Source organism: Streptomyces brasiliensis (assembly GCF_014647875.1).
GTDB classification, from domain to species: Bacteria; Actinomycetota; Actinomycetes; order Streptomycetales; family Streptomycetaceae; genus Streptomyces; species Streptomyces brasiliensis.
Window position 1 is genome coordinate 1 of record NZ_BMQA01000038.1, and the last position, 57671, is coordinate 57671.

The 57671-nt window shown below is 68.6% G+C and carries 49 protein-coding genes and 12 pseudogenes (1 of these 61 running past the window's edge); 29 read left to right on the forward strand and 32 right to left on the reverse strand.

Features of this window, described 5'->3' with window-relative positions:
• Positions 1–566: 566 nt before the first annotated feature.
• Positions 567–1220: pseudogene (gene snpA / locus IEZ19_RS35460) on the forward strand (snapalysin); the annotation flags it as partial.
• A 260-nt stretch (positions 1221–1480) separates the two neighbouring features.
• Here the strand turns inward: snpA and IEZ19_RS51390 are convergent.
• The 4 genes and pseudogenes from IEZ19_RS51390 to IEZ19_RS53760 all read right to left on the reverse strand — a co-directional run.
• Positions 1481–1645, reverse strand: a complete 165-nt coding sequence (locus tag IEZ19_RS51390; protein ID WP_229841211.1) for an FtsK/SpoIIIE domain-containing protein — start codon at positions 1643–1645, stop codon at positions 1481–1483.
• 1370 nt (positions 1646–3015) lie between these two features.
• Entirely contained in the window at positions 3016–3183 is a 168-nt protein-coding gene (locus IEZ19_RS35470; protein ID WP_189315499.1) for a hypothetical protein, read from the reverse strand.
• Between the two features lie 990 nt (positions 3184–4173).
• Positions 4174–4407 (reverse strand): annotated as a pseudogene (locus tag IEZ19_RS53755) (transposase); the annotation flags it as partial.
• A 143-nt stretch (positions 4408–4550) separates the two neighbouring features.
• Positions 4551–4841 (reverse strand): annotated as a pseudogene (locus tag IEZ19_RS53760) (hypothetical protein); the annotation flags it as partial.
• 185 nt (positions 4842–5026) lie between these two features.
• Between IEZ19_RS53760 and IEZ19_RS35480 the strand changes: the two are divergent.
• The 4 genes from IEZ19_RS35480 to IEZ19_RS35495 are packed head-to-tail and all read left to right on the forward strand — an operon-like array spanning position 5027 to position 9957.
• Entirely contained in the window at positions 5027–6223 is a 1197-nt protein-coding gene (locus IEZ19_RS35480) for a CaiB/BaiF CoA transferase family protein (RefSeq protein ID WP_189315501.1), read from the forward strand.
• Complete coding sequence (locus IEZ19_RS35485) at positions 6220–7032, forward strand: cyclase family protein (protein ID WP_189315502.1); 813 nt, start codon at positions 6220–6222, stop codon at positions 7030–7032. Before IEZ19_RS35480 ends, IEZ19_RS35485 begins: the two co-directional genes overlap by 4 nt.
• Positions 7029–8444: an MmgE/PrpD family protein gene (locus tag IEZ19_RS35490; RefSeq protein WP_189315503.1), complete on the forward strand. Its 1416-nt coding sequence runs from the start codon at positions 7029–7031 to the stop codon at positions 8442–8444. The genes IEZ19_RS35485 and IEZ19_RS35490 overlap by 4 nt, the downstream gene beginning before the upstream one ends.
• 43 nt (positions 8445–8487) lie before the next feature.
• A complete protein-coding gene (locus IEZ19_RS35495) occupies positions 8488–9957 on the forward strand; it encodes a dihydroorotase (RefSeq protein ID WP_189315504.1) in 1470 nt (489 codons plus the stop codon).
• A gap of 66 nt (positions 9958–10023) precedes the next feature.
• Here IEZ19_RS35495 and IEZ19_RS35500 read toward each other — a convergent pair whose 3' ends face one another.
• The 3 genes from IEZ19_RS35500 to IEZ19_RS35510 all read right to left on the reverse strand — a co-directional run bounded on the left by IEZ19_RS35500 (position 10024) and on the right by IEZ19_RS35510 (position 13256).
• Positions 10024–10863, reverse strand: coding sequence for an HpcH/HpaI aldolase/citrate lyase family protein (locus IEZ19_RS35500; protein ID WP_189315505.1), 840 nt, complete (start codon positions 10861–10863; stop codon positions 10024–10026).
• Between the two features lie 34 nt (positions 10864–10897).
• The gene (locus tag IEZ19_RS35505) at positions 10898–11668 is read right to left on the reverse strand and encodes an IclR family transcriptional regulator (protein WP_189315506.1); all 771 of its coding nucleotides are present in this window, start codon (positions 11666–11668) and stop codon (positions 10898–10900) included.
• A gap of 190 nt (positions 11669–11858) precedes the next feature.
• Positions 11859–13256 carry an MmgE/PrpD family protein gene (locus IEZ19_RS35510; protein WP_189315507.1) on the reverse strand — a complete coding sequence of 466 codons (1398 nt, stop codon included), beginning with the start codon at positions 13254–13256 and terminating at the stop codon, positions 11859–11861.
• A 345-nt stretch (positions 13257–13601) separates the two neighbouring features.
• Here IEZ19_RS35510 and IEZ19_RS35515 point away from each other — a divergent pair, with 345 nt between their 5' ends.
• The 16 genes and pseudogenes from IEZ19_RS35515 (at position 13602) to IEZ19_RS54390 (ending at position 30020) form a co-directional block, all read left to right on the forward strand.
• A complete protein-coding gene (locus IEZ19_RS35515) occupies positions 13602–14837 on the forward strand; it encodes an ABC transporter substrate-binding protein (RefSeq protein ID WP_189315508.1) in 1236 nt (411 codons plus the stop codon).
• Between the two features lie 95 nt (positions 14838–14932).
• Positions 14933–15859: a branched-chain amino acid ABC transporter permease gene (locus IEZ19_RS35520; protein WP_229841212.1), complete on the forward strand. Its 927-nt coding sequence runs from the start codon at positions 14933–14935 to the stop codon at positions 15857–15859.
• Positions 15856–16902 carry a branched-chain amino acid ABC transporter permease gene (locus tag IEZ19_RS35525; protein ID WP_189315509.1) on the forward strand — a complete coding sequence of 349 codons (1047 nt, stop codon included), beginning with the start codon at positions 15856–15858 and terminating at the stop codon, positions 16900–16902. Before IEZ19_RS35520 ends, IEZ19_RS35525 begins: the two co-directional genes overlap by 4 nt.
• Entirely contained in the window at positions 16899–17648 is a 750-nt protein-coding gene (locus IEZ19_RS35530; protein ID WP_189315510.1) for an ABC transporter ATP-binding protein, read from the forward strand. The genes IEZ19_RS35525 and IEZ19_RS35530 overlap by 4 nt, the downstream gene beginning before the upstream one ends.
• Complete coding sequence (locus IEZ19_RS35535; protein ID WP_189315511.1) at positions 17641–18342, forward strand: ABC transporter ATP-binding protein; 702 nt, start codon at positions 17641–17643, stop codon at positions 18340–18342. The genes IEZ19_RS35530 and IEZ19_RS35535 overlap by 8 nt, the downstream gene beginning before the upstream one ends.
• Positions 18339–19703 carry an MmgE/PrpD family protein gene (locus tag IEZ19_RS35540; protein WP_189315512.1) on the forward strand — a complete coding sequence of 455 codons (1365 nt, stop codon included), beginning with the start codon at positions 18339–18341 and terminating at the stop codon, positions 19701–19703. Before IEZ19_RS35535 ends, IEZ19_RS35540 begins: the two co-directional genes overlap by 4 nt.
• 47 nt (positions 19704–19750) lie before the next feature.
• Complete coding sequence (locus IEZ19_RS35545) at positions 19751–20389, forward strand: aspartate/glutamate racemase family protein (protein ID WP_189315513.1); 639 nt, start codon at positions 19751–19753, stop codon at positions 20387–20389.
• Positions 20386–21762: an FAD-dependent oxidoreductase gene (locus tag IEZ19_RS35550; RefSeq protein WP_189315514.1), complete on the forward strand. Its 1377-nt coding sequence runs from the start codon at positions 20386–20388 to the stop codon at positions 21760–21762. The genes IEZ19_RS35545 and IEZ19_RS35550 overlap by 4 nt, the downstream gene beginning before the upstream one ends.
• On the forward strand, positions 21759–22283 hold the full coding sequence (locus IEZ19_RS35555) for a hypothetical protein (protein ID WP_189315515.1): 525 nt from the start codon (positions 21759–21761) through the stop codon (positions 22281–22283). The genes IEZ19_RS35550 and IEZ19_RS35555 overlap by 4 nt, the downstream gene beginning before the upstream one ends.
• On the forward strand, positions 22280–22633 hold the full coding sequence (locus IEZ19_RS35560; protein ID WP_189315516.1) for an EthD domain-containing protein: 354 nt from the start codon (positions 22280–22282) through the stop codon (positions 22631–22633). The genes IEZ19_RS35555 and IEZ19_RS35560 overlap by 4 nt, the downstream gene beginning before the upstream one ends.
• Positions 22630–23358, forward strand: a complete 729-nt coding sequence (locus IEZ19_RS35565; RefSeq protein WP_189315517.1) for a hypothetical protein — start codon at positions 22630–22632, stop codon at positions 23356–23358. Before IEZ19_RS35560 ends, IEZ19_RS35565 begins: the two co-directional genes overlap by 4 nt.
• Complete coding sequence (locus IEZ19_RS35570) at positions 23355–24314, forward strand: LLM class flavin-dependent oxidoreductase (protein WP_189315518.1); 960 nt, start codon at positions 23355–23357, stop codon at positions 24312–24314. The genes IEZ19_RS35565 and IEZ19_RS35570 overlap by 4 nt, the downstream gene beginning before the upstream one ends.
• A gap of 24 nt (positions 24315–24338) precedes the next feature.
• Positions 24339–25706, forward strand: coding sequence for an MmgE/PrpD family protein (locus IEZ19_RS35575; protein WP_189315519.1), 1368 nt, complete (start codon positions 24339–24341; stop codon positions 25704–25706).
• 49 nt (positions 25707–25755) lie between these two features.
• The gene (locus tag IEZ19_RS35580; RefSeq protein WP_189315520.1) at positions 25756–27108 is read left to right on the forward strand and encodes an MmgE/PrpD family protein; all 1353 of its coding nucleotides are present in this window, start codon (positions 25756–25758) and stop codon (positions 27106–27108) included.
• 161 nt (positions 27109–27269) lie between these two features.
• Positions 27270–28679, forward strand: coding sequence for an MmgE/PrpD family protein (locus tag IEZ19_RS35585; protein WP_268248715.1), 1410 nt, complete (start codon positions 27270–27272; stop codon positions 28677–28679).
• 161 nt (positions 28680–28840) lie between these two features.
• Positions 28841–30020: pseudogene (locus IEZ19_RS54390) on the forward strand (NsdA family TPR-like regulatory protein).
• A 113-nt stretch (positions 30021–30133) separates the two neighbouring features.
• On the opposite strand, the gene IEZ19_RS51395 reads toward IEZ19_RS54390, so the two are convergent.
• A complete protein-coding gene (locus tag IEZ19_RS51395) occupies positions 30134–30448 on the reverse strand; it encodes a DUF6233 domain-containing protein (RefSeq protein WP_308429041.1) in 315 nt (104 codons plus the stop codon).
• Between IEZ19_RS51395 and IEZ19_RS35595 the strand changes: the two genes are divergently transcribed.
• The gene (locus tag IEZ19_RS35595) at positions 30411–30581 is read left to right on the forward strand and encodes a hypothetical protein (protein WP_189315522.1); all 171 of its coding nucleotides are present in this window, start codon (positions 30411–30413) and stop codon (positions 30579–30581) included. The two genes, IEZ19_RS51395 and IEZ19_RS35595, sit on opposite strands and share 38 nt — an antisense overlap.
• A gap of 6 nt (positions 30582–30587) precedes the next feature.
• On the opposite strand, the gene IEZ19_RS35600 is transcribed toward IEZ19_RS35595, so the two are convergent.
• The 13 genes and pseudogenes from IEZ19_RS35600 to IEZ19_RS35650 form a co-directional block, all read right to left on the reverse strand.
• Positions 30588–30809: a DUF8825 domain-containing protein gene (locus IEZ19_RS35600; protein WP_189315523.1), complete on the reverse strand. Its 222-nt coding sequence runs from the start codon at positions 30807–30809 to the stop codon at positions 30588–30590.
• 215 nt (positions 30810–31024) lie between these two features.
• Positions 31025–31201: a hypothetical protein gene (locus IEZ19_RS35605; RefSeq protein WP_189315524.1), complete on the reverse strand. Its 177-nt coding sequence runs from the start codon at positions 31199–31201 to the stop codon at positions 31025–31027.
• A gap of 529 nt (positions 31202–31730) precedes the next feature.
• Positions 31731–32030, reverse strand: a pseudogene (locus IEZ19_RS35610) (tyrosine-type recombinase/integrase); the annotation flags it as partial.
• A 166-nt stretch (positions 32031–32196) separates the two neighbouring features.
• Positions 32197–32829, reverse strand: a complete 633-nt coding sequence (locus IEZ19_RS35615) for a DUF2637 domain-containing protein (protein ID WP_189315525.1) — start codon at positions 32827–32829, stop codon at positions 32197–32199.
• A gap of 83 nt (positions 32830–32912) precedes the next feature.
• Positions 32913–33137 (reverse strand): annotated as a pseudogene (locus tag IEZ19_RS51400) (FtsK/SpoIIIE domain-containing protein); the annotation flags it as partial.
• 140 nt (positions 33138–33277) lie between these two features.
• Positions 33278–34029 (reverse strand): annotated as a pseudogene (locus IEZ19_RS35620) (transposase); the annotation flags it as partial.
• Positions 34022–34237: pseudogene (locus IEZ19_RS54235) on the reverse strand (hypothetical protein); the annotation flags it as partial. The pseudogenes IEZ19_RS35620 and IEZ19_RS54235, both read right to left, overlap by 8 nt.
• Positions 34141–34659, reverse strand: coding sequence for a hypothetical protein (locus IEZ19_RS35625; protein WP_189315526.1), 519 nt, complete (start codon positions 34657–34659; stop codon positions 34141–34143). The pseudogene IEZ19_RS54235 and the gene IEZ19_RS35625, both read right to left, overlap by 97 nt.
• A gap of 151 nt (positions 34660–34810) precedes the next feature.
• Entirely contained in the window at positions 34811–35437 is a 627-nt protein-coding gene (locus IEZ19_RS35630) for a GyrI-like domain-containing protein (protein WP_189315527.1), read from the reverse strand.
• Positions 35376–35666: pseudogene (locus IEZ19_RS54240) on the reverse strand (hypothetical protein); the annotation flags it as partial. The gene IEZ19_RS35630 and the pseudogene IEZ19_RS54240, both read right to left, overlap by 62 nt.
• A 206-nt stretch (positions 35667–35872) precedes the next feature.
• Positions 35873–36073: a hypothetical protein gene (locus IEZ19_RS35640; protein ID WP_189315553.1), complete on the reverse strand. Its 201-nt coding sequence runs from the start codon at positions 36071–36073 to the stop codon at positions 35873–35875.
• 63 nt (positions 36074–36136) lie between these two features.
• Positions 36137–36584: pseudogene (locus tag IEZ19_RS35645) on the reverse strand (transposase); the annotation flags it as partial.
• 213 nt (positions 36585–36797) lie between these two features.
• On the reverse strand, positions 36798–37391 hold the full coding sequence (locus tag IEZ19_RS35650) for a TetR/AcrR family transcriptional regulator (protein ID WP_189315529.1): 594 nt from the start codon (positions 37389–37391) through the stop codon (positions 36798–36800).
• A gap of 61 nt (positions 37392–37452) precedes the next feature.
• Between IEZ19_RS35650 and IEZ19_RS35655 the strand changes: the two genes are divergently transcribed.
• The 3 genes and pseudogenes from IEZ19_RS35655 (at position 37453) to IEZ19_RS35660 (ending at position 38948) form a co-directional block, all read left to right on the forward strand.
• Positions 37453–38325: an oxidoreductase gene (locus IEZ19_RS35655; RefSeq protein ID WP_189315530.1), complete on the forward strand. Its 873-nt coding sequence runs from the start codon at positions 37453–37455 to the stop codon at positions 38323–38325.
• Between the two features lie 45 nt (positions 38326–38370).
• Positions 38371–38415: pseudogene (locus IEZ19_RS53775) on the forward strand (hypothetical protein); the annotation flags it as partial.
• Between the two features lie 68 nt (positions 38416–38483).
• Positions 38484–38948, forward strand: coding sequence for an acyl-CoA thioesterase (locus tag IEZ19_RS35660; RefSeq protein WP_229841214.1), 465 nt, complete (start codon positions 38484–38486; stop codon positions 38946–38948).
• A 712-nt stretch (positions 38949–39660) separates the two neighbouring features.
• Here IEZ19_RS35660 and IEZ19_RS35665 read toward each other — a convergent pair.
• The gene (locus IEZ19_RS35665; protein ID WP_189315531.1) at positions 39661–40365 is read right to left on the reverse strand and encodes a VanZ family protein; all 705 of its coding nucleotides are present in this window, start codon (positions 40363–40365) and stop codon (positions 39661–39663) included.
• 1288 nt (positions 40366–41653) lie between these two features.
• On the opposite strand from IEZ19_RS35665, the gene IEZ19_RS35670 reads away from it, so the two are divergent.
• The 3 genes and pseudogenes from IEZ19_RS35670 to IEZ19_RS35680 all read left to right on the forward strand — a co-directional run.
• Complete coding sequence (locus IEZ19_RS35670; protein ID WP_189315532.1) at positions 41654–41908, forward strand: hypothetical protein; 255 nt, start codon at positions 41654–41656, stop codon at positions 41906–41908.
• Positions 41909–41918: 10 nt separating this feature from the next.
• Complete coding sequence (locus tag IEZ19_RS35675; protein WP_189315533.1) at positions 41919–42116, forward strand: hypothetical protein; 198 nt, start codon at positions 41919–41921, stop codon at positions 42114–42116.
• Between the two features lie 64 nt (positions 42117–42180).
• Positions 42181–42972: pseudogene (locus IEZ19_RS35680) on the forward strand (IS630 family transposase); the annotation flags it as partial.
• A 25-nt stretch (positions 42973–42997) separates the two neighbouring features.
• Here IEZ19_RS35680 and IEZ19_RS35685 read toward each other — a convergent pair.
• The 8 genes from IEZ19_RS35685 to IEZ19_RS35720 all read right to left on the reverse strand — a co-directional run bounded on the left by IEZ19_RS35685 (position 42998) and on the right by IEZ19_RS35720 (position 52892).
• Positions 42998–43570, reverse strand: coding sequence for an O-methyltransferase (locus tag IEZ19_RS35685; protein ID WP_189315534.1), 573 nt, complete (start codon positions 43568–43570; stop codon positions 42998–43000).
• Between the two features lie 674 nt (positions 43571–44244).
• The gene (locus IEZ19_RS35690; protein ID WP_189315535.1) at positions 44245–44802 is read right to left on the reverse strand and encodes a hypothetical protein; all 558 of its coding nucleotides are present in this window, start codon (positions 44800–44802) and stop codon (positions 44245–44247) included.
• Between the two features lie 248 nt (positions 44803–45050).
• Entirely contained in the window at positions 45051–46856 is a 1806-nt protein-coding gene (locus IEZ19_RS35695) for an alpha-galactosidase (protein ID WP_189315536.1), read from the reverse strand.
• Positions 46853–47746 (reverse strand): carbohydrate ABC transporter permease, encoded by an 894-nt coding sequence (locus IEZ19_RS35700; protein WP_189315537.1) that lies wholly within the window; start codon positions 47744–47746, stop codon positions 46853–46855. The genes IEZ19_RS35695 and IEZ19_RS35700 overlap by 4 nt, the downstream gene beginning before the upstream one ends.
• The gene (locus IEZ19_RS35705) at positions 47730–48791 is read right to left on the reverse strand and encodes a carbohydrate ABC transporter permease (RefSeq protein ID WP_229841215.1); all 1062 of its coding nucleotides are present in this window, start codon (positions 48789–48791) and stop codon (positions 47730–47732) included. Before IEZ19_RS35705 ends, IEZ19_RS35700 begins: the two co-directional genes overlap by 17 nt.
• A gap of 49 nt (positions 48792–48840) precedes the next feature.
• Positions 48841–50100 (reverse strand): extracellular solute-binding protein, encoded by a 1260-nt coding sequence (locus IEZ19_RS35710; protein WP_189315538.1) that lies wholly within the window; start codon positions 50098–50100, stop codon positions 48841–48843.
• 24 nt (positions 50101–50124) lie between these two features.
• On the reverse strand, positions 50125–51366 hold the full coding sequence (locus IEZ19_RS35715; RefSeq protein WP_189315539.1) for a hypothetical protein: 1242 nt from the start codon (positions 51364–51366) through the stop codon (positions 50125–50127).
• A gap of 530 nt (positions 51367–51896) precedes the next feature.
• Positions 51897–52892 carry a LacI family DNA-binding transcriptional regulator gene (locus IEZ19_RS35720; RefSeq protein WP_189315540.1) on the reverse strand — a complete coding sequence of 332 codons (996 nt, stop codon included), beginning with the start codon at positions 52890–52892 and terminating at the stop codon, positions 51897–51899.
• A gap of 357 nt (positions 52893–53249) precedes the next feature.
• Here IEZ19_RS35720 and IEZ19_RS35725 point away from each other — a divergent pair, with 357 nt between their 5' ends.
• Positions 53250–54998 (forward strand): alpha-1,3-galactosidase-related protein, encoded by a 1749-nt coding sequence (locus IEZ19_RS35725; protein WP_189315541.1) that lies wholly within the window; start codon positions 53250–53252, stop codon positions 54996–54998.
• Between the two features lie 849 nt (positions 54999–55847).
• Here the strand turns inward: IEZ19_RS35725 and IEZ19_RS35730 are convergent.
• Positions 55848–57152 (reverse strand): MFS transporter, encoded by a 1305-nt coding sequence (locus IEZ19_RS35730; RefSeq protein WP_308429043.1) that lies wholly within the window; start codon positions 57150–57152, stop codon positions 55848–55850.
• A gap of 377 nt (positions 57153–57529) precedes the next feature.
• Positions 57530–57671: the end of a VOC family protein gene (locus IEZ19_RS35735; protein ID WP_189315542.1), read on the reverse strand. Its footprint extends 599 nt past the window's final position; 142 of the gene's 741 nt are visible here — the last part of the coding sequence; its start codon lies beyond the right edge, outside the window; its stop codon occupies positions 57530–57532.

Genomic DNA, 57671 nt, shown 5'->3' on the forward strand with positions numbered 1-57671 from the left:
ATCGTCACACCGCCGTGACCTGCACACTCACGAGATCAACGCGACTTTGCAATCGCCCTGTCGGCGGCTCAGCGGTGAGGGATGTCGCCCAGCTCCGAGGGTGACTCCCTGAGGGGCGACCCGAGGCCGGTGGAGCGCGAAAAAAGCGGAATTCCACATTTTGTGACGTCGGTCACGGCGCTTCGCCAATCAACCAGCGCGCTTAGTAGACGCGGCATGGCAGACATCTATGGATTTGTCCGTCTTGGCCCGAATATGGATCCCGCCGCGTGTCCCAGGATTCCGCCCGGCCGACCCGCACGCCCGTTGCCCCGTGATGTAAGGGATCTGACGCCGCGACAGCTTTCCCTCCTGCCGCCGTGTGCGGACCGGAGGCCCGTGCACTGCCCTGGCGAGGTCCCCGGGACCTACGAGGCCGGGTAGTGGCGGGACCCTTTGCGCTCCCTGTTGAGCCGTTCTAAGAATGACGACCCACAGGACGTCGCTGCAGTTCGGAACCGGTGTTCACGCCGAGTCGACCGCGCACTGTGGCGCTCGGCGTCACCGAGTGAGTAGGAGCCCGCCACATGAAGTCGTCCCGAATGTCCGCGAGACTCCTCGCCCTCGCTCTCGGCCTGGGTCTGGCCTCCAGCGCGCTGGGCGCGGCGGTGCCGGCGAGCGCCCAGACGGCCGCTACCCCGTCCGCTGCCGCCGGTACCTCCGTGGCGCGGTACGACGGGTCGGTTGAGGAGGCTGCGAACAACAAGGCGTTCTTCGAGGCTGTGCTCAAGTCGGTCGCCGAGAAGCGCGCCGCCCAGCCCAACGCGCAGGCGGTGACCCTCTACTACGACGCCTCCCGGGCACCGAGCTTCCGTTCGCAGATAGCGAGCGCGGCCTCGATCTGGAACAGCTCCGAGTCCAACGTCAAGCTCCAGGAGGCTTCGAGCGGTGCCGACTTCTCCTACTACGAGGGCAACGACACGCGCGGGTCTCACGCCTCCACCAACGGCCACGGAAGTGGCTACGTCTTCCTCGACTACGCCCAGACCCAGCAGTACGACTCGGTCCGCGTCGTCACCCACGAGACCGGGCACGTGCTGGGCCTGCCGGACGACTACGGCGGGCCGTGCAGTGAGCTGATGTCGGGCGGCAGCGCCGGCCCGTCCTGCACCAACCGCTACCCGAACGTCACCGAGCGCTCGCGTGTCGACCAGCTGTGGGCCACCGGACTCGCGCAGGCCCCGGGCACGGTGAACCAGCCCGCTGAAGACCCGAGCGCTGCACCGCCGGCACCGCCCGTAGCCCCAGGCACGGTGAACCAGCCCGCTGAAGACCCGAGCGCTGCACCGCCGGCACGGACCGTGACGCCGGGTCACGGTCCGTGGCGTCCGCTCCACGGTACGCCCTGGAGGTGATTGCGTTCCCAAGTGGGAAGCGGCTCGCTGTCGAGGATGGCGGGTGCTGGGGTGGCTACGGTCCCCTCGCCACTGACTCGCACCCGTCAGTCGATACCGACCAGAGCGACGGATTGCGGAGCCAGACCCGCCACGAGGGCATTGATCAGCGTCGACTTGCCGGACCGGGTGGCCTCCACGATCAGCCAGTGCGACACGCGCCGCAGGTCGACCACCCACGCGGCCCTGGTTTCGACTGCTCCGACAGTCACCCGGAGCAGGCGACCGGGTCCCCGCTGCTTCGGAACCCGAGGAGCCGCCAACGGGTCGGCCACCAACGCGGCGACCCGTACGACCCCCGGTCTCCAGGAGGCCACCCGCACCGCGTGGACTTGCCAGTCCTCCGCCATGGCCGGTGCAGCCTTGCTATCCGAGGATCCCGGACCCAGGCAGTGGACGTCGGGCAAGCCCACCTTTGAGCAGTTCTTTGCGCGACAGAGAGAGCTTCTCGGAGCTCAAGAATTCCAGCCCATCGAAGCAGACCTGCAGGCAGCGCACACAGAGTACGAAGCAAGCCTGAGTGAGCTTCCTGTCATCTTCCAGGTGCCTGAAGACGGGAAGAAGTGGCTATTCCGCATCCTCGCAAGAAATGCCGCTCATTCTGTTCTGCGATTCGCGGGTGACAATACTTCTGCATCAAGATTCGCCACACCAAGAACCGCAGACCATCAGCGCTTACCCATAGACGACCCGACTCCGGACTGGCAGATGTTTACAGTCGGTTCCGACTCCAACATCGATTCGCATCGGTTCGTCGGTGTCAAGTATTCCATGCCACTCCCCCAATGGCGCGTCTCTCGAAATCTTCCGAGGGGTTGAAAAGGGGATGTATGAAAGTCTTCGTGAGGGGAGAGTCAGCGCCTACCTCAAGAGAGCTCGGCAACTTCGCAGTGCGTGGACGTCAGTTTCGTCTGGAGCAGCTGCGAACAGTACCCAGCATCAGGCCGTCTCGGTTGGCAGCGACGGAACTGGGCTGAGGATCCGTGTGGTGTAACCGGCTACACGTGCTTTTGCCGGCGGGCCGCCGACGACATCCACGACTGACACCCACGACAGCGGCGCCGAGGCAATGACGGCAATACTGACGGCAACGACGGCGGACGGCAGCGGTGTCGGCGGTCTCCGAACCTGGACCCCTTTGGGGTCGATGACTTTCGACCCCGTGTGTTGAGTTGTTCACCCGGTTGCCGTGCTCGGTGTGCGGCCGATGTCGCGGTTCTTGAGCCGGTAGGAGTCTCCCTTCAAGGACACCAACGGAACGCAAAGCTGTATTTGACGGTCCTCTTGGGTCCGCTCGGGCCGGTGGAGGGGCTGTATCTGCACCCTGACCACCGCCGTCGTCTGCGTCGTCCTCCCGTTGAAGGGCGGCAGCATGTTCTGCGCAAACAGCCCACCAGCTTTCGCCTCCGTTGTCTGTGACCCTCACACTCCACTCCGCTGGGTTGGCGCACGGTTCCCCCCAGGCGCACTCGCCACATGCGGAGGTCGTGCCGGCTCTGCAGAATCTCGGAGGGCCGACCGAACCTGGCCCGGTCAATCTTGATCACCCACCGCCGGGTGAGCCGCATCGCGGCGGCTGCGCTCATGAACGCTTCAGGAACCTCAAATAGAACGCCACGAACACCAGGACGACTCCGACGTTCACCATCAGACGCGCCCAGAACTGATGCCTGAAGAACAGGATGTCCACGCCAACCACGACGGCTACCAGCGCGGACACGTAGAGCACGACGACCGCCTGTCTTCCCATCCTTCTTTTGTACTACGTGTCCTTCTTTCCTACTACGTGCGGTCGCGGTGAGAGTGAGCAGGAACAACACAATCTGTGAACACAAGCGGGGCAATGCGCCGCCGGTATCCCGGCAGCAGCCGTGCCCTTCGCAGGTCGTACCGCGATCGTCGGCTTCGGAGGGGCTAGCGGCGGCGACGGATCATGGAACCATCGCGCCCGTGCCTTCCGCGTGTTTAATCTAAAAGGCAAGCCACCGCGCGGTCGCATACATAACGCCCGTGGACCACTTGTGGACCAACCACGTTCCAGCGGCCGACCACAGACCTATGACGTGCACACAATTCCGAGACTTAAGCGCCCTCCGGAGCCGTGCAGTACAGCACCGAACTACAGCAACAGTGATGACCACAGACGGGCGTCCCGAGCCGCTACCTCCCGGTCACCGGGGTGGGAACCCTCAACGACATCTAGCGGCGTACGAGTCGGCCGGCGACTTGACTCGACCACTGAGATTCGACCGACCACGTGAGTACTCGCAGGCAAGGCCTTTGTCGGTTGTTCTACATGGTCGCTAGTCCTCCGCGTACGCGTCCCGAACGACTCTCATCTCGGCTTGGAGCTTCTGCTTGTGAAGCTCATTCAGCAGGGCGAGAGCCTCTGCCTTCGCTTCCTCCGATACGCCAGGCGATGTTGACACCTTCATCATCACCCTCTGAGATCGCCAAACCTTGAATTGGACTCCCCAGCGCGCCCTTGGTCCTTTAGGGCTCGTAACACGATCTTGTGGATGTGCGCTGGTGGGGCGTGCCTTAGAGCTCGTATCGCGATCACGATCCGGTCTTCTTGAGGCGGGTCCAGCAGATGAGGCTGCATGCCAACGAGACGAAGGCGTCGTGGAGTTCCATACGTCGTTCCCGGCGGACCGCGAGGCGTTTGAACTGGTGGAGCAGGGCGAAGGTCTGCTCGACGACGTAGCGGAGCTTGCCCAGAACCCTTGACGTTCGGGGAGCCCTTGCGGGAGATCACCGCCTGGATGCAGCGGCGTCGCAGCTCACCGCACACAGCCTTCGAGTCGTACGCCTTGTCGCCCAGGAGGCACTCCGACCGCCGCCAAGGCCGGCCGGGTCGTCCGGCGACGGGCGGGATGCCGTCGACGAGGTCGAGGGATTGGGTGATGTCGTTGACGTTGGCGGCGGTCGTGATGACGTGCAGCGTGGTGCCCTTGCCGTCGCAGGGTCCATGCCGGGCGGTAGCGGGCGGGGTGGGCTCTGAACGGTGAGCTCGACGGGCAGGCCGACGCCGGCCATGTGCTCGATGAGCTCGGCCAGGTTCGCGGTGCCCGGCTGCGGCTTGAGCGCGGGCCGTGTCGCTTGGCCGCGCAGCAGGCCCAGCATTCGACTCAGTTCGCCGACCGCCTGTCGTCCGGTCTCCTGAACCTGGCGCAGCGGCGCGTGCGCCTGAGAGGGATCGCGGTCGAGCAGGTCTTCGGCGGCGCCCGCTTGGACGACCGGCCCGTAGGAAGCGTCGACTCGGCGTCTCGATCTGCCAGGCCTGTGCGCGCAGCCGGCGGCGTTCGCCCTGGTGACGCCGCAAGGGCGGGCTGCTCTCTTCGGTGGCTTCGATGGCGATCCCGCCACGCAGGCCAGACGCCGCTCATGGACCCTACTGCGTCCCATTTGACGTTTCGCCTAACGGAACGACTTTCCGTCATGGGGGTCCCTGATGTGCTGTCCGCAGGGCACCGTCGCGACCAGTGTTCAACGAAATCGGCTGGATGAGTCACGAAGACTTCAGGTCGTCGCGTCTTCCGGCTACTCTCATTACCGAGTGACGATGTTTCTCTAAGCGGAACGAGGTTCGTGTGGCCCCAGCAGCACCTCTCGATGGCGTACGCGTGCTCGACGTCTCGACGATCCTGGCGGGGCCGCTGTGCTGCCAGATCCTCGGCGACTTCGGTGCCGACGTGATCAAAATCGAGCATCCCAAGAGCGGTGACAACATGCGCGGCCACGGCCGCAGCAAGGACGGCGTTTCGCTGTGGTGGAAGGAGATCAGCCGCAACAAGCGGACGGTTGCCCTCGACCTCAAGGACGAGCGTGGCGGTGAGGCGTTCCGTAGGCTCGCCCGCACCGCCGACGTCATCGTCGAGAACTTCCGCCCCGGCACACTGGAGCGCTGGGGGATCGGCCCCGAGGTCTTGCTCGCGGAGAACCCCGGCCTGGTCATCGTCCGACTCACCGGCTTCGGCCAGATCGGCCCCTACGCCAGCCGCGCCGGCTTCGGGACCCTCGTGGAAGCCATGAGCGGGTTCGCCGCGCTCACCGGTGAGGCCGACGGACCGCCAACCCTGCCCGCCTTCGGCCTGGCCGACAGCATCAGCGGCATCGCCGCCTCCTCGGCTGCCCTGATGGCGCTGCGTCACCGCGACCGCTCGGGTGAGGGGCAGATCGTCGACATGAGCCTGCTCGAGCCGATCATGGCCGCCGTCGGGCCGGGCCCTACGATCTACCAGCAGCTCGGCGAGGTGGAGCAGCGGCACGGCAACCGCTCGACCAACAACGCGCCCCGCAACACCTACCAGACCTCCGACGGCAACTGGGTCGCCGTGTCCACCAGCGCCCAGCGAATCGCCGAGCGCGTGCTCGAACTGGTCGGCCACCCCGAGGTGATCACCGAGCCGTGGTTCGCCTCGGGTGGAGGTCGGGCTGAGCATGTCGACCTGCTCGACGACTACGTCGGCAGCTGGATCGGCCGGCGGACCCGCGACGAGGTGATCACCGCCTTCACCGAGGCCGGCGCCGCCATCGCCCCCGTGTACGACGCCCGCGACCTGGTCGCCGACCCGCACGTGCGCGAGGCCCGGATGCTCGTGGAGGTCGACGACCCCGACCTCGGACCGCTGCTGCAGCACAACGTGATGTGGCGCATGAGCGCGTCGCCCGGCTCGATCCGGTTCACCGGACGCGACATCGGCGCCGACACCGACGACGTACTGACGGACGTCGGCCTCTCGGCCGACGAGATCACCGAACTGAAGGAGAGTGGGATCATCCGATGACCGATGCGTTGCTCGGGACCGTGCAGAAGGGCGTGGACGCCGTCGACCTCGGACGACAGCTGCGCGTCGGCATGCCGCAGTCTCCGAACCATCCGCAGTTCTGGCACACCCTGCCGCGCCGCCACGGCGACATGGTCCGCGCCGACGGCGGCAGTGCCGCCAACGACATGATCACCATGGGCTGTCACGTCGGCACCCACATCGACGCCCTCGCGCATGTCTCGCACGAAGGGCTGATGTTCGGCGGCGTCGACGCGGCGCAGGCCGGCGTCGGCGGCAAGTACGACGCCCTCGGCGTCCACACCATCGCCCCGATGATCCGTCGCGGTGTGCTCCTCGACGTCGCCGGACAGCACGGCGTGGCCTGTCTCGAGGGAGGCTACGAGATCACCGTCGAGGAACTGGAGGCGGCCGCCGCAGCGGCCGGCGTCGAGGTCGGCCAGGGTGACGTCGTCCTGATCCGCAGCGGCTGGGGCTCGAAGTTCGCCGAGGGCGCCGCCTACGTCGGCGGCCCGACCGGCGTTCCCGGCGTCGGCGAGACGGGTGCCCGGTGGCTCGCCGAGCGCGGGATCCACGCGGCCGGCGCCGACACGATCGCCTTCGAGCGGCTCGCCCCCGGAGGTGGGCATGCGCTGCTGCCTGCCCACCGGGTGCTGCTGGTCGAGAGCGGCATCTACATCATCGAGGCGCTCGATCTCGAGGAGCTGGGTGCGCGCGGCTGGGGCGAGTTCACGCTCGTGCTGGTGCCGATGAACATCTACGGCGCGACCGGTTCGCCGGTCCGGCCGCTGGCGGTGCGAGCCCGGTGAGGGAGTCCACGCTCGCTCAGCAGCTCGGCGACTTCGCCGCGAAGACGTCGTACGACGACCTGCCGGCCGCCGTCGTCGAGAGCGTGAAGATGCGCGTGCTCGACACGCTGGGCATCGCCGCCGCGGCCAGCACGCTGGAGACCAGCCGGGCCGCCCGTGAGTGGGCCCGCACACAGGGTGGCACCGGGGTGGCAACCGCGGTCGGCGTACCCCAGCGCCTGCCGGGGAACCTTGCCGCCTTCGTCAACGGCGTGCTCGCTCACTCCCTCGACTACGACGACACCCACCTGCCGTCGGTGCTCCACCCGAGCGCGTCGGTGGTGCCGGCGGCTCTGGCCGCGGCCGAGCGGGTCGGTGCGGGTGGTCGGGAGGTCATCCGGGCGATCGCGCTGGGCATCGAGACCTGCGTGCGGCTGGGTATGGCCGGCTATGACCAGGAGAGCAACAACTCGGTGTTCTTCGAGCACGGTCAGCACGCCACCTCGATCTGTGGCGCGATGGGCGCGTCGGTCGCGGCGACGGTGCTGGCCGGCGGCGATTCCGCGGCGGTCGTGGACGCCCTCGGTGTGACCGCGTCGCTCGCCTCGGGGATCATCGAGGCCAACCGTACCGGCGGCACCGTCAAGCGGATCCATTGCGGCTGGGCGGCCCACGCGGCGGTCTCGGCCGCCGAGCTCGTCGGTCTCGGCCTGACCGGGCCGCCGACCGTGCTCGAGGGCCGGTTCGGCTTCTTCCAGGCCTGGCTGCACGGCACCTTCGACCCGAGCGCGATCGTCGAAGGGCTCGGCACCGACTGGTCGGTCCCGGGCATCTTCTTCAAGCCCTACCCGGCCAACCACTTCACCCACGCGGCCGTCGATGCCGCCGCGCAGATGCGCGCCGACGGCGTCACTCCCGACGACATCGAGTCGCTGGTCCTCGGCGTACCGGCGCAGAACCTGCGCACCGTCGGTGAACCGATCGAGGTGAAGCGGGCCCCGCAGACCGGCTACATGGCCCAGTTCAGCGGCCCGTACGCCGTCGTCCTCGGACTGCTCGGCGGCTCCGGGCTCGGTGCCGGGCTGGACGACTACACCGACGAGCTGGCCTGCGACCCGCGGCGCCGGGCCCTGATGGCGAAGGTCGACGTGGTGGCCGACGAGCGGTGCACGAAGATCTTCCCGCACCAGTTCCCGGCGGTGCTCACTGCACGCCTGATCGACGGTCGCGAGATCGTGACCGAGGTCCTCACCAACCGCGGCGGACCGCAGCGGCCGCTGTTGTTCGAGGAGCTGGCCGCGAAGTTTCAGGACAACGCCGGCCGTGTGCTGGCGGCTGAGCAGGTGGACGGGCTGGCGGCGGCATGCCGTGAGCTCGAGAACTGTGCCGACCTCGGGGGTCTGCTCGCCCCGCTGACCGAGATCGACGCCTGACGACACCGCTCCAGTGGCGGGACTGACTGCAAGGATGAGGGAAATGGCTGAATTCGACCTGGTGATCCGCAACGCCCGGGTGGTGCGTCCGGCGAGCGCTGCCCCCGAGCGTCTCGACGTCGCCGTCAAGGACGGCAAGTTCGTCGCCATCGAGCCGAGCATCGACGCCGAGCGCGGCGCCGAGGTACTCGACGCCGACGGCAAGCACCTGTTCCCCGGGGTGGTCGACGTGCACCAGCACTGGGGCATCTACAACACGCTGAGCGACGACGCCGACACCGAGAGCAGGGCCTCGGCCCAAGGTGGTGTCACGACCGGCATCACCTACATCCGCACCGGTGCCTACTACATGAACCGGACCGGCCCCTACCGCGAGGTGTTCCCGGACATCCTCGCCGCCGCCGAGGGCCGCTCCTACGTCGACTACGCCTTCCACGTCGCGCCGATACTCAAGGAGCACATCGACGAGATCCCGGATCTCATCGGCGACTTCGGCGTCCCGTCGTTCAAGGTCTTCATGTTCTACGGCAGCCACGGTCTACACGGGCGCTCCAGCGACCAGAGCTCCTTCCTGATGATCCCCGGGGATCAGTCCTACGACCTGGCGCACTTCGAGTTCGTGATGCGCGGGATCGAGAAGGCCCGTCGGGACCCGCGGTTCGCCGCCGACGCCGAGCACATCTCGCTGTCCCTGCACTGCGAGACGGCGGAGATCATGCGCGCCTACACCAAGCTGGTCGAGCAGGAGGGCAAGCTGACCGGCCTCGAGGCCTACAGTGCGTCCCGGCCGCCGCACTCGGAGGGCCTGGCGATCACCATCGCCTCCTACCTCGCTCACGAGACCGAGCTGCCGAAGATCAACCTGCTGCACCTCACCTCGCGCAAGGCGATCGAAGCCGCGATGCTGATGCAGCAGACCTTCCCGCACATCGACTTCCGCCGCGAGGTCACCGTCGGCCACCTGCTCGCCGACTTCACCTCCGCCAACCTCGGTGGCAAGGTCAACCCGCCGCTGCGCTCGCGTGAGGATGTCGAGGCGCTGTGGGAGCACGTCCTGGCCGGCAACTTCTCGTGGGTCACCTCCGATCACGCCTGCTGCCGCGACGAGACGAAGTTCGGCGACCCGCGCGAGGACGTCTTCCTGGCCAAGTCGGGCTTCGGCGGCACGGAGTACCTCCTGCCGGGTCTGGTGAGCGAGGGCCGCAAGCGCGGACTCTCCTACCCGCAGATCGCTCAGCTCGTCGCCAAGAACCCGGCCGAGCGCTTCGGCCTGGCGGGCAAGGGCGACGTTGTGGTCGGGTACGACGCCGACTTCTGCCTCCTCGACGACACCGTCGACTACACGGTCCACGCCGAGGACTCGCTGTCCAGCCAGGAGTACACGCCCTTCGAGGGCTTCCAGCTGACCGCGAAGGTCACCGACACCTATGTCCGCGGCACTGCTGCGCTACGTGACGAGAAGATCGTCGGAGCTCCGCAGGGCAAGTTCGTCCGGCGCTCCGGCCAGGCCTGAGGGCCGACGGCGAGAGTCCGTCGCGACGGGGGTGCAGCCGGGCCGGCTGCACCCCCGTCGCGTCTGTCACGCCGAACGATGGCGAGCCAGCGTCTCCTGCGCGGCGCGGATGACCGCGGCGTCGATGAGCCGGCCGGCGGCGTCGAGGGTCACCCCACCAGCCGCTTCGACGAACCGATCGAGCACGTCGCGCGCGGCGGCCACCTCGTCCTTACCCGGCGTCAGGACCTCATGGATCACCGGCACCTGCGCCGGGTGGATGGCCGTGCGCGAGCGAAAGCCGAGGTCGACCAGCTCGCGCGTCGTACGGCGGAAGGCATCGAGATCGCGGAAGTCGGTCGACGTCGGGGCTACCGGTGCCGGCAGCCCGGCGGCCGCGCAGTGGAGGACCACCTGGAGTCGCAGGGTGGTGATGGCGTTCGCCGTCCCGGCCTTCCGCGCGATCCGCAGGTCGCCGAGCAGGTCCACCTCGCCGATGCCGAGCGTGGTGAGACGCTCGTGGGCGGCGAGCTCGGGGAGCGCCAGCAGCGAGCCGGCGTCCTCGACAAGACCGACGACCGGCACCGGTCCGAGGCCCCGGGCCGCCTCGTGTCGCGCGAGCGTCTCGGCCAGCTCGCCGAGCGAGGCGGGGGAGCACTTGGCCAACAGGAGACCGTCGAGGCCGGGACGTACGACGGCGTCGAGGTCGTCGGCGAGCCCGATCGCGTCGACGCGGACCCACGTCTGCGTGCCGACAGGGCGTGGCCCCTCCAGCCAGGCCGTGACGGCGCCCCGCGCGGTGCCCTTCTCCGCCGCCGGGACCGCGTCCTCGAGGTCGAGGACCATCGCGTCCGCCTGGCCGCCCGCAGCCTTGGCGAACAGATCAGGGCGCGACGCGGGGACGTAGAGGAAGGAACGGGGCAGCAAGGTCTCTCCCGGTGGTGGGGCAGTGGGGCGGGGCTCAGCCGTGCAGCAACTGGGTGATCGCGCGGGCTGCGTCGAGCACGAGGGCCGCGTGCTCCTCGTGGTCCTCGATGGCATAGCGGAACGCGGGGCCGGAGGAGCTGATCGAGCCCATGACGTTGTCGGCCGAGTCGAAGAACGGGGCGGCGATGGAAGCAGCGCCCGTGTTGCGCTCGTTGAGGGAGGTGGCGTAGCCGCGCTTGCGGACGAGGTCGAGCGCCTCGCGATAGGCCTGCTCGTCGAAGTCCGGCCGCGCGACCCGCAGCTGGCGGACCGCGTCGTCGGCGAAGGTGGACGGAAGGAACGCCAGGATGGCCCGGCTCGACGCCCCGGAGTGGAGCGGATATCGCGGACCGATCTCGATGACCATCTTCACCTCCTGCGGCGACTCGAACTGGTCGAGATAGATGCGCTCGTTGCCGACGAGCACCGACAGGGTCGTCGTCTCCTGCGTGACGTCCCGGAGGTGGCGAAGGATCGGTGACGCGATCGAGCGCACGTCGACCTGGCTCCAAGCCCGCGCCGACAGCCCCAGCGCCGCTGGCCCGAGCACGTACACCGACCCGCCGGGTACCACTTGGACCAGGGACCGGGAGACCAGCGACTGCAGGATCCGGTGGACGACCGCCTTGCTCAGCGACAGCGTGCGCGCGATCTTGGAGACGCCCAGCGGGCTGTCGGACCGGGCGAAGAGCAGCAGGACGTCGGCCACCCGGTCAGCGGCTTCCGTGCCCCCGGGGGTCTCGCCGATCACCGGTGCTGGTGCCACGGGTCCTCCTCGGGTTGCGCCGTTTCGCTCGACGAAAAATACGGCATCGGTGTTGTGTGCCAGGGCTTCAGGTGAACGCCCACGTCAGCGGAACAGTTCCCGCCGTACGACGAGCGTTCGCGGGTGCGCGCGGCGCATGCGCCGCCTCCCGAGTCCGCCCATCGGAACGCCTGCGTCGCGGTGGGGATGGTCATCCCACCTCCAGGCCGCGCAGGATCGCGCCGAGCGGCTCGGGGCCCTGTTCGCCGAGGCCGGCCACGGCCGCGAGCACGTCACGGGATCGCTGCTCGCCGACCACGGCAGTCAGCAGGATCGCCGCCTTACCGGTGACCACTTCGTCGTCGAGGCCGTCGGGCCCGTCGCCGCGGGGCACGCCGTGGACGCTGGTGCTGAGGACGGTGCCGTCGGTGAGCTCCACCGTCACCACCGCCGGCCGGCCGGCCGGGTAGCCGGCGTCGAGCGCTGGGTCGTGGCGCACCTCGACCCGGCTCGCGAGCGCGCGCAGGGCGGTGTCGGCCAGGGTGTCGGGCTCGAGCGCGCCGTTGCGCAGGGTGCCGAGGGTCAGCCCGGCGGCGACCGTCCAGGGGATGCTGAAGCGGGCGGCCAGCTCGTTGCGCGGCTCGGGGGCGGCGAAAGCTGCCGCGGCCCGGTAGGTGTCGACCCGGACATCGCCGATGTCGCCGGGCCCGAACGGCCCGGACCCGACGAGGTCCTCGACAGCGTCGTTGACGCCGTGCAGCAGGGCGCAGGTCGGGTGGCGCTTGAGGTAGCCGTCGAGCGTCATCCACGTGCCCGGCTCGAGCAGCGAGGTGAGCCGGTCGGTGAAGCCGGCCGGGTCCGCGGCGACCCACTTCGCGAAGTGCCGCTCCAGGGTGCCGGGCGTGGCCCGGGCGCCGGCGGCGGCCGCTTGGCCGTGCACCACGGCGGCCTGCGCCGCCGAGGCGAGGTAGAGGTGCTGGCTGGTCCAGCCGTCGAAGACCCCCCACGCGTCGGGTACGGACGGCAGCGCGGCGGCCAGTTCCACCGCGGCGGCGATCGCGTCCGGGTCGCCGTCGGTGAGCAGGTGGGCGACGCCCGCGGCCGCTCCGAGGGTGGCCCAGGTCCCGATGTCGTGGACGCCGGCCGGCGTACCGTCCATGGCCAGGCCGATGCGCACGCCGGTCTCGTAGCCGGCGAGCATGGCTGAGAGCGTGGCGGGACCGCCCGCGCCGGCCGCCTCGGCGACGGCGAATACGGCGGGCACGACGTGTGAGGCCGGATGGCCCCGGGCACGCCGGTGCCCGTCCTGCAACTGCTCGCGGGCGACCGGCATCGCATTGAGGAAGGCCGCGCTCGCCGGCGGCATCCCCGACCGGCGGCCGACCACTGTGCTCGGGCCGTCACCGACGGCGAAAGCGGCGTGGAGCTTCGCCACGTCCGGGCGGGCCAGCCCCGAGACGCCGGTGGCGATCACGTCGGCGACCAGGGCCTCCAGTCGCTGCCGTACGGCCTCGGGAGCGCCCGGCAGCTGGATCCGGGCCGCGAACGCGCCGAGCCGGCCGGTGAGACCGGTCACGGGCGGCGCGGCGCCGCGTTCGGCCGTGACCATTGAAGTCCTCCTCGGATCCGGGGTGCGGTCGGGGCGGCAGGAGCTGCCGGGGCGTCCTGAGAACTGGCCGAACACCCTGGTCGGCCCCAAGTGCGTTTCTGTAGACGGAACAATCATCCGGCCAGGGGAGCGAGACGTCAATGATCTGCGCCCAGGTGCCTCGGCGAGCGCCTGACCGTGTATTTCTGCAGCTTTTCGTGCGGAACTGGGCTTGCATGGATCTTGCCCAAGACCATTGACGTGAGTCGGAGCACATGTCACAGTCGCCATCAATCGACGAGGGCGTTCCCATAGCCGGAACGATCACTCACTAGTCCTGGCATCAAAGATCAGGAGCCAATCAGGATGCGAGCAAGAAACTTCGTGAGTGTGATCGCCGCGGTCGGCGCGGGTGTCGCCCTCGTTTCCGGGTGCGGTCAAGGTGGTGCCAGCGGATCGAGTGGTGATTCCAAGGTCATCAAGATCGGCACCCTCCACCCGATGACGGGCTCCAATGCGGGCGATGGTGCCCAGCTACAGCACGGCGCCGAGCTGGCCGTCAAGAAGATCAACGACGCCGGCGGAATCAAAGCCCTCGGTGGCGCGAAGCTCGAGCTGGACGCGGGTGACACCAAGGGGACACCGGACACCGGCCAGAGCGAGGCCCAGCGACTCGTGAGCGACGGTGCCGTGGCGCTGGTCGGCAGCTACCAGAGTGCGGTGAGCGCGAACATCGCCGCGGTGGCCGAGCGCAACAAGGTGCCGTTCGTCATGGACATCTCCGGTGACGACGCGATCCTCTCGCACGGCTACCGGTACTCGTTCCGCCTGCAGCCGCAGAACTCCAGGTTCGGGGCCACCGCTGCCCAATACATCAAGGACATCACCAAATCCAAGGGCCGCCCCGTCACCAAGATCGCCTACCTCCACGAGGCGACCGCCTTCGGCACCGGCGTCTACACGGCCTTCAAGAGCGAGGCCCAGAAGCTCGGTCTGGCGATGGGCCCGGAGATCACCTATGACGCCGCCAGCGTGTCCGACCTGACCACGCAGATCGCAAAGGTCAAGGCGAGCGGCGCGAACATCCTGGTGGTCTCCGGCTACTACCGCGACGGTGTGCTCGCAGCGAAGGCGGTCCAGACCGTCAAGCCGAAGCTCGACGCCGTCATCGGTGCTGCCGACGGCGCCTTCGACCAGCCGCAGTTCCCGACCGACGCCGGGTCCGCCGCGAACGGCTACTTCGACGTGAATTACCACCTGAACGACAAGAGTGCCGAGGCGAAGGCCTTCGCCGACCTCTACCAGGCGGCGTATCACGACAAGGCCCGCGCGAGTGCCGGCTTCGCCTACGACTCGGTCCGCATCATCGCGGCGGCGTTGGAGCGCGCCGGCTCGAAAGACCCCGGGAAGATCCGCGACGCGATCGCCAAGACCGACCTGAATCCGCTGTCGCTCTCGAACGGTCCGGTGACCTTCGACGAGAAGGGGGAGAACACCGCCGGCCTGCCGGTCCTGACACAGATCCAGGACGGCGCCCCGTCCGTGGTCTACCCGGACAACCTCGCCGCCAAGACCATTGTCTACCCGGCCCCGGTCCAGTGACCGCCCGCACGACGTCCGAAGAGGCGGTCCCGTCTGAGGGCGGGACCATCTCTCGGGGCGGGACGAGCCGGCGAGCGGCGCTGGGCCGCTCGCCGGTGACGGTGACCTTCGCGCTGCTGATCGGCCTCACCGTGGCAGCACTGCTGCGCTCCGGCAGTACGGCCATCACGGGCCAGGCCCTCCTCACCGGTCTGATCGCGGGCGGCGTCTACAGCCTGCTCGCGATGGGTCTTTCCCTGATCTTCGGCGTGCTCGACATCGTCAACTTCGCGCACGGTGCGTTCCTCGGCGTCGGCCTCTTCGTCACCTACGAGGTCGCCCATCAGACCGGCCTCAACCCCTACATCGCGCTTCCGGTCGCGATCGTCGGACTCTTCGTCCTCGGGGCACTCATCCAGTTGCTGCTGCTCAACCGCACCATAGGCGGCAGCCTGGAGCGGCAGCTGCTCATCACGCTCGGCCTCTCCCTGCTGATCAGCAACGTCCTGCTGCTGGCCTTCGGCGGCGACCCACTCTCGGCGAACCTCACCAGCGACCCGGGCGTGCACGTCTTCGGAGCCGTCGCCAACCTCTCCCGGGTGATCGCCTTCGGCGCCGCCCTCGTGCTGGCGGTGCTGCTCTACGTCCTGCTCGAGCGCACCTCGTTCGGGCGGGCCATTCGCGCCGTCGCCGCGAGCCGGCAGGGTGCCGGGCTGGTCGGGATCGACGTACGGCTCGTCTATGTCGTCACCTTCGGCCTCGGCACCGCCTGCGCCGGAGCGGCCGGGATGCTCATCGCGCCGTTCACCACCATCACCCCGACCGCGGGAGACCAGTTCAACATCCTCGCCTTCGTGGTCGTCGTGATGGGCGGCCTCGGCAACGTGACCGGCGCCCTCGTCAGCGGCCTGATCGTCGGCCTGGTCGAGCAGCTCGGCGGGGTCGCGATCGCCGGACAGAGCCCGCTGCTCGGCGTCTTCATCCTCTTCCTGCTCATCCTCCTGATCCGGCCGCAGGGCATCTTCGGAGCGAAGGCACCATGACCACGACCACCGCACCACCCGCACCTACCCCGGCACCGACGCGGGAACGCGCGCAGTCGCTGAAGCGCTCGCTGCTCATCCTGGTCGCCATTGCGGCGGTGGCCGCCTGCGCCCCCTTCGTGCTCCCCGAGTCGCGCCAGTCCATCGCCATCCGCGTGCTGATCTTCGCCATGATGGCCATCGGCTGGAACCTGATGAGCGGCTACGGCGGCATGTTCAGCTTCGGCCACGCCGCCTACTTCGGCATCGGCGCGTACACCGACACCTATCTACTGGTCACCTTCGGCTGGTCGCCCTGGCTGGCCCTGGTGGTCGGGGCCGCGCTGGCCGCGCTGGTCGCAGCCGGCATCGGCTATGTCGCCTTCCGTTACAAGCTGCGCAGCGCCTACTTCGCGCTGGGGACCTTCGCCATCGCCGAGATGCTGCGCCTGCTGGCCACCAACACCAAGTGGGTCAACGGCACCACGGGCTATCACGTGCCGCTGCTGCCGGAATCGTCGTGGACCATGCTGCAGTTCGGCGCCAACGCGGCCGAGTACTTCTACATCGGGCTCGCGATGGTCGTGGTCTGCATGGTCGTCACCCTGCTCTACCTGCGCTCGCGCTCGGGCATCTACACGGTGGCGATCCGCGACAACGAGGATGCGGCCGACGCGCTCGGCATCAGCGTCATGCGGGTCAGGCTGACCACGATGGCGCTCTCGGCGGCGATAACCGCCGCGGCCGGCATGTTCTACGCCCAGTACTACACGTTCGTCGACCCCGACACCGCCTTCGGTTCGGCCCAGTCGGTGCAGGCCATCGCGCCCGCCGTCATCGGCGGCGTCGCGACGCCGTGGGGCCCGCTCGTCGGCGCCCTGATCCTCGGCCCGCTGGCGGACCTGACGGTCACCTGGCTGCGCACCCCGCCCGCGTTCCTGGACTTCCTCACCGGCCGCAGCGGGCTGGACGTCGTCCTCTACGCGATCTTGCTGATCGTGATCGCACTGGTTCTGCCCAAGGGCATCGTCGGATCGATCCAGGAATGGTGGAAGCGCCGATGAGCACCTCGAACCCCAGCGGCAACGTCCTCGAAGTCCGCGGCGTCAGCAAGTCGTTCAACGGCGTGCACGCCCTCGCCGACGTCGACCTCGACGTCCCCGAGGGGTCGATCGTCGGCATCATCGGCCCGAACGGAGCCGGGAAGACGACGTTCTTCAACGTCGTCGCCGGTGCGCTGCGGCCGGACAGCGGGCACGTGCGGCTCTTCGGCAAGGACGTCACCGGACTGCCGCCACACCGGATCGCCCACGCCGGCATGGCACGGACCTTCCAGCTGATGCGGCCGTTCGGGTCCATGACGGCGCGGGAGAACGTCGTCGCCGCGGCCCTGACCCGCGGCGGCAGCCACAAGGACGCCCGCCTGGCCGCCGACGAGGTCATCGACGCCACCGGCATGGCGGCCTGGGCCGACGCGACCTCCGACTCGCTGCACACCGCCGCGCTCAAGCGGCTGGAGCTGGCCCGGGTGCTCGCCATCCGGCCCCGGATCCTGCTGCTCGACGAGGTCTTGGCAGGCCTGGTCCCCGCCGAGCGCGCCCCCGTCGTCGACCTGCTCGCCCGCCTGCGCGAGGCCGAGGGGCTGACCCTCGTCTTCGTCGAGCACATCATGCAGGCCGTCATGAAGCTCTCCGACACCGTCGTCGTCTTCGACCGTGGCCGGGTGATCGCCTCCGGCGAGCCCACCGAGGTGGTCGCCGATCCGCGGGTCGTGGAGGCCTATCTGGGACAGGAGCTGACCGGTGCTTGAGGTCGACAACATCGCTGCCGGATACGGGAAGCTGCAGATCCTGCACGACATGAGCTTCCACGTCGGCGAGGGCGAACTCGTCTCCGTCGTCGGCGCCAACGGCGCCGGGAAGACCACCACACTGCGCGTGATCAGCGGGCTGATCGACGCGCTGTCGGGCCAGGTGAGGTACGACGGCGAGAAGCTGACCGGCCTGCGACCGCACCAGATCGTGCGGCACGGGATCGTGCAGGTCTCGGAGGACCGCGACCTCTTCGGCCCGATGACGGTGGAGGAGAACCTCATCCTCGGCGCCTGGACGCGAAGCTCGTCCGGGGCCGCCGCCGAGCTTGAGCGGGTCTTCGAGCTCTTCCCGATCCTGCGGGAGCGGCGCCGCCAGGCAGCGCAGACCATGAGCGGCGGTCAGCAGCAGATGCTCGCCATCGGCCGCGCCCTGATGGCCAAGCCGCGCCTGCTCATGCTCGACGAGCCGTCCACCGGCCTGTCGCCGAAGCTGACCTGGGACGTGCTCAAGGCCGCCCAAGAGATCCGCGACAGCGGCGTCTCGGTGCTGCTCGTCGAGCAGAACGCCGCACAGGCGCTCGCCATCGCCGACCGCGCCTACGTGCTGGAGAGCGGCACCGTCGCGCTCGAGGGCTCCGGACCGGAGCTCGCCGGCGACGAACGAGTCAAGAAGGCGTACCTGGGACTGTGAGCGAGAACGACACTCCCCAGGGCGCTGCTCTGGCAGCGCTGAACCGGCTCGCCGACTGGTCGGCGACGCTGACCTGGGACGACGTACCCCCTGCTGTCCAGGAGCGGCTCCGTCTCGTGCTGCTCGACACCCTCGGCGTCACCCTGCTCGGGGCGCGGCTGCCCGAGCGGGCCCCCCTGGTCCGAGCCTGGGCGCCCTCGCCGGGCCCGGTGCCGGTCTTCGGCACCGGCGTCGAGTCAACCGTCGAGACCGCCGCCTGGCTCAACGCCACCGCGCTGGTCAGCCTGGAGATGGACGAGGGCAACAAGTTCGCCGCCGGCCACCCGGCCGCGCACGGCTTCCCGGCCGTGCTCGCGCTCGCCGCGGCGCTCGACACCGATGGCCCGACCACCGCGGCCGCGCTGGTGGTCGCCTACGAGGTCGCCGCCCGCTACGGCCGTGCCAGCCGGGCCCGGCCCGGCGTGCACCCGCACGGCAACTGGGGCGTCACCGGCGCCGCGGCCGGCTGCGCCCGCCTGCTCGGCCTCGGCGCCGACAAGATCGCCGCCGCGGTCGACACGGCCAGCGGCATGCCGATCGCCGGGCACTTCTCCGCAGCGTTCGACGGCAACCCGGTCCGTAACGAGTGGATGGGTGCCTGCAACCTGGCCGGCCTCGCCGCCGCCAGGCTCGCCCAGGCCGGCGTCGCCCACCCCACCGGCATCGCCGCGCACAGCCTCGGCGACCTGCTTGGCTCCTTCGACCCGGGCGCGCTGGTCGAAGACCTCGGCCGGCGGTGGGACATCGAGCTCGGCTACTTCAAGCGACACGCCTCCTGCGCCTTCACCCACCCCAGCGCCGACGCGACCCTGGTGCTCCGCGAGTACCTCGCGGCGGAGGGACTCGGCACCGCCGACGTGACGGGTGTGCGGGTGACGACGTACTCCATGGCGGCGGCGCTCAACCGCACCACCTTCAGCAACCGCCTCGCCGCCATGTTCTCCATCCCGTACGTCGTCACGACGGCTCTCCTGCACGGGCGGGTCGCTCCCGGCGGCTTCGACGTCTCGCGTGAGGCGGCCTTCGAGGCCCTCGCCGGCCGAGTCGAGGTGACCACGGGGGAGGAGTTCGACGCCCGGCTGCCGCACGCGCGCGGCGCGGCCGTCGAGCTGTTCCTCGCCGACGGTCGCGTGCTGCGGCACGAGGTCGCGAACCCGATCGGCGACGCCGCCCACGAGCCCTTCGACCACGAGCGGACCGTCGCGCTGCTCGCCGACCTGCTCGGCGACCCCGAAACGGTGGACCGTGTCGTCGACTGCGCGGCCGCACTGCCGCAGGCACGGAGCGCCCGCGACGTCCTGCGCAGCCTCACACCAGCTTGAGATTCCGACTCATCACCCACCTCGGCGCCCGGAGGAGCACCCTTCTCATGCGTATCTTCGCCACGACGCCGCTGCATGTCGGCGCCGACGAGCTCACCCGCCGACAGCAGCGCTACGACGTCATCAGTCCCGTCGGCGTGAGCGTCGAGCTGCACGACCTCCCCGAGAATGCCCCCCGGCAGCTCAACAGCGCCGACGACATCACCCGATCCGAGGAGTTCGTCCACGCGGCCCTCGCGGCCGCGCCGACGGAGTACGACGCGCTCATGGCCGACTGCGTGCTCGACCCCGCGGTGAGCCGGCTGCAGGAGGAGACCACCCGCCCGGTGGTCGGCATCCTGAAGCTCAACCTCGCCCACGCCGCAGCCCTGTCCGCGCCGATGGGTGCGGTGGTGCGCGACGAGGCGATCGCGGCAGAGATGCGCCGCGTCGCCGGCGTCTACGGCTTCGAGCGCTGGCTCGGCGACGTCGAGATCCTCGACCTGCCCTTCGACGCCGTCAGCACCGGCCCGGCCTGGCAGGAGCGTCTCGACGACGCGGCGCAGGTGCTGGGCGGCAAGGGCGCGCGGTCCCTGCTCAACGGCTGCTCCGCAGTCGACGTCGACCCCGAGCACCCCTCGGCGGTGCCCGTGGTCGACCCGGTCATCCGGGCCCTCGACCTGTTCGCGGCGGGAGCGGCCCGATGAGCGAGGAGGGACCCGACCTCGTTGTCGCCGGGGCCGGCGGCGGGCTGATCGCCGCGCTGCGGGCGGCCCAGCTCGGCCTGGATGTCCTCGTCGTGGAGGCCAGCGAGCACTTCCTGCGCGGCAACAACACCTCGATGTGCACCGCGATGGTGCCCGGCGTGGGCAGTCGCTGGCAGCGTGAGCAGGGCATCGAGGACTCCGTCGATCTGTTCGCCGCCGACGTGGACCGCAAGACCAAGGGCACCGGCGACCAGCGGCTCGCCCGCGCGCTGGCCGCGGTCAGCGGCGAGATGGTCGAGTGGATGGCCGACGAGGTCGGCCTGGAGATCTCGCTGATGACCGACATGCACTACCCGGGGCACTCGGTGGACCGCTGCCACACCATCCCGGAGCGGCACGGTACCGCGCTGATCGACCACCTGGCCCGGCGCGCACGTGCCCACCCGAACATCGACTTCCTGGTGCCCGCGCGACTCACCGACGTCGAGCTGGACGCCGACGGTCGGGTCGCGGCGGTCGTGGTCACCGACCCGCACGGCGAGCAGGAGCGGATCGAGACGCCCGCGGTCCTGCTGGCCACCAACGGCTATGGCGCCGATCGCGAGCTGGTGGCCGAGCACATGCCGGAGATCGCCGCGGCGACGTACCACGGCAGCGAGACCTCGCGCGGGGATGCGCTCCGCATCGGCGCCCGGCTCGGCGCAGCCACCGCCTACCTCGACGCCTACCAGGGCCACGGGGCGCTCGCCGCCAAGGCGGCGACGCTGCTGGGTTGGGCGACGATCATGCACGGCGCGGTCATGCTCGACACCACCGGCCACCGCTTCGCCAAGGAGACCAGCGGCTACTCGGAGTTCGGTCCCTTCCTGGCGGCCCGCCCCGGCGCCACCGGTTGGGTCGTCTATGACCGCCGGGTGCACGACCTGTGCGAGCCGTTCACCGACTTCCGGCAGACGGCCGAGTCCGGGGCCGAGGTGTGGGCCGACGACGCCCGCGGGCTCGCCGCCGCCACCGGACTGCCCGAGGAGGCGGTCGTCGCCGAGCTGGAGGAGTCGGCGCGCGCAGCGCGCGGAGAGATCCCGGACCGGTTCGGGCGCGACTACGAGGCGCCGCTCGAGCCGCCGTACGCCGCCGTGAGGGTGGTACCCGCGCTCTTCCACACGCAGGGCGGCCTGGTCGTGGACGGCTCGGCCCGTGTCGTCGACGCCGACGACCGGCCGATCCGCGGCCTCTACGCCTCCGGCGGCGCCGCCGCGGGCATCTCCGGGCACGGCGCCTCGGGCTACCTCGCGGGCAACGGACTGCTGCCCGCCTTCGGGCTGGCCTATCTGGCCGCGACGGCAGTCGCCAGCGAGCGGGCGGGTGGAGCGTGAGCGACGACGCCCGGGCACGCGCGCTGGCCTTCGTCCGTGAGGAGGCCGGCTTCGCCCAGCTCGTCTCCTTCGACGGCGGCGGGAACCCGGTCGGCCGCACCACCAGCGCCTTCCTCAACGACGACTTCAGCGTCGACCTGGTCCAGCGCCGCAGCCACCGGCGCATCGACCAACTCCGGTACGACGACCGGGTGCTCGCGCTGTGGAGCGGAGCGCCCGCCGCGGACTCGGTCAACGACTCGCCATGGACCTTCGACCTGGGCCTGACCATCCCGCGGGTGGTGTTCGTGCGCGGCAACGCCCGGCTGCTCGACACCGAGGAGACCTGGCAGGTCTACCGCGACCGCACCGCGCGGCTGCGCACCGCGGGCCACACCAAGGCGCCACAGCGCGACCGCGCCGACATCGACGCGAACTTCGCGGGTCTGCGCGTGGAGCCGCGCCGGATCCGTCTCGAGGGCTTCGGCCACGGCGCCGAGGCATTCAGCTGGAACACGCCACCCAGGAGGACCGACACGTGATCAAGGCGATTCTCGGCTACGACATCGTCGAGGGCGTCAGTGAGGAGGAGTACGAGCGCTGGCTCTTCGAGGTGCACGCGCCCGACCTGCTCGCCAACCCCCACCTCGACCGGCTGGTCTTCAACAAGGTGCTGCGGCCGGTGACCACCGCCTCCGGCGGCACGGCCGAGGTGCCGCCGAGCCTGCTGTTCTACCGGATCGCGGAGATGCACTTCGCCGACGAGGCGGCCTACCAGGCCTACCGCGACTGGTTCACCGACAACCCGCTGCCGGCCGAGCGCGGTCCGGGCGGCCGGACCGACTTCCGGTTCTACCTCATCACCGACAGCCGCACGGTGGAGCGGTCATGACCGTACTCACCCCTCCGGTGCCGGAGGCGACTGCCGACCTGGCGCGCGCCGCGCTCGACGCCTACTGCGCCGGCCACGCAACCCGGCCGGCGGCACTCGAAGAACTGCGGTCGTCGTACGACCCACCGGCGGGCCCGCTGCTCGCCTGGGCCCACGAGATCGCCACGCCGGCGGGCTTCCCGCTGCTGGGCACAAGCCTGAGTGCGCCGGTCTACCCGGCCCTGGTCTGGAACGGTGCCCGGCTCGACGCGCTGCGTCCCGCCCCGGACTGGGCGCCGTTGCTCGCGGCCCTGGCGAGCGCGGATGCCGACACCGGCCTGGACCGCGTCGGTGCGGCGCTGGCCGCGGCCGACGTCGTACGACGCCAGGCGGCTGCCCTGCTCGCATCCGACACTCTCCCCGCCGCTGTGCCGACCCTGTCGACACTCGCCGCAGCCACTGCCGCCGCGCTGGCCGGGCCGGAGCAGGGGGAGGGCCTGGAGCGGATCCTCGACCTGGCGGCCGGCCTGACCGTGCTGACACCGGGGCCCTTCACCGCACCTGTCGCAGGACTGTGCACCGGCCACGGGGCCGCCTCCGGCTGGCTGGCCGCGACCCTCCCGGCCGAGGCGGCCACGCCGATGCCAGGCAGCGTGGCCCACACGCTCTCGGTGGCGGCCGGTTACGCCGTGCCGGGGGAAGGCGCCCCGGCGAGTGTCGCCGCACTGCTCGCGAGCCTGCGGTGACCCCGACGATCCTGCTCAACCTGGCCCGCCCGCGCGGCGCCCTGAACCACCTCGCCGCCGCGTCGGCCGCGGTGAGTGACGGCGTCGACGGACTCGGCTTCGCCGACAGCCCCCGACTCTTTCCCGACCCGTTCCTCGCCGCCGAGCGCGTGCTGTCGGAGACGAATGCGGCCCTCTCAGGACCGTGTGTGATGGGCCTCGGGCTGCACCATCCCAGCGTGATCGCGCAGGCGCTGGCGACGCTGGCCCAGCACCACCCGGGCCGGACGCTGCTGGCGGTGGCGCGGGGCGAGAGCTCCCTGCACAACGAGGGGCTGACAGTGCCGTCGCTGACGGCCTACCGCACCCTCCTCGAGCAGCTCCGCGACCGTCTCGACGCGCTGGCCCCCCAGCTGCCGGCCGGCATCGGGACGGTGCTCGGGGCCGCCTCCGGACCCCGCACGATCGAGGTCAACAGCCGGATCCTCGGCGGCGTCCTGCTCGACGTCGGCGCCGAGCCGGCGGTCATCGAGCGGGCGGTCGGCGCCGCCCGCGCCCAGACGCCCGACACGCGCTGCTGGCTTTTCGTGCGTGCCGTCGTCACCGACTCCGAGCGGGATGTCGAGACCGCGGCCGCGCCGATCCTCGGCTCATGCGCGTCCCGCATCGCCCGCTCGCCCGACTGGTACGACGTCCCCGAGACGCTCGTCCCGCGCGTCGCGGCGGTCGCGGCCGCGCACGACTACCGGCAGCACGGCACCGCCGGCGCCGCGGGGGCACGGGTGGCCGACCCGGAGATCGACACGCTGATCCGGGACCGGTTCGTGCTGACCGGCAGCCCCGATCAGATCACCGCGCGTCTGCGGCCGCTCGCCGGCCTCGGCATCGAGGGCGTCGTCCTGGCCGGCGCCACCGCCGGCATCGAGCACCGGCTGGCCGAGACCGCGTCCGCGGTACGGGCCGGACTGGCCGGCTGACCACCACCCGACGAAGGAACGACCATGGAGACGCTGGAACTGGACCTCGATGCCATCGGCGAGTTCACGGTGGCCACCACTGTGGACGACATCCCCGACGATGTCTGGACGTTCGGCCGGCTGCTGATGCTCGACTCGCTGGGCGCCCTGCTCGGCGGGCTGCGCTACCCGGCGGTCCGCAGCCTCGCAGCCACGCTGAGCGCGGGGGAGTGCGACCAGGCCGCACCGTTCGGCTGGCTGACCACCCTCGGCGCCGCCGGCACCTGGCTGGACGCCGACTCCGGAGGCTCCTTCCACCCCGCCGGCGGGCGCATCCCCCCGGTCCCCACCGCACACCCGGCGCCGCACGTGCTCCCGGCGCTGCTCCACGCAGCACGGCGTGAGGACGTCGACGACGCGGCCGCCGTACGCGCCTTCGTGCTCGGCTGCGAGATCGGCCTGCGCTTCGGCGTCGGCACCTCGCTGCGCCCCGGCCTGCACCCGCACGGCATCCACGGGCCGATCGCCGCCGCCGTCGCCTCCTGCGCGCTGGCCGGCGCCGACGCGGCCACCGTCGCCCGGGCCGTCGCGCTCGGCGGCTCGCTGCCGCTCGCCGCCACGCTGGCTGTGCCGATGCACGGCGGCACCGTCCGCAACGTCTGGACCGGGCTCGGCTCCTACTACGGCGCGCTGGGCCACCGGCTGGCCGCGACCGGCCACGACGCCGACCAGAAGCTGTTCGCCCGGCTGTACGACGGTGTGGTGACCACCGACGCCGACGCCGACGAGATAGACGGCGGTCTGGGCCGGCGCTGGCGTGTGCTGGACAGCTACCTCAAGCCCTACGCCTGCGCCCGCTGGGTGCACCCTGCGCTCGACGCCCTGCGCGAGGCGCTGGTCCGGGCCGGCTCTCCGAGCCCGGTGGAGATCACCGAGATCGTGGTCGAGACCTTCGCCTTCGCTGCCTCGCTGAACAGCCTCGGCAGCGAGTCCGACCTGCATGCCCGCTTCTCGGTGCCGCGCTGCGCCGCCTCGGTGGCCGTCGACGGCCGGCTCGACGCGGACGGCTTCCTCCCGGAGCAGTTCAGCAGGTCCGAGGTGGTTGATCTCGCGGCGAAGGTCCGGCTGGTCGAGGTGTCCGAGTACACCGCGGCACTTCCCACCGAGCGGCCCGCCAGGGTGACGGTGAGCACCACCAGCACCTCCGCAACGGCCGAGGTGCGCAACGCGCGAGGCAACCCCGACGACGCGCTCACCGTGGCCGAGGTGGTGGAGAAGTTCCGCGGGAACGCCGGGCCGTTCCTGCCCACCGAGGTGCTCGACCCCGTGGCGGAGACACTGACGACACAGGCCGCCGTCCACGGTGGGAGCAGTCTGCGGGCTCTCGCTGACGGGATTGCGCACAGACTCTGATCCCTCGACTTACCCCGGTCATTCTGGATCGAGCCAAGGAGCTGTTGCAATGACGGTAGAGGCGTTGTCCGAGTGGATTGTCGGCCTTGATTATCAAGATCTCCCGTCCGAAGTTTCACAGCAAAGCATCCGAATAATTTCGGACACGCTGGCAGTTGCGCTCGGCGCGAGCCGGGAGCCCGAAGTTCCGGGCACCGCCGAGGCGGCCCGAGCAATTGGGGGCGGCGGATCAGCCACAGTCCTGGCAACTGGGGAGCGGGCGAATTCCTATGTGGCCGCGCTACTGAATGGACAGGCATCTGTCACGTACGAGCTCGACGAAGGTAATCAATGGGCTATTAATCATCCCGCATCTCATGTGCTGCCCGCGATTCTCGCCACAGCCGAAGAGCTGGGCAGCAGTGGCAAAGAATTCCTGGTGGCCTTCGTTGTCGGCTATGAGGCGGCTGCGCGGGCCGGCAGTGCGCTCAGTCTTCGAGAGGGTGTCCACCCGTTTGGCACAGCAATGGTGGTCGGGGCCGCAGCTGGCGTCGCCCGGCTGCACGGGTTCTCGGCCTCTCAGATTTCGGAGGCGGTCAGGGTGGCGTCTGCGATGACCCCCGCTTCGACGCAGCGCGCTGCCAACATGGGCGCAACCGTTCGGAATTTGCTCACCGGCTTGTCGTCGGCCGCTGGCGTACTCGGCTCGATCGCGGTGCAAGGAGGGGTCACAGGCGAGAAGCAAGCACTGGCGACCGTATACGGCAAGATCCTTGGGGAGAACTTCGACCAATTCCGCCTCGGCGACCGCCTGGGTCAAGATTGGCTGATCCTGCGGAACTACTTCAAACTGCATGCCTGTAGCCGCTGGAACCACGCCCCAATTGAGGCAATGAGCAAACTCCGGGCGAGGACAGGGATCAAGGGTGACGACATTGACCGAGTGATCGTATTCACATACTCGCCCGCTACCCGGCTGAATGAGACCGCCCCACCGAACGAGTTCGCCGCTAAGCATTCGATTCCATTCAACGTAGCCGTACAGGCATTGTTGGGTCACAACGGAATTGAAGCATACGCTCCAGACGTAGTGCGTGACCCGAAGGTTCGTTCTCTGATGGCCCGTATCCGAGTGGTCGAGGATCCTGCGTACACGAAAGCTCAGCCCGCCGTCCGTGCCGCTCGAGTTGAGGTTCATACCAGGGATGGACGGTGCCTGATCGAGGTCGAGGATCAAGCCCCGGGTGGCTTCGACAATCCCTATCCTCCATCAGTGCTTGATGCGAAGTTCGATATGTTGGTCACGCGCGGTAGATCGCATGAGTTGGTACAACCGCTGAGAGATTGGCTCCTAGCACTACCTGGCCACCCGAACCTCGAGGGCCTTTCTCGGCTCCTCCGACGTGAAGGAACGCTGAATTGAGCCGAGTCAACGCGGTTTCAGAAGGTCTGTGGCGCCTTTCGGGGCGCAGGAAACGAATCCACTGGTCTGCCTGATTCATCTCTCTTGTCTCTGAGGTGCTAGCGCTTTGGGTCGCTTCGGTACGACACACTGCATCTACTCTTGAGGGGGTATCGATCTGCATGGATAGCGATGGATCGAATAGCCGCGCTGTGGAGGATGGTCCGAGCACTGTTTTCCAACTGGCTCGAGCGATGGTTTCCACGAACTGGGAGGCCTTGCCGCCGGAAGTGCAGAATATGGCGCTGAATCTTGTTCTGGACTCGTTGGCCGTGATGGCGGCGGGCTCTGCTCATCCGGATATGCGGTACCTCCGCGAATCTATCGCACCTTCTCCGGGGCCCTGTACGGTATTCGGAGACAGCGTCGGCGCCAATATCCAGGATGCTGTTCTGCTCAATGGATCAACGATTACGGTCCTTCAGAGGCAAGACGGATATTCTAGAATGAAGGGACACCCGGCAATTCAGCTCGCTGCAGTCCTTCTCGCGCTGGGTGAGGAAAGGAAGGCGCACCCGAAGGAGTTGCTTAATGCGTTCGTGGGCGGATACGAAGCGTCTGCTCGCATCGGGCTTGGCATGGGTGGTGTGCCCTTCCATCTCCATGATATCGGAAACTGGGTAACAATTGGCGTTTCCGCGGCAGCGACGGTTCTGACCTGTTCGGGTGATGCGACTGCGGTAGCGTCAGCTATTGATGGCGCTTCTTCGCTTGGTCTGCATTTCGATCGCTGGACCACGACCGCTGGCGCTACACTGCATCACCTCTATCCCGCTGTGGCGTGCACTACGGCGCTTAATGTGGCACGAGGGGTGAAGTCCGGGCTATCGGCACGTGTCGGATCGTTGAGCTCGTTTTATGGGTCATTCTTGGCCGATGGGTTCAATGGCCCTGCCATGCTAGAAGGTACGGTGAGTGGCGCGTGGGCGAAGTACGAGATCTTGAATGGCTATTACAAGTTGTACCCGTCGTGCGCCCATCTGCATGGTGTTAACGACGCGATCGCTGCTCTGCTGGAAGACGAACGCTTCAGAGAAGATGACGTGCGTCGAGTTGACGTCCGGCTGTTTGATGAAGGAATGGCGATCGACTGCTCCGCGCCGAAGAACGACTTGGCTGCGAGATTCAGTGCCAAGGCAACAGTGGCTGCTGCGATCCGATTCGGAACTCTGGATGATCCAGGGCTGCTTGAGCTCGAAGCCCTCAAACCCCTGATGGATTTGATCAGCGTCTCCCATGGTCCAGAGCTCGATGTCCACAAGCCCAGTGGCCGCCCTGGGACGGTGAAGGTTGAACTGAAGAGCGGCCGCGTCATATCAAGGACGGTCATCCACCCGCGGGGCACGCCGCGCGTCCCTGTCACAGACAGCCAGCGGCTGGCCAAGGCCATGAGCCTACTGGGCCGGGTATATGGCGCCTCGGGTGCCGAGAGGATCTTGGAGGAGGTCTACTCACTCCCACAAGCCAGCTCGCTGGAGGGCCTGACGGCGAGTCTCCGGGTGCATGGTCCGGTTTGCTCCGGAGGAATGTAGGCGACTCTGTCGGGGCAACCGTGGTTCGTTCTGAACCTCTGGCCCGCTTCCGGGCAGGATGAAACCTGCCCGGAGCCGAGGCGCTTATCGAGCAGCACCTGAAACGCCGTATCGCCAGTTGGGAGAACGGACACAGCACGCCAGACGACTTCTACGGTCCGCTGCTGTGCGAGGTGTTCGACCCCAGCGCTGCCGAGCTGGGGCTGAACCACGAGGGCGAGCGGGACACGGGACTCCTGGACGCCAGCTATCCGGCGAGCCCCGAAGGCGCGATCGAAACAGTCGGACAGCTGTGGCGCGCTGATCTCAACAGGTACGAGCCTCTGCACCAGGCCGAACCGTCCGAGCCTGCGTGGAACGAAGCCTCGCTCCGCTGGTTGGTCGCGCCCGAGCCGGCCGTTCCTCGGCAGCGTCAAGACGGAATGTGCGTCGGTCTCGGAGACGTAGCCGCCATCAAGACCACCGCGGACATGTTCGCCGAGTTGGACGACCGCTTCGGCGGCGACCACGCTCGGCACGCAGCCGTCCAGTACCTGAGCACCGAAGTGACGCCCCTCCTGCGCGGCCAGTACACCGAACAGGTCGGCAGAGCTCTGTTCTCCACCGTGGCGGAGGCAACACTCCTGGCTGGTTGGATGTCCTACGACGCCTGCCGCCACGGTCTGGCACAGCGGTACTTCCTCCAGGCTCTCCGGTTGGCCCAGGACGCCAATGACCGCCGACTCGCCGGAAGCATCCTGTCTGCCATGAGCCATCAAGCGACGTTCCTGGGCCGCTATACGCAGGCTGCGACGCTGGCTCGCGCGGCTCTCATGGGCATCTCTCCCGTGGCCACCCCGACACTGCGCGCCCAGTTCCACGTCATGGAGGCGCGCGCCCTTGCCCGAACCGGAGACGTGGTGGCATGCGAAGCCGCCTTGAGTGCGGCCACGAGAGCGCTGGAGAGCCGGAACAGCGACGACGAGCCCGAATGGATCATTCGACGAAACCGAGCTCGCCGCGGAGGCTGCCCACTGCTTCCGCGACGTCAACAGTGCACGGCAGGCCGTTGCCCACGCCGAGAACGCCATGAGCGGCAACCATGTACGGAGCGACTTCTTCGCGACCATGGTTCTCGCCGACGCCCACCTACGCGCCGGCGACGTCGAGGAGGCGTGCCGCGTGGCCCTCGATGCGCTCGATCTTGGCGAGCAGCTGAAGTCAGCTCGATGCGTCAGCTACCTCGCCGAGTTCCGGCAGGACCTCACGGCCGTCGGTGACAGCGCAGACGCGCGCGCCTTCACCAAGCAGGTCAGAGAACACAGGCTCTGGATTGCCTCCGACGCTCACGTCGCTGTCTGACACCAGGACGCGAACCCTGCGCTCAGAACGGGCCCCACTCGTCTCGGCCCTCCCCTGTGCGGAGGGACCGCACTCGCCGAGCGACGCATGACTGAGCCGGCATCCCGCGCCGCTCAGTCCACATCGGTCCCAAGTTCGGTGTCCGGGCGGCAGAATTCGCAGGCCTGCACCATGGGGTCGAGCAGTGCCGCGCGGGCGTCCTGCGCAGTGATCGGGTGCGTCGGGCCTGCGTTCAGGCAGTCGTCGATGTGGATGCGGGCTGGCTCGGGCCCGATCGCCCTCGGCTGCCGTTCCGCAGCGAAGCCGGTTCCCTTCAGCCCACGCGCGCGTCGCGAAGCCGCGCAGGGCGGCCGGGCGATGCTTGGGCGGTGGGACCGACTGCTGTGCTGAATGGTCTTCCGCACGGGTGAGCGCATCGAAGACGGCATCGCGCTGAAGGCGCAGGTAGAGGCCCACGGTCTCGTTCTCGGCGTTCTGCTGGTCCAGGCGCCGCAGGATCGCTCGGAGCCGCTGGGCATCAGGCGGCAGGACAGACATGACCCGTACCCCCGACGCCGTTGAGGCCTGTCACCTCCAACCTCTTTTTCCCCGCCCGAGACTGCGCAGTTCCCACAAGGCTCCCGGTGTGCGTCCGCCGCGCTCCTGCCAATGCGGGTGGAACAGCACTGTGGTCGACAGCTCGGACAGGCGACGCCGGAGCGGGGTGTGACCGGGCCTGTCGGCCAGCTGACGGTAGACGGCGGTCCACTCCTGCTGTGCCTGGACGAGGTCGTCGGGAAACGACCGCATGGCGAGATTCAAGCATGCGTTCGAATTTCTTGGTGACCGACGAACCGGCAAATGTGACTCACAGCGATGGATGGCCACTGACATCGCTACGTGGCCACGCGGACCCAGTTCGGGCGATCATGCGGGGTCTGGACGCTGGGCTGCCGGACAGCAGGTCCCTCACACCGATGAGTCGCCCACCCTCGCAGGGGGGGCGACTCATCACGATGCTGTGGTTACAGCGACCGCTCTATCTTCCGCTCCTCGACCTGCTCTTCCGCGTTGCTCTTCTCGTCGCGGACGGTGTACCTCGCCTGGGGCGACTCACCCTGGATACGCCGGATCTCTCCGGTGTGCCTCTGGTTGTCCTGCCCCTGGTACTGCACACGATCGCCCTTGTTGAACTGCGTCACTTTCTCCACCTTCCGAAGCTGACATGCACGGGTTCGCCTGTCTGAAGTGCGAGACCCGCCGCGCATCCGCTCTGAGTGCGGGGCGCAGTGTCATGACATCGCGACTGATTCGTCGCAGCCACCGCTATGGGCCGAACGAGGTAACGCGGTCCACGTTTGCCAGCTTGCACTGCTCAAAATGGCCAACCGTAGCTGGCAATCCTCCGCTCACCTGCGGCGTTCTCGCCGCGACTGGCCATCTATTGCTGACGGTCACAGCAAAGCGGCCGTACAAAGGCGTGGCTCCAGGCCACAAACAAAGCACTGGCGAGATCGCCGCCCCTCGCGACGCCGGTGGAGATGGACCCCGCGGACTGGACGCCGGCCACCTCGCCGTAATCGCCGACGGCGAGCCTTCGATCACCCACAACTCGTCTGCACTTTACGGAACTCCGATCAGAGCCACTTTCAAGAAGCGCGTGACCATGGCCAGGGCACAAACTACAAGGCCCTGGAGAGCTTCAGGGGCCTCGGACACGGTCAGGTAATTTCACTCGTACTCGCGGAGCAGGTCCTCGATCCGACGGTTGGCGACCTCCTGACGCCCGTCGAGGCACTTGGCGTAGCGGGTCAGCAGGACCTCAACGCTGTTGCCGGCCCGTTCGGCTACGTCGGTGGGATCTACTCCGGCATTGAGCCACGTCGACAGCGCCGAGTGCCGAAGGTCGTACGGCCTACTCGCGAGCGGCGAGGCCGTGACAGCTGGCGGCAGCGCCAGCAGCCGAGCTTCCTGCCACACCCGGTAGTACGTCGAGGACGGGACAACCGAGCCCTTCTCGCTGAAGAAGAGGTCGGCCAGGCAGCGCAAGATCTCGTCGCCCTCGTAGCTGTCGGCGGCAAGGATCACCGGTTCGGCGATCAGCACGGCTTCGGTGAGGCGGTTCTGGCGGGTCAGCTCGGCGGCGCGCTTCAGCGTGCGGAGCGTGGACGGGCGCAAGGTGGAAGTTCCTCCGAGGTCAGGTGAGTTGAGATGCGATGGCTTCGGCGATCGGCATGGGGACGCCGAGTCGGGCGCGAAGCGTCGAGGTGTCGATAGGGGTTCCGGTCCGGGCGCAGTGGTCGTCGGCGACCTTGCGGCCGAGAGCGACGAGTGCCGGCGGGACGGAAGCCGTTGCGGGCACAGCCGGCTCAGGTTGGGCGGCGGGCAGTTCGGGAGCCGAGGGAGACGAGGCCGCCTCCTCTTCCATCACGGGCGCCTCTTGGGGCTTCGCCACCTCTTGCGACTTCGGCAGCTCATGGGCGAGCAGCGTTCCACCGAGGAAGGCGACGGCAGGCCACCCGGCCACGAGGATCCGCAGCCAGGCCGGTACGGCGCCCAGATCGAGCAATCCGGCAGTGGCGACGTTGGCACCCAGCGACGCCGTCAGCGCGACGAGGAACCAGCACCACCCGCCCGCTTTCGCTCCGCCGGAACGCAGCCACCGCCAGGCCGCCACCAACAGCAGGTCGACGGAGACCGGATAGGCCCACGCCTTCCACCCGTGCTGACCGGCAGCCGAGGCCAGGTCGTGCAGGTGAGCGAAGGACAGCGCGGCAGCGATCACCGCTTGGACGAGTACGGCGTCGAGTCGGACGGGCAGGGCACGCACCTCACGCCTCCTTCCAGTTCCAGGCATGGCAGGGGCAGGGACTTGGCGCGGGACGGCCGCGCCGACCGTTGGAGCAGGCCCGGCTATTCGGTGGCCGGTTGTGGAGCGACGACGGGCCCCGAGTCCTCTACGGGCACAGCCGGGACGTACGGCCGGAAGGGCGCGAGCGCCGGTACGTCGAGGGCGAGGTGGGCCATTGCGCGGCAGGTGGCCGCGGCGTCGGAGAGTGAGAGGTACGGGGTACGGATGCGGGACCAGCCACCGGAGGTGTCACCGACGACGGCCAGGCCTGGCAGTTCGGCGGTGACAGGAGCGTGTCCCAGTAACGGGCAATCGGCTGGGTGATCGTGGTGGCGCAATGGGTCGTGGTTGCTCGGTGTGTGCCTGCCGGGGCGGGACGGCCTGGTCCTGGGAATCGGCTTGAAGGGGGCCGGTGTGCCCGGTGGTGTCAGCCGACCGCGGCGGCGAGGCCGGCGGTTCCGGTGTGTCGGAAGATCTTGCGGAGGTTGTGGCAGGCGGCCAGCAGCCGCCACTCGCTGCGTGCCCCGTCCTCGCCGCGCAGGAGCAGATCACGATCTGGCCGAAGACGGGTTCAACGATGGCCTTGCGGCGGCTGTAGGCGGCCCGGCCGGGCTTGGTCCACAGCTTGCGGGGCATGATCTCCTTCAAGGTGGCGTCCTTGGGGATGCGTCCGCGGGGTGCGGGCGGGACCTGCTCGTCGTGGCCGAGTCGGCCGGTGGCCATGAAAGTGTCGGTGCCACAGGTTAGTTGGCGGTCCCTGGCGGCCTCGAGGTTGGCCTCGGAGCAGTAGCCGGCATCGACCAGGGCCTGCTTGGGGTGGGTGCCGGTGTCGTGCGCGGACTGGTCGAGCATCGGGGTGTAGTTCGCCGCGTCCGAGGCGTTGGTCGTCACGTCGGCGGCGGTGATGACCTGGTGTTCCTCGTCGACGACGGCCTGGGCGTTGTAAGCCTGGATGTAGGCGCCGTCGCTGTTCTTCATGATCCGCGAGGCGGGGTCGGTGAAGTTGGCCTGCGCCCTGGGCCTGGGCCGGGCCTTGCCAGCGGCCTTGTCACCGGCGTCGGCCACGGCCTGCTCGTCGCTGGTCCCGGCGCGCTCTTGGCGGCGGCGCTCCTTGTCCTCAGCGTGAGCGCGGGCTTTCTCGGCGGCCTCGGCCTCGATCTGCGCGCGGGCGGCCTGCAGTGGGCAGGACGGGCCGTACCTCTCGGCGGGTCGTGGCCTTGATGGCCAGTGTTCGCCACCGGGGCGGCGCGACTGTCAGGCCGCAGGCATCCATGGCCTGAACGCTGAGAGTTATGACCCCCGGGTGCTGCGCCTGTAACGGCGATGCAGCGCACGCAGCTGGGACAGTTGCTTCTCGAAGTCGCCCGCGTCGGCGGCGCCGACCCATGGCACCGGCAGCGAGACCATGGAGCCGTCGCGCAGCGTGGCCGCGACACGCAGCTCCGGACGACGGACCCGGGGGTCGGCAGCAGCTACCCGCAGGTCCTCAAAGCGGTCGATCTCGTCCCACTCCAGCCGCCGCCACCGCAGCACCGTGCGGAACCGCAGCCCGTCCGGGCCGGCCTCCACCCGTCGCCTGAGCATCCCGAGCGCGCACGAGACGGCCCCCACACCCACCCCCGCGGAAAGGATCCCCCAGTCCTGGGCGTCCGGAACACCGAGGCGTGCCGCAACCCCCGCCGCAACCGCGAAGAGCACGGCCAACGCAGTCCACCAGCGTGCGGACTTGCCTTCCCACCGCAACGACAACTCAGCATGGTCGATCACCCGTGTGATCTTGCCACCGGCCACGCCCATCCGGTAGGTCACGGTTTCACGAGCGCCGCCTTCCCAGGGCCAGGCCTGTTCCCAGGGCCAGGCCTGACATCCGTAGCTGTGGGCTGTCTTTTGACGTACTCCCTGCTGTTCTCCAACCTCGCTCGCGGGCACCCCCCGGCCCCCGCTGACGCGCCGACGTCCCTCAACCGGATTGCGCTTCTACGGGTTGCCGCAGAATTGTCCTGAGCTTGGCGGGGTCAGTCCTGCGTGGGTCGCTGAGGTAGATCTCGTGGTGCAACCCCGCCTCCCGCAAGTTGTTAGCGGGGAGGTAATCGTGGTGCAGCCTGGTCAGGATCGGTGTCTCGTCGTCATAAGGGCCGATGTGGAGGACCTGGGCGCTGGTGCCCTCGTGCAGCGTCTCTGACCGAACCCCCGGAATGGCCGGAAGGTTCTTCTTGGTCAGGGCGGTGTGCTTGGCGTCTTCGATGATGCCGCCAGTGATCCAGTCGGGGACGTTGATGAGCAGTCTCCATCGCCAGTTGTCCTTGAGCCTGGCCAGGAAGTCGTCCATGTCGTCCGCCCACCACAGTCCCTCAAGGGGGCCCACGACGAAGTCCTTGCCAAGGTCGCCTTTGCTCGCGAACTTAGCGGTATAGGCGACCGCGTAGAGCGCCTCGACCGCGTGGCGGTACGCGGCGCTGGTGTTCGGGTCTCCGTGCCCGTCGATGGCGAGGAAATGGAGCTCGGGGATGTCGACGAGTTCCCAGTCAGTGTTCTTGGGCGAGTAGCACTTCTTGAACTGGCGCTTGACGTCGTACTTGGTAGTCATGCCGAGGAACCTTCCTGTAAGTAATTGTCATGATGGACCAGCAGGGTTGTTCAGGCTGCGGTGTCCTCGGGACCTTCGGCGAGTGGGGTGCGGTGATCGCGCGCCGGCGAGCCTGGGGGGACGCGGCCGGCTTGAACACCATGGCCAGGACCGCAGCCGCGCTGCCGGCCCCGCGGGTGACCTTCGTCCTGAGTTTCACGATGCTGAAAGTACTGTCGATCGGGTTTGTACCCGGTATGAACATCGATGGAGGTCCGTTCTGGTACCGGCAGTGACGAGACGTCAGTCTTGCCGTACGGTACGACCGTCCAAGCCAAAGGCCATCCGGGGATTCAGCATGGGCAGGCCGGTGTTGCACGATGGGCTGAGCGCCCGCTTCACTGATTCCCAATGGAGTTGTCAAACGGGTCGGTGACTCGCTGTGAGGGTGTCAACTCAACGGGACGGGAATCTGTGGCGGAGTGATCTCGAAGGTGCGACCGTCGCCGCGGCCCCGCCGGCGTTGAGGTCGATCGCCCAGTTCACCGGATCGCCCTCGCTCAACTCCAAGACATCGGTGATCAGTTGGAGCAGAACCGTCTCGTCGTTGTCCACACGCCGCGACAGTCTGCGTTTGTCGTTGGCGTCGATCACCATGCAGTAGGCGCAGGTGGTGTCGTGCTCGCGGCCCGGGCGGACCGGTGAGACCCAGATCGGTCAGCCGTCCGGGGTGGTGATGACCTGCACGTTCCCGCCATGGTGCTTGTGTTTTCCGGACCACCAGAGGTCTGCGCCGTTAGGGCCGGGGGCGGCGACGCGGTCGGTGCGGATGACGGTGCCGTTCAGGTTCAGATGGGTCAGCCCGGCCGCTTTCGCGCGCTCCAGCGCGGTCGCCAGGTCCGGTGCCCCGGCTGCAGCACGGTCAGCCCTTCGTGGAGGTACTGGTAGGCGGTTGAGACCGACAGGCCGTTGTCGCAGGCGAGTTGGGACACACGGGTGCCGTCGACGAACCAGCGCAGGACGAACGCCGCCTGCCGGAAGCACCCAGGGCACGCCGCCCCTTGCGGGTCCCGGCCGTGATCCGCCGGTCTCGCAGCAGCAGGGCCAGGTACTCGGCGGTGGATCGCTTCACATCGAGCACCGCGGTGTAGGTGACACTGGTCGACACGTGAGGCCCCTCGGTCAGAACAATCCGTCGCAAGATCGTTCCTGCCAAGGACCTTACGCCTGACGGGACTTGGGGATATCGCAGACCGCGAGACACGCCTCGCACTCATGGACGGTGACTGACGGTTACCGGGAACAGCGCACTACCTGCGCCGCAAGCTCGGCCGCCGCGTCGTCGCCACGGCGCGCGAGCTCGGGTATCAGCTGGGCACGCTCAGCCAGCGGCGTTCCCGCGGATGAACGTCGACACCGCGTCGGATACCAGTGAGTCCGCCACCTCGGGTTGGAGGCCGCCGCTGGCGATCAGGCTCGCGAGGCCTTGCGCCCACGAGTACAGCAGCAGCCCGTAACGCTCGGGATCACCCGGGGCGAGCGCGCCCTCGGCCACGCCGTCGCCGATCAGGTCGTACACCACCGCCAGGGTTTCCGCCGCCGCCGGCAGCTGCGCCTTGTCCCCGTACGACTTCGCGGAGAACATCAGGTCCAGCAGCACGGGCCTGCTGTTCGCGAAGGCGATGAACCCGGCTATCACCGCCCGCAACCGCTCGCCGAAACCCGGACCGGCACCGTCGCGTGCCACCTTCAACTGCGCGCCCAAGCGGCCGAAACCCCGCTCCGCCAACGCATCCAGCAACGCCTGGCGATCGGTGAAGTGCGCGCGCGGCGCCGCGTGGCTGACCCCGACGACCCGCGCCAGCTCCCGCAGCGACAGCTGCTCCGTCCCGGACTTCTCCACGCTGCGCTCGGCCGCGTCGAGCAGCGCGGCGCGCAGGTTGCCGTGGTGGTACGGGCGGGCTTCAGCAGGCACAGGTCGATCCTACCCTGATCTTGCCATTGCCAAGTTTCTTGTCAGTGTCTAGATTGGCGGCATGAGCGAATCCCACGCCACTCAAATTCCCGATCTCTCCGGCAGAACCGCGATCGTCACTGGTGCGAGCGGCGGCCTCGGGCGTGAGACCGCGCGAGCGCTCGCCGCCGCCGGAGCCCGCGTCGTACTCGCGGTGCGCCATGTCGACAAAGGGCGAGCCGTCGCCGCGGAGCTGCCCGGACGGACCGAGGTTCGCGCGCTCGATCTCGCCGATCTCGCTTCCGTCCGGCACTTCGCCGAAGACTGGCAGGGCGAAATCTCCTTGCTGGTCAACAATGCCGCCACCATCTACCCGCCTGAGCTGACCCGCACCAAGGACGGGTTCGAGGCGCAGTTCGGCGTCAACCACCTCGGTCACTTCGCCCTGACGCAGCTCCTGCGTGAGCACCTCACTGGCCGCGTCGTCTCGATTTCGTCCGCCTCCCAGGCAGCCCGCCTCGACCTCGACGATCCGAACTGGGAACGCAGGCGCTACAACGCTTCCCGCGCCTACAACGAGTCGAAGCTCGCCGTGCTGCTGTTCACCTTCGAACTGCAGCGACGGCTCACGGCGGTGGGCTCGGCGGTCCTCGCCACCGCCGCGCACCCGGGCTGGGCGGCGACCGGCGCGCTGTCGGACGCGCGCGGCTTCGTGCATTCGCTGATGCGGCTGAGCACTCCCCTGGTCGCGTCGTCGGCGGCGGCCGGCGCGCGACCGACCCTGTACGCCGCGACGGGCGACATCCCCGGCGGCACCTACGTGGGGCCCGGCATCCTGCAGATGTACGGCGCGCCCAAACCAGTGCAGGCCTCGAAAGCGGCCCGCGACCCCGAGCTGGCGCGCCGTCTCTGGGAGGTCTCCGAGCAGCTCACCGAGGAGTCGGTGCGCGGCTGAGGTTTCACCATCCCGACGTGTCGTGGCGCGCACTTCCTGGCCCCGGTGGACCAGCACCCACTGCGCTTCGCGACCCAGGTCCTGCGCGAAGGCCGCCGCACATCGATGTCCTCGGTCACCGCGCTGCAGGGCAGCGCCCCGGTCCGACAGGTTCCGCGGTGTTCGGACGGGGCGGCAGCGGCCCCGACTACACCGACCTTCCCGCACCCGCTGTACCGCACCCCGCGGACTGTCCGTCGTTCACCCTCCCACGTGATCTGGCGCTCTTCGCCTCCCACCTGGAGATCCGCCCGGCGACCGACGCCCGCCCGCTCGGCGGCGGAGAGCGTGCGGAACTCCTGGCGTGGATACGCTTCGCCGACCGCAGGCCGCTGGACGCCCGGACACTGGTGGTCCTCGCCGATGCCCTCCCGCCCGCGCTCTTCGCCCTGTGGACCGTCCCGCGGCCGGTACCGACCGCCGAACTGACTGTGCACTTCACCGACGTCCTGGACACCCGCCCCGCCCAGGACTGGGCCCTGGTCCGTATCCGCACCGAGCATGCCGGTAGCGGCTGGGCCGTCGAGAACAGTGCCAGGCGGCCGGCTGCTCGCCCTCGCCCGCCAGGCACGCGCCGTACGTGAGGAGTTCGGGGCCCCGCGTGCCGGCTGACCTCATCCAGGCGCGGATCGATCGCCTCGACAGCGCACAGCAACGTGCCGGGCACGGCACTCCTGAGCGCAGGCAGCCAGGTGTCACCAGGTCCTGGCAGCCATACGCCGGCAGGACGGCTCAAGCCGCTGCTGCCCCGGTACACCGGCCGAAACTGGACCGCCGTGTCCGCACCCTTCACCCTCCGGCCGGCCGCACTCCTGACGCTGGCCACGTGCGCCAGGGCAAGTCACTGCCGACGCTCACAAAGCCCGTGCGAACGGTTGACCAGGAAGGGGCTTTCTTGCAGACGCCTTCTCGGGCAGCACAGCCTTGTGCGGCGTCGGCCGGGCCGAGAGTCCGACCTCCTCCGCGGAGCGGCTGGGTATGGGTGAGGGCCCGAGCAAGTCAGGGATGCTCGAGCCCTCACGGTGTGCGCGTATCGCGGGGGAATGGACACGCATACACGCGGCGGCCTGCTTAACGAACTCTCCGGCTGTCGGACACGGGCGGCCGGCCCCGAACCCTTCAGCGGTGGCTGAAAGGATGTCCCGCAAGCGTCGTCAGCGCGTCGGGGAGCTCGCTCGTGCACCTTGATTGCGGCAGAGGTGTCGTTCTTCGAGGGTGCCGAACCGAACGTCGCCGCTGTCGAGTCGCCCTCGTACTTGTCCGCGTCGTGCGGCGGAACACCGTTGGCGATCCGGCTCAGCCTGCCGGTGCCAGCGCGGGGCGAGGCCGGTCCGACGGCGCTTCCGCCGTAGTGCGCCACCAGCGGCGCGACGCCAGCGCGGCCAGCACGGCGCCGGCGGCATTGACGAGTACGTCGTCCACGGAGGACACCCGGTCCAGCCGCAGGACGTACTGTGCGGTTTCGACCAGGGCCGAGCAGCCCGCCCCGAGCGCCAGGATCCGCGGCACGGACGCCAGCGCCGCGAACCGCATCGGAGCGAAGAACCCCAGCGACGCGAAGACCAGCAGGTTGCCGACGATCCCGAGCGGCCCCATCGTGAGCAGGTCCCGCACCGGTACCAGGCTCACCCGGCCGGGGACGGTGCCGGCCCCGGAGCCCGGCATCATGGTCAGCCAGAGGAACGGCACCGTCCCGTGGACCATGCCCACCTCGGCCAGCGACATCCGCCACGCCGATGTGACGCCGGCGGCACGCCGACGGCTCGCCAGAGCCCACACCACCAGCGCGGCCAACGGCAGCGCGACCAACGTGATGAGCACCACACCGTTGAACGTGTCGAAGCAGCCGTGCCACCGCCCGGCCATGCACCTCGGAGCGGACATCATGAGCGGCCGCCGGAGGACGAACGCGGCGCTCGCCATGCCGAGGGTGGCCAGGCTGAGGAGCACGATCCTGCGCGTGCGGCGGGGCGGTGCTGACAGGGATGCGTCGTGGTTCATGCCCCCATTGAAGACGGAGGGCCGTTGCGACGGCGTATGCGATTTTCGATACGCCCGCAATACACGGAATCTCCGGCATCGAGGAACTGGCGCAAGCCGGCAGTGAGATGGTCCCGCCGCTGGTGATCGTGCCGGCCCGACTGCTGCAAGTGCTGGGCGACTCGTCCGTCGGTGGCCGGCAAGCTGGAGGTCTCTGACGTCTCCGAGTACGCCGCAGACTTCGCTGCCGAATCCGGGACGATGGACACGGAGGAGTACCTCCACCTGGCATGCGGCCGCGTCCTCAGTGGTCCCGACGTGACCCCCCGAAAGGTGGGCTGTTACGCGTTCGGGTGGCTTCGGTCGACGCATGGACGGTCGGCGCACGCTCGGAGTAAGACGCAGGTCGACGCCTCGGACGACGGGGCGTCGTCGCGCCCGCTCAGTCCACGTCGATTCCCAGCGACTGCGGCCGCCGCGTTCCCCGTCGCGGCGCGCCCTTCTTCATGTCTGGTCGGCCCGCCCGGGGGTTGCTCCCCACGCCCCTGTCGGGGCCGCTGAGTACGGGGCGGGTCCGCCGAGCCACAGTAAGCGGAATACGTCCTTCCTGTCAGCCCTCGTGCCACACAGAAATTGCCCGTCAGGCTTCCCTCGTCCTGACGGGCCTCTCTGTGTCGGTCAGCTGTTCCGCGGCGCAAACCGCTCTTCGTTCCCACAGGAACAAGTACGGGTTGCCTCCGCCCATGAGGACGTGCACTGGCCACGCTTTGCCCCCGTCGCAGAGGTGCAGGTGCGGAGGTACCGGCCACTGGTCGGGGCCTGGGAGCGGCTGACGCGTCACCTGATGGATGTTTTCGTCGTTCTCGCGAGGGATGCAGTAGCTGTCAGCAGAGGCACCCGACATCGCGGACTTCGATCACGTCACCGCGGACGACGTACTCAACCCAGCACGACGGGCCGAACGCTGCGGCCAGCGCCCCTGGCCTCGGGAACGGGGCTGAACCCGCAGCCTCGAGGAGCACGACGATCTCCCTCTGCGCGTCGCCAGGGACGTCCAAAAGCACGTCGGCAGCCTGCCGGATCATTTCGACTCGCATTGCGGCTCAGCCTCCTACGAACAGGGTCCCCCTGGCCTCTCCGGGCATGCGCCTGGAGACGACAGAGTTCCCGCACCGTGCGCGTGAGGTCGGCTTGCTGGACGCGTTCGAGGAAGCGGAGCAGGTCAAGCCGGGACGGCGGGAGCATGTCGTTCACATGTTCGATAATAGAGGCTAGTGTGGCCGCTGACACCAGGGGGAAGGCGGCATCGATGCGGGATGACATGCGGATCCTCGCAGCGCTCGGCATCGACCCGGCCGCCCTGGAGCCCGCCCCGGAGGCGCCGCTGCGCCTGTCCGGCTGGCAGGCCCGCATCCACCCCCTCTCTCTGACGCGCCGGCCGTGCTCGTCGTGCGGGGCCCCGGCGACCGCGACACAGGTGGTGAGCGTGCCGGGTTCGGGGCTGCGGTGGCGGGACTCGTGCCGCAACTGCATGCTCGCCGGATTCAGAGCGGCTCGGTCGTAGCGTGGACGCCGTGAAGCCAGACCGCTTCCATCTCGCCCTGACCGCCTACGGCCGTCCGGTCATGCACGGCTGGTGGGGAAGCGAGGTGGTGGCGCGCGGCAAGTTCGTCTCCTGGGTAGGCGCGTACGGCACTGTGCCTGGCGCCCGTCTGGTCTTGGCCGACGAGGTCGAGGCTCGGGCGATAGTCGTGTGGCCGGACGAGGGATAGCAACGCCTCGCGCTCGCGCGCCACGGCGTGCCCGGCACACCTCCGGCCCGCACTTTGGCGTCACGGCCAGTCCTTCACCCGCTGGTCGATCCGCAAACTCGCCGCCTACCTGCGCCGCGAGCATGGATGCGTCATCCGCATCGGCGGGAAGCCTTACGGTGCCTGCTCCGGCGCCGGGGCATCGCCTTCCAGCGCACCAAGACCTGGAAGGAGTCCCCCGACCCAGACCGCGACGCCAAGCTCGACCGCATCGAGCACGTCCTGGAGCACTTCCCGGACCGGGTTTTCGCCTTCGACGAGTTCGGACCCTTGGACATCAGGCCGACCGCCCGCTCCTGCTGGGCGAAGCAGGGCAGCCCAACCGCCTGCCGGCGACCTACCACCGCACCCATGGCGCACCTACTTCCACGGCTGCTACTCCGTCGGCGACGACCGGTTGTGGGACGTCAACCGCCGCCGCAAGGGCACCGCCAACACCCTGGCCTCGCTGAAGTCGATCCGCGCAGCCCGGCCCGACGGCGCCCCGATCTACATCATCTTGGACAACCTCGCCGCTCACATCGGAGCGGACATCCGCCACTGGGCGAAGAAGAACAAGGTCGAACTGTGCTTCCCCTACCTACGCCTCCTGGGCCAACCCGATCGAGGCGCACTTCGGCCCGCTGCGGCAGTTCACCCTGCCAACTCCAACCATCCGAATCACACGGTGCAGACTCGGGCTCTGCACTGCTGCCTGCGCTGGCGCAATTCCAACGCCCGCCACCCCGACCTACTCGCCGCACAACGCCGAGAACGCGCTCGCGTCCACAGCGAGAAGGTCATCCGCTGGGGTGGCAGACCGGCCCTCGCGGCGTGATCAAGAATCCTTGCCGCCTTCCTGGCTAAAGGCGGCGTGCCGCAACAACCGCTGAGCTGGATGGCGTTGTGAGTACTTCGGTGGCGTCCAGGGCTGGATGAGTGAGGTAGAACCAGCGGAGCTCATCCACTTCGCCGCCGAAACGAGGCGGCCAATGGGGCGAGGGGGTGAAGTCGTCCAGGATGAGAAGGCCACCGGGAGCAAGCAGCTCGACGACCTGCTCGGGGTCGTCATGCTTGCCTCCGCCGTCGCAGAAGAAGACGTCGAAGGGAGCGTGCTGCTCAAGCAGCCGCCAGCCACCGGTGAGAACGCTGACACGGTCATCGTCCGCGAAGACAGCGGCTGCTCGACGGGCCAGTTCCCCGTCACGCTCCACGGTGACCAGGCGGGCACCGGCGCCGAGGCCACTGTGCATCCAGGCAGTGCCCACTCCCGAACCGGTGCCGCTCTCGGCGATGACCCCGTGAGGCTTCGCGGTAGCGGCCAGGCTGAGCAGCCTGCCGACTTCCGGGATGCAACTCTTCTTGAATCCCGCCTGGCCTGCGACACGTTCCGCGGCTACCACGCGGGGCGGAACCGCACGTTCTGCCGTGATCACGAAACCCCCTTCACCGTGAGCATGACGCTATCCGCCAGCAGTCTCGTCCGCACGGAGTTCCGCCTGTCCAGCCCCGGCGAACCCTCCCGGCCAAAGCAATAGCTGTCCACGATGGTCCGGGGGTTTCGACCTTGACAACACCCTGATTGACCGACGGGAGTCCGCTATCTGCTGCTCGTCGAAGTGCTTGCGGGCCAGGTCCCAGGTTTCGATGGGGACGCCGTTGCGGGACACGGGGGTTGCGTCGGACGCTACAGCCGAATAGTTCATCCGCTCCGTCATAAGGCTTCCCCTCTCGTGTCGGTGCGGCGGCGGGCGTGGGGGGCGCCTGGGTCAGCACAGCCTGATGGAAGCCGAGTCGACAGGCTGGATGGGTTCGGTGAGACCGTACTTCTTGATCCAGGCCTGCGCTGTTCGGCCTCGGCGACGTGTTCGACCGTGTAGCCCGGGGGGAGCAGTTCCGCGGTCTCGGTCACCGTGGTTGACAGCGTGGGGGCTGGGGGTCCGCTCTGCGTGTTCGCCAGGGTCTGCGGCGAGTCGATGTCGGCGAAGATCAGGTGTTCGCCGCCCGGCGCCCGTACCGATCCCCTCGGGGAGAGGTTCGGTGTTCCGCTGCACCAGCGGCCAGACCGCACGTTCGCCTTCGACGAATCAGCTGGGCCGAGGCCGCGTACCTACCCGATGGCGTCGTATGCGTCGCCCAGGGCAGGCAAGTGCGCCATCGGGTTGTCCCCAGCCAAACACAGTAGCCATTGCAGGAGTTGGCGTACGGACGTGGCAACTATCGGCATCTCGTCGACGAGACCGAAGGTGTCCCAGGCCGTGAGACAGCAGCGCCCTGTCCGCTCCGGATGCAGGTCGACCACGACCCACTGACCGCTCACGCGGTCAGGCGAGTCTCTGGCGATGACGTAGCACGAGTTGACTGGATCGAGGGGGCTCTCAGAGGATGCGCGAGCGGCTTCTTCGGGCGTGAGGAGCAGAGGCCCCGCCGGTACGAGATCGGAGGGCCCACTCACCGACCAGGGATAGTGCGTCCCTTTGTGGAGGCGGATGCGGGCGCAGAGCCGGTGTAGTTCCCTGAGGTCGTCAGGGATCTGGTGATGCGCCGCGACTGCAACCGACTCGCCGTTGGGTGGCTCGACCGAGCAGCCCTTGATCGTCTCGATTTCGGCGAGAAGGTGTTTCAGGCCCGTGGGTCTGTTGCCATCGTGCGTCACGATGCTGACCATAGTGCCGAGCTTGGTTCAGGAAATAGCTGGTGGCTGCCGTGGTGTGAGACTTGAAGCGGTGCGCGCAGGCAGGGGCGCCACCATGCTCCGCGCCCAACTCACCGGAACGGGGACGGGCACCTCGACAACTGCGTCGGCCTTCGATACAGCCCCGAGCATGCCGACCGATCATACTGCCGCACCGGGAGACACCAAGATCCCCGACACGCGTGCCGGCCTCGCCGGCCCGTTCACCCGGACCGCTTCGATCACAGCTCCGGAGCGGGGCCGAGGTCGGGGTGGGTGAGGCGGGCCAGGCCGCCGGAGGGTACCGGGAGGACCGACGGGCCGGGCGCCAGCTCCGCGAGTGACCGGTGGGTCGGACGGCCGCGCGCGTCCCAGATCTCCACCCGGACGCTCATCGGGAACGCGTCGTTGACGATCAGCGGCTCGCTGTCGTCCGCGTTGGCGATCAGTACCTCACGCCACGGCCGTTGCGGAAGCGGCACCGCGTGCGGGGCGTACCGGGCGACGATGTGCCGGACGCCGTCGTTGGCGGCGATCAGGGGGTAGAGCAAGTCGGGCCGCTGGGGAAGTAGTTCTCCGTGGAGCAGGGTGTCGCGGTACGTGGTCCACACCCGCATCCAGAACGCCAGCGCGTCCGACGGTGCGGTGTCGAGCCGTACGAGGTCCACCGACACCTGCGGAACCCCGAACAGAGCGTTGATCAGGTGGTGTGCAACGCGTTCGGCGGTGTCGTCCGTGGCCCACATGATCGGATCGCTGTGGACCGGCCGGCTGGGGCGGAGCATGCGCAGGTCGACGATCCCGACCCGGTTTTGGGTCGCGCTCAGCGGGCAGTCGCCGACCCGCAGCATGGTGGCGTACCGGCTGACGGCCGGATGCACGTACGGCTCCCGGAACTCGATCAGCGGTCGGACGCCGGCCGACTCGACGGCGTCGACGATCTCCGCAAGCAGCCGCACGGTCGCCGCAACCGGGGAGTTCGGCGACGGGTCGTCCGGCACCGGCGTGGCGAACCGTTCGAGAAAGTCGAGCTTGACACCGTCCGCGCCGGTCTTCACGACGAGGTCGCGGATGCGCTCGACGAGGTGGAGGCGTGTGCTGTCGTCGCGCGGGTCGAGGACGGCGGCGTCGAGTTCGGTCTCCTGGTACCGCGTTAGGAGACCGGCGGTACGGGCTCGTGCGTGAAAGCCCAGGAAGGGGGTGCCCACCCACCACATGGTGCGCAGTCCTCGCGCGTGCAGTTCGGCGACCAGGCCGGCCGGGTCCGGGAATTTCTCGGCCGCCACCTCCCAGTCGCCGCACCAGCCGTAGCCGCGTGTCTGGGACATGGTCTGCCAGCCGTCGTCCACGATGACCACGCCGAAACCGAGCGTCGCGGCCCGGTCGGCCTGGGCCAGCACCGTCTGGGCCGTGACGTCCTGGTGGGCGAAGTACCAGGTGCACAGCACCGCGTCCTCGGCGCCGGGGGCCGGCGGCGTGCCGCCGTCCTGCTCGAACAGGCGCCCGGCGTCCGGTACGGCGTCGGTGAACGGGCGTCCGGAGACGTCGAGAAGCAGCCGTATCTCCTCACCGGGTTCCGCGTCTTCCACGGTCATGATGACCGCGAAGTCCGCGCTCTCCTCGACCAGCCCGGCGCGCACAGTGGTGCGGTGGCTGCCCGCGTCGAGTGTGTGGACGAGACCGGTCCGGTCCTGACGTAGCAACAGAGCGCCGAGGGGGATGCCGAGGAGCGCCGTGGTGTCGACCGGATCGCCCCAGGACGGCGGGACCGTGGCGTGCGGGACGGCGCTGCCCGGACGCCAGTAGGTCACGGCGTCCACTGCCGGGACCAGGGCGGTGAGTTCCAGTGGGGCAGGGCCGACGCGGAACGAGATCTCCCACACGCCGTCGGCCACCTCGGTCGCCTGTGCCGCGTCCGTGTCGGTCGCCTGGAGCCGCAGCCCGCGTGCTGTCGCGGTCGGGCCCAGAAGGACGGGTTGCTGCGGTTGGGCACTGGCCTGTCCAGGCACCCAGATGGGTACGGGCGCTGTGGAGGAAGTGTCGGTCATTTGTTTCCCGAGAAGGAGATTCCGCCGATGATGTGGCGTTGGGCGAAGAAGAAGATCAGTACGCAGGGCAGGGTCACGACGACGGTCGTGGCCATGAGCAGTGGTGTGTTGGTGCCGTTCACCGACTGGAATCCGGCGAGCGCGAGCGGCAGCGTCTTCCATTTGTCGTCGGTGATGTAGATCGCGGCCTGGAAGAAGTTGTTCCAGTAGGACATGAACTGCAGGACCGCGGTCGCGATCAGGATCGGCCGGGACAGCGGAAGGTAGACCGACCACCAGATACGGAACCATCCGGCGCCGTCGAGGATGGCGGCGTCCGTGAGCGATTCCGGAAGGCGGAGGTAGAACTGGCGGAAGAGAAAAATGAAGAAGGCCGAACCGAAGAAGGTGGGCAGGATGATCGGCCACAGCGTGTTCATCATGTCGAGGTTCTTGAACAGGACGAACTGCGGCACGATCGTCACTTCTTGCGGCAGCAGCAGTGTCGCCAGCACGATTCCGAACAGCATGTTCGAACCGCGGGCCCGGATTCGCGCGAAGGCGAAACCCACCAGCGAGGACGAGTAGACGACCGCCACGACCGGCACCAGCGTGCTGAGCAGCGAGTTGCGGAAATACCGCCAGAACGGGAACGAGTTGAGGCCGCTGGAAAAGTTCGACCACTGCCACTGCACGGGCCACAGGGTGATGCCTCCGCTGGAGACACCCGCCCGGGTCCGCAGCGCTGTCGCGATCATCCACAGGAAGGGGTAGACGAACACGATCGACCCCACGATGAGGACGGCGACCGCGGTGTAGCGTGCCGCGGGCGTCCCGTCGGTCGGGGAGCGCCGGACGCGTGCGTTTCTCGCGGCCCGTGCGTAGGGGATCGTCTCACTTGGCACGGACACGCCGCCTCCGCTCCTTCGGGCGCTGCGATTCGTAATAGACCCAGAAACTGCTGCCCCGGAAGACGACCGCGGTGAGCACCATGATCATGAGGAAGAGGATCCAGGCGAGGGCTGACGCATAGCCCATCTGGAAGAACTTGAACGCGTTCTGGTACAGGTACACGACGTAGAACAGCAGGGAGTTGGACGGGCCGCCGCCGTTCTGGGTGACGACGAACCCCTGGGTGAAGGTCTGCATCGCGTAGATGAGTCCCGTCACCACGTTGAAGAAGATGACCGGGCTGATCTGCGGAATGGTGATGTTCCACAGGGAGCGCAGCCGGCCGGCGCCGTCGAGTGCCGCTGCCTCGTAGAGTTCGGACGGTATGTCCTGAAGCCCCGCCAGGTAGATGACCATGTTGCCGCCGACGGTCCACAGACTCATGATGATGACGGCCGGCAACGCCCAGTCAGGATCGAAGAGCCACTTCGGTCCTTCGACGCCCATCAGCCGCAGCACTCCGTTGACCAGGCCGTACTCAGGGTTGAAGACCCAGATGAACAGCACGGTCTGCGCCACGCCGGTCACCAGGGAGGGCAGGTACCAGATGGTGCGGAACACGTGGATGCCGCGGACCTTCACGTTCATCAGCAGTGCCACCGCGAGCGACAGCGCCGTCTGTGCCGGGACGCTGATCACCGCGTACAGCAGTGTGACCTTGATGGCCTGCCCGACGTCCGGGTCGTGCACTGCCTTGCGGTAGTTGGCGAGTCCGGCGAACTTCGCCGGACTGATCAGATCCCAGTCGGTGAACGACAGGACCAGGGAGTAGATCATGGGGCCGCCGGTGAACAGCAGGAACCCGACGATCCAGGGCGAGACGAAAAGCCAGAACGCCGCGGTCGTGCGGCCGATCCATCGTCGTCTCACCGCGATCCATATGGCGATGGCCAGGATCCCGAAGACGACGGCCATCATGATGGCGAAGGCGACGATGGGCTGGAGTGCCACATCCAGATGGAACCGTGCGAGGAGGCCCTCCAGGCCCTTCACTATCTCTGACATGTGCCAATTGGTCTTTCTCGGCGCCGTTCGTGGCCGTCCGGCTCGTGGGCTACTTGGTCGCGTCGAGCATCTGCTGGCACTTGTTCTGAAGCTGTGGAAGCACGGTCGCCGGGTCCTCGTGGCCGGTGCCGATCGCGGTGCGGGAGTCGAGGGCGGTCGAGAAGGTGCTCTCGATCTGCACCTTGTTCTTCACGTACGGCGTGGTCACCGCATTCGTGACGGCATTGATGAACGCCTGGAGGTTGGCCTTGGGCGCGGCGGACTGGAAGGCGGACAGTGAGTTCTTGACCACGGGAACGCCCAGCGCGGAGGTTTTGGACGCGAGCAGGTTCTGGGCGGCGGGGTCGCTGCTCATGAACGCTGTGAACTTCTCGGCTGCGGTGGTCTGCGCCGCACTCGCGCTCTTGGTGATGCCCAGGCCGTCGACCTCCATGGGCTCGCCCCGGCCGGGCATGGGTACGAGGAGGAAGCGTGAGGTGTCGAGTGCGGCGAACTGCGCGATGTTCCACGGGCCGAAGTCGGGGAGCATCGCGACCTTGCCCTCTTTCAGCCACTGGAACATGTCCTGGCCCTGGACGGCGATGGTGGTGGGCGCGAAACCGCCGGGCTTCTGCGAGTCGACCACGGTCTTCGCCGCCCGGATCCCGGCCGTGTCGCCCATGGTGCACTTCGTGCCGTCGGCGTTGTAGTACGAGCCGCCGTCGGCCATCAGCCATCCGTCGAACCACAGGGGTGCCGAGCCGTAGGTCTTGGAGGGGCCCGAACCGCTGGTCATCTTCTGCGCGGCGGTGACGAAGTCCCCGGTGCTGAGCGGCGTCTTGCCTGACGGCACCCTGAGACCGGCCTTGGTGAAGCTCGCCTTGTCGATGGCCATGACCTTGCTCTTGGCGACGAACGGCACGGTGTAGTCGGTGCCGTCGACGTTGCCCGCCTTGGCGACGGCGGGAGAGTAGTACGCGCCGGTGTCGACGCTGACCGGTTTGAAGGCGCTGTAGAAGCTCGGCAGTGAGGTGTTGGAGATCACGGCCACGGTGGGGGCGTCCCCGCCGGCTATGGATGTCTGGAGCTTCTGCTCGTAGTCGCTCTGAATCCAGTTGGGTTCGATGTGAATGTCGGGGTGGGCCTTCTCGAAGGCGGCGACCATGCTCTTGATCGTCGCGTTCTCCTCGTTGGCGCCCCAGTAGGCGAACGAGATGGTCGTGGACTTGCCGCCGCTGTTTCCGGGGGTGGCCCCGGTCTCGTTGCTGCACGCGGCGAGGGAGACCAGACAGCCGGCGACTACTACGGCTGTCACTGTTGTTCTCAACACGAAGACATCCTTGTCGTTTCGGGTTCAGTACTGCTCGGGGGATACGGCGGTGCCGCCGTCGGCACTGACGCGCGCCCGGCCTCCAGCCGGGACGTCCACTCGGGTGGTGCGGCCGTCCGGCCAGGTGCTGGTCCAGGTGACCCCGTTGCCGCGGGTCACCCATAGTTCGCTCGCCTCGTGTCCCTCGTGGCGGACACCGATGGTCGAGGTGCCGGCGGCGACTCCGTCGACCTCAAGCCAGTCGTCCGGCGGGATGTGTGCCCGGGTGTGCACCTCACCCCTGCGGGGCCCCATACTCAGGCCTGTCAGGCCGGTGACGACATGGGCAACATGTGTGAACGACACTTCCGGGTAATCCGAGCGGGATTCCGCCAGGAACCGGATCCAACGGAGGGCTTCCTCGTCACGCCCGTAGCGAAGACAGGCCTCGGGCAGGTACGTGAAGGCTTCGATGTTGTGCGGCGGGTTCTCCTCCAGACAGGCGCTGAGGTAGTCCAGGTGGGCGGTGGCCCGGTCGTCGGGACGCATGAGGCCCTTGACCGCCGGGAACCACGTGCTCTCCAGTCCGAAGCCGCTGACCGGCCCCTCATGGGTGAAGCCCGCCGTGTAGTGCCCGTGTTCCGCAAGCCACCAGCCCTCGGCGAACCCGGCCTCCAGCGCGGCCGTCCGTTCGGCGTTCCATCTCACGAACTCCGGGTCCAGCTGCGCATCGGTCGCAACCCCGGCCAGCGCGGCGTGGGCCGCCCACTGACTGGCGATGCCGTCGGCCGCGACCAGCAGGTGCGGCGGGTGTTCCACCTCGTTGTACGTGGCCGTCCCCTGGAAGATGTCACCGCTGCCGCGCTCACCTGCGACCCCGGTGCCCAGCGGATCGTGGGCCTGCGCGAACGAGGTCAGGGTGGTGCGGAGAAACGCGGCGATCTCCGGTGCCCGCAGGAACCGCTCGTCGCCCGTCCAGTGGTACTGCTCGACGGCCTTTTCCACCAGTTCGAACGGCGCCGGGATCTCGCGGACGAAGTCGTTGTCGTCGTGGTAGTCGATGGCCGCGGGAGTGCCGTCGAAGTTGAACGCCCACAGCGGGTACCAGCCGCGCCGCTCCGTTGCGGAGGCGGCGAAGTGGCGGAGCATCGCCAGGTTCTCGGCGTCGAGACCGAGGAGGTGCCCGCCGAGCATCTGGTGGGCCAGGTCCCGCGAGTAGAACATCGGCCGGTCGGTGAGCCCCGCCCAGTAGCTCGGCACGAAGTCCGCACGCCGTCCGGTCTGCACCCACTCACGGGCCCGCCATGACGCCCAACTGAAAGAATCGACAAGATCCGTCAAGTTGGACCTCACTTGAAGGGCTGAGTCTCGCGGTCCCGGACCGCCGAAGTCGTGCGAGGCTTGCGGAAACGATAACCCCTGCGCCATGACGGGAAGTGTTGCACGCACGTCAATTTCAGGTCAATACATATGTGTGGCAATCCTGTTCAGGGTCTCTCGGGTGTTCATCATCGCAGGTGAGAGGGTTAGTAACGTGTCCTGGACGCCGCATACGTATACGAAAACGCACCATCACGGACCGAAGAGGAGCGATCCGAGCGCGATTCGGCCCGGCGCAGGGACATGCCGAAGGAAGTGGGTTGACGTATCTATGACGGATCCGTCAGTAACCCGTCAATCACGGTGGCACATCGCGACGGCGAAGTGGCGCTGGAGAACGCAGGAACGACAGCGCGAGGAGGCCAGGCCACCCCGCGGGTGCGCCTGGCGAGTCTGCCCCGGCCGAGGCGGCAGCGGCAGCGAGGGCCGGGAACGCGTCAGGAGTGAGGCGGCGCCGTGGAGGCGCGCACGATCAGCTCGGGATCGAACAGCAACTCGCCCGACGGCGCCTGCTTGCGATTGATCAGATGCACCATGGCCGTCGACACCGACTGGGCGATCCGCTCGATCGGCTGACGCACGGTGGTCAGCGGAGGATCGACGAAGTCCATGATCTGCGAGTCGTCGTAGCCGACGACCGACAGGTCCTGCGGGATCGACATTCCCCGGCGCCGCGCCGCGCGGATCGCGCCGAGCGCCATGTAGTCGCTGGCCGCGACGATCGCCGTCACCCCTTGATCGAGCAGCGTCCCGGCTGCGGACATACCGCCCTCGACGCTGTAGACCTGACGGACGACCAACCGCTGCGGATCGGCCACACCGCGCGCGCTCATCGACCGGACGAACCCGGTCAGCCGGCGTTCGCTCGGCCGGTTCCCCGCCGGCCCGACGATCAGGCCGATGTCCCGGTGGCCCAGTCCCCACAGGTGGTCGACCGCCAGCTCCGCCGCGACGACGTCGTCGGTGGAGAAACTGGGCGCGGGCTGGCCTTCGATCGAGCCGTTCACCAGCACGAAGGGGATCTTGCGCTCCACGAGCAGCTGATAGACCGTCGGGTCGGCACCGACCAGGGTGTTGCTGGCGGAGGCGAAGACCGCGCCGGCGATGCCCAGGTCCATCGTCGAGGAGATGAAGTCGACCTCCTGGAGCCCGCCCACGGTGGTGGACCCCACCAGGGCCCGGAAACCCTGCGACGCAAGGGCCGACTCGATCAGCTCGCACAGGCGGCCGAAGAACGGCTGGGCCAGACCCGGGGTCAGCACCACGACCAACTGGCTCTGTCCGCCGCGCTCGTAGCCCAGCTCGCGGATCGCCTCCTCCACCTGACGTCGCGTCGCCATGGCGACGACCCCGCGGCGGTTGATGACGCGGCTGACTGTGGCCTCACTGACGCCGGCTCGCGCCGCAACGTCGCTGATCCCGACCTTGGCCATGACTCCCTTTGGTGAACGGCACCGCCCAACGCGTTGCGAGTGTACGGGATCACGTCCGGCACGGCGCCCACCCGCCGACCGGGTGGGCGACGCAGTTCAGCCCACCACGGTCAGCAGCCGCCCCCGTCCTCCCCGGACGCACGGTCCACAGTCCCAGCGCCAGATCCACCTCCACCGACACCTCACCCAGCGACACCCGCACGACAGTCACCTCGACCGGCGCATGCGTCGGATGCCTCCTGGTGCGGTGTCGTGCTGGCTACACTGACGCGCCGGATTTTGTGCAGACATCAGGGCAATGTCAACGCCGTTGACCATCCACGCATGACGTGGGCCCACCCCCGACGAGGAGCATGCGTGGCGCATCGCACCCTGGTAGAAGTCACCGCGTTCGGCGCGGACCCGAGCGGTACCGGCGACAGCGCCGCAGCGGTCGCCGCGGCCCTGCGCGCGGCCTGTGCCGTGCGGGAGCCGGTCACCGTCCGATTCGCACCCGGCCGGTATCACCTGTATCCCGAGCGGGCCGAACGCCGCGATCTCTACGTCTCCAACACCGTCGGCGCCGACCGGCGGTACCTGTCCAAGACCATCGCCCTCCTCGTGGAGAACACCCGCGACCTGGTGGTCGACGGTCAGGGCGCCGCCCTCGTACTGCACGGCGCGCAGACCGCGTTCGCGGCGATCGACTCGGCTGACATTCGTTTCGAGGCTTTCTCCTTCGACTACGTCTCGCCCCGGGTCATCGACGCGACGGTGGCGAACGCGGGGACGGACGGCGTCAAGGCCTGGCGTGAGTTGCTCCTGCCCGCCGACACCCGCTTCCGGATCGACGGTACGTCGATCACCTGGCTCGGCGAGCCCAGCCTGGCCGACGGTGAGCCGTACTGGACCGGCACGGACGCGATGGCCTACACACAGGTGCACGATCCGGTGGCCCGGCGCACCTGGCGGGACCGCAATCCGCTGTTCGACGATGTGACCGCCGTCCGTGAACTCCCGGGCAACCGCCTGCGCCTGGACTACCGCTTCGCCGAGGCCCCCCGGGACACCGGGCTCGTCTACCAGATGCGCACGACCGTGCGTGACCATCCGGGCGTGTTCGTGGGCGGCAGCGAACGCGTGGAGATCCGCGACGTCTCGGCGCGATACCTGCACGGCTTCGGCCTCGTCGGGCAGCTGGGCCAGGACCTGACCGTACGCGACGTCCGCTTCCGCGCCGACCCGGCTTCGGGCCGCACGACGGCCGGGTTCGCCGACTTCATCAACCTCTCCTCGATGGGCGGGCACGTGCGGATCGCGGACTGCGTCTTCGACGGACCGCACGACGACCCGATCAACATCCACGGCACGTACCTCGTCGTCTCCGGCCTGGTGGGGGACGACACGGTGACACTGGCGTACCGGCACCCGGAGACCGCCGGCTTCGCGGCGTTCCGGCCCGGTGACACGATCGAGTTCACCGCTCGCTCAACCCTGGACACCACGGCCGGTTTCACCGCCCGCGTCACGGCTGTCGACGGTCCTCACGACCGGGACGACGCCGACGACGCGCGCATCATGACCGTGACCGTGGACCGCCCGCTGCCCGCCGCGGTGACACCGGAACTGTGGGTCGCCGAGAACGTCACCGCCACCCCGTCGGTCCACATCGTGGGCAACCGCTTCGTCAACGTGCCCACCCGCGGCGTTCTGGTGACCACCCGGCGGCCGGTCGTCATCGAGGGCAACGTCTTCGACGGCATGACCATGGCCAGCGTCTGTATCTCCGGCGACGCCAAGGAGTGGTACGAGTCGGGTCCCGTCGCCGACCTCACGATCCGCGACAACACCTTCCTGCGCCCGTCCACCCCGGCGATCCTCATCGCGCCCACCAACACCGTCCTCGACCCCGCGCACCCCGTGCACCGCAACGTGAACATCAGCGTCAACGTCTTCGACGGCGCCGGCGCACCGGTCGTCCGCGCCCGCGCCGTCCGCGGCCTGGCTGTTACCGGCAACCGGCTGACGGGAACCGGCGCCGATGCCCTCGCCGAGAGCGACCTCGTGGCCGCCGAGGGCTGCTCGAACGTGGTCGTGACGGAAACGGTGGGAACGCTGCGGCCGTGAACCCGCAAGACCATGATCGACGATCAAGCTTTCAGCCTGCCACCGCCAACCATGCACGAGCTCGTCAAGAGTTGTCCCAGAAGGGCACGCCCTCGTCGGCGGCTCCGTGCCGGCGTGCACCCGTTGACTCCGTCTCCAGCGCAAGCCGCTCCAGCTGGGCTGCGTCCGGAGTGCGGACTGCGGGCCATCGGTCGGTGCCTCGGCAAGGTCGGCGGACACGCCGGTACGTCGGCCTTGCCGATGAGGGTGGGGACGAAGCCGCGGTGGTCGAGCGCGCTGTCCACGGTGGGCGCAAGGCGGACGACCGGGGACCTGACTCCGCGCCGGGCCAGTGCGACGGCCGCCTCCTCGGCCGCATCCATATGCGCCGGCGCACGGTGGAGGTAGGCCAGATGAATCACGCCATCCGCCTGCACGTTCAGGTCGTCCAGGGTGCCGCGCCGGACCTCGGCGCCCGCCTCCCACAGTGCTTCGGCGGAGGCACCCGAGCGGGCGTCAGGGGATCTTGAAGCAGGGCTTGACAGCGCCGGAGATGTCGTCGGATTCGGTGCGGACGAACGTCATCGAGCCGACGTCCAGTGACGGGATTCTGAAGAAGCGGAGGCCGCCGCGTGTGACTGGGTGAGCCCGGTTCCGGCCTGCCTGCCTGCCTGCCTGCAGACGAGGGTTCCGGCCCAGCGTCGCGCGTTGAACACAGCACGGTGTTCACGAGCAGCCGTGCCCTGAACAGCTCGCGAGCCCAGACCAATTGGTCCGGTGCGACTGAGTACTTCAGCCGGTTGACCGCGCTTCCGTGATAGCTACGACCGCTGACGGAGTTGTGTCGGCTGTTCGCCGCGATGGAAGCCGTCACGCAGACGGAACCGGAGTCTCCGGCGGGGCGGGAAGCGTCCGTCCCAGGCGGGCGAGTGGGGACAGGGCCATCAATGCCGGCGACAGCAGCATGCCTACGGCTGTTACCAGGAGGCTGGTGCGCGTTCCCCACACTTCCGCGAGAAAGCCGCCGAGCAGCGAGCCGAGCGGGGTCAGCCCCATGCCGACAAAGTTGATCGTCGCGGCCGCGCGGCCTTGCATCCCGTCCGGAGTGACGGTCTGCCGGACGGCCATGACCGTGACATTCACCAGCTGGCTGAAGGTCCCGAAGACGAAGTTGATCGTCAGGAGCGCGGGAACCGTCACCGCAGAGGTGCCGTGCAGTGCAGGCACGTACAGGAACACGCCGTCACCGAGTGCTGCCGCGGACACGAGCACAGCGCCATACCCGAAGCGGCTCGGTAAGCGGGCGGCCAGCAGCGAGCCCAGGAGCGCACCCGGCCCCGTCGCCGCCAGTGCCAGCCCGACGGCGGTGCCCGACAGGTGCAGGTCCCGTGGCAGGAGCACCAGATAGACGGTCATCACAGCCGCGAAGAAGAACTGGAAGGCGGCAGATGCGAGGCACACGGTCCGCAGCAAGGTGTCGCCGGCGACAAAGCGGAGGCCCTCACGGATCCGCCACCAGACCCGAAGAGGACGTTCCGAGCGTTCCGGGATGGATTCGCTGCGACCGATCCGTCGGATCGACAGGAACGACAGCGTGAAATACACCGCGCTGGAGGCGGCAGCGATCGGCGCCGATAGCACGGACACCAACGCACCGCCGAGGGCGGGACCGCCGATCTGCGCAGCGGACCGACTGCCCTCGAGCGCGCTGTTGCCCCGCACCAACTGATCGCGCTTCACCAGCCGTACCAAAGACGTCTGGTATGCCACGTCGAAGAACACGGACAGAGCCCCGACGGCGAAGGCAACCACGAGCAGCGCCGGCAGGCCGAGTCCACCGAGGAGGCCGGCCACGGCGGCGGCGCCCAGTGCCAGGGCCCGGCCGGCGTCCGTCAGCACCATCAGCGTGCGGGTCCGCCACCTGTCCACCCACGCGCCGGCGAAGAGCGACAGCAGCAGTATCGGCGCCTGCCCCACCGCGCGCAGGGCGCCCAACTGGCCGGCATCGGCGTCGAGCGTCAGGACTGCGAAGAGCGGCAGAACCACCAGACTTGTATGTTCGCCCAGTTGGGAGGCGGTCTGGCCCACCCAGAGCCGGCGGAAGTCGCCGTCCCGCCACAGGCTCGACGGAACAGGTCGACCGGAATCGGATACAACGGAGGAAGAGGACGGCACAGGGACCCCTCGGATGACCGAAGACGAGACCCGCCAACCGGCACACGAGAGGTGCACCGACTATTTCAGGCTGCGGGAAAGGAAGGCTCGCTGTGCCGCGCATCAAGGGCAGCACGCGATGACAGGCCGCTCACGGCCTCAAACGTCAACGCGTGCTCGGACGACCGACCATGTCTTCGCTCCTCGTGAGTCACTCGCTGCGCACAAACACTAGCTCCCACTCGGCAGGGCACGAAAGCCGATTGAGGGCTGAGCAGACGACGGGGGATCACCGGCGGAACTCGCCGGCTGACTGACTCTGCTCTGCGGCCCGCTTCTGGGCCTGGACACGATGGTTGGGACCATCGGGGCGGGGTGAGTGTCGTCAAGGCTCCGCGTCAGGACAGGGCGAGGACGCAGAACTCGTGGCCCTCCGGGTCCACCAGGCACGTCCACGGGACGTCGCCCTGGCCGAGGTCGAGGTCGGTGGCGCCGAGTGTCCGCAGCCGGGCCACCTCCGCTGCTTTGTCGTCACCGGGG

Bases quoted from the DNA above. Each gene is read 5' to 3' on its own strand.
- IEZ19_RS35720 (WP_189315540.1), bottom strand. From the start codon at position 52,892: ATGGCCAAGGTCGGGATCAGCGACGTTGCGGCGCGAGCCGGCGTCAGT.
- IEZ19_RS35585 (WP_268248715.1), top strand. From the start codon at position 27,270: ATGGATAGCGATGGATCGAATAGCCGCGCTGTGGAGGATGGTCCGAGC.
- IEZ19_RS35565 (WP_189315517.1), top strand. From the start codon at position 22,630: ATGACCGTACTCACCCCTCCGGTGCCGGAGGCGACTGCCGACCTGGCG.
- IEZ19_RS35550 (WP_189315514.1), top strand. From the start codon at position 20,386: ATGAGCGAGGAGGGACCCGACCTCGTTGTCGCCGGGGCCGGCGGCGGG.
- IEZ19_RS51395 (WP_308429041.1), bottom strand. From the start codon at position 30,448: ATGCCGTCTTCGATGCGCTCACCCGTGCGGAAGACCATTCAGCACAGC.
- IEZ19_RS35515 (WP_189315508.1), top strand. From the start codon at position 13,602: ATGCGAGCAAGAAACTTCGTGAGTGTGATCGCCGCGGTCGGCGCGGGT.
- IEZ19_RS35655 (WP_189315530.1), top strand. From the start codon at position 37,453: ATGAGCGAATCCCACGCCACTCAAATTCCCGATCTCTCCGGCAGAACC.
- IEZ19_RS35595 (WP_189315522.1), top strand. From the start codon at position 30,411: ATGGTCTTCCGCACGGGTGAGCGCATCGAAGACGGCATCGCGCTGAAG.
- IEZ19_RS35690 (WP_189315535.1), bottom strand. From the start codon at position 44,802: ATGGTCAGCATCGTGACGCACGATGGCAACAGACCCACGGGCCTGAAA.
- IEZ19_RS35705 (WP_229841215.1), bottom strand. From the start codon at position 48,791: ATGTCAGAGATAGTGAAGGGCCTGGAGGGCCTCCTCGCACGGTTCCAT.
- IEZ19_RS35485 (WP_189315502.1), top strand. From the start codon at position 6,220: ATGACCGATGCGTTGCTCGGGACCGTGCAGAAGGGCGTGGACGCCGTC.
- IEZ19_RS35510 (WP_189315507.1), bottom strand. From the start codon at position 13,256: ATGGTCACGGCCGAACGCGGCGCCGCGCCGCCCGTGACCGGTCTCACC.
- IEZ19_RS35530 (WP_189315510.1), top strand. From the start codon at position 16,899: ATGAGCACCTCGAACCCCAGCGGCAACGTCCTCGAAGTCCGCGGCGTC.
- IEZ19_RS35600 (WP_189315523.1), bottom strand. From the start codon at position 30,809: ATGCGGTCGTTTCCCGACGACCTCGTCCAGGCACAGCAGGAGTGGACC.
- IEZ19_RS35670 (WP_189315532.1), top strand. From the start codon at position 41,654: ATGCGGGATGACATGCGGATCCTCGCAGCGCTCGGCATCGACCCGGCC.
- IEZ19_RS35470 (WP_189315499.1), bottom strand. From the start codon at position 3,183: ATGGGAAGACAGGCGGTCGTCGTGCTCTACGTGTCCGCGCTGGTAGCC.
- IEZ19_RS35580 (WP_189315520.1), top strand. From the start codon at position 25,756: ATGACGGTAGAGGCGTTGTCCGAGTGGATTGTCGGCCTTGATTATCAA.
- IEZ19_RS35640 (WP_189315553.1), bottom strand. From the start codon at position 36,073: ATGGTGATCGACGCCAACGACAAACGCAGACTGTCGCGGCGTGTGGAC.
- IEZ19_RS35525 (WP_189315509.1), top strand. From the start codon at position 15,856: ATGACCACGACCACCGCACCACCCGCACCTACCCCGGCACCGACGCGG.
- IEZ19_RS35575 (WP_189315519.1), top strand. From the start codon at position 24,339: ATGGAGACGCTGGAACTGGACCTCGATGCCATCGGCGAGTTCACGGTG.
- IEZ19_RS35495 (WP_189315504.1), top strand. From the start codon at position 8,488: ATGGCTGAATTCGACCTGGTGATCCGCAACGCCCGGGTGGTGCGTCCG.
- IEZ19_RS35630 (WP_189315527.1), bottom strand. From the start codon at position 35,437: ATGACTACCAAGTACGACGTCAAGCGCCAGTTCAAGAAGTGCTACTCG.
- IEZ19_RS35665 (WP_189315531.1), bottom strand. From the start codon at position 40,365: ATGAACCACGACGCATCCCTGTCAGCACCGCCCCGCCGCACGCGCAGG.
- IEZ19_RS35695 (WP_189315536.1), bottom strand. From the start codon at position 46,856: ATGACCGACACTTCCTCCACAGCGCCCGTACCCATCTGGGTGCCTGGA.
- IEZ19_RS35545 (WP_189315513.1), top strand. From the start codon at position 19,751: ATGCGTATCTTCGCCACGACGCCGCTGCATGTCGGCGCCGACGAGCTC.